This window comes from Pseudomonas sp. NFACC14 (assembly GCF_900106885.1).
Lineage (GTDB): Bacteria > Pseudomonadota > Gammaproteobacteria > Pseudomonadales > Pseudomonadaceae > Aquipseudomonas > Aquipseudomonas fluorescens_AA.
This window is the reverse complement of the sequence record NZ_FNOA01000004.1, coordinates 179,423-237,093: the sequence shown is the minus strand read 5'-3', so window position 1 is coordinate 237,093 and position 57,671 is coordinate 179,423. Positions and strand designations below refer to the sequence as shown.

Annotated in this window: 45 protein-coding genes (2 of these 45 running past the window's edge); 25 read left to right on the top strand and 20 right to left on the bottom strand. The window is 62.7% G+C overall.

Annotation, left to right across the window (positions count from 1 at the left end):
• Together gspH and BLU85_RS09650 are read left to right on the top strand one after the other, a co-directional pair.
• Positions 1 to 407, top strand: the 3' portion of a protein-coding gene (gene gspH / locus BLU85_RS09655; protein WP_092198312.1) for a type II secretion system minor pseudopilin GspH. It extends 46 nt beyond the left edge of the window; 407 of the gene's 453 nt are visible here — the last part of the coding sequence; its start codon lies beyond the left edge, outside the window; the stop codon is at positions 405 to 407.
• Positions 404 to 1,015: a PulJ/GspJ family protein gene (locus tag BLU85_RS09650; RefSeq protein WP_092198309.1), complete on the top strand. Its 612-nt coding sequence runs from the start codon at positions 404 to 406 to the stop codon at positions 1,013 to 1,015. Before gspH ends, BLU85_RS09650 begins: the two co-directional genes overlap by 4 nt.
• 132 nt (positions 1,016 to 1,147) lie before the next feature.
• On the opposite strand, the gene BLU85_RS09645 is transcribed toward BLU85_RS09650, so the two are convergent.
• From BLU85_RS09645 to BLU85_RS09635, 3 genes are read right to left on the bottom strand one after another with little or no spacing between them, the layout of a single operon-like run.
• The gene (locus tag BLU85_RS09645) at positions 1,148 to 2,089 is read right to left on the bottom strand and encodes a FecR family protein (protein ID WP_092198559.1); all 942 of its coding nucleotides are present in this window, start codon (positions 2,087 to 2,089) and stop codon (positions 1,148 to 1,150) included.
• Positions 2,090 to 2,126: 37 nt separating this feature from the next.
• Positions 2,127 to 2,672, bottom strand: a complete 546-nt coding sequence (locus BLU85_RS09640; protein ID WP_092198307.1) for a sigma-70 family RNA polymerase sigma factor — start codon at positions 2,670 to 2,672, stop codon at positions 2,127 to 2,129.
• Complete coding sequence (locus BLU85_RS09635) at positions 2,669 to 3,301, bottom strand: secretin and TonB N-terminal domain-containing protein (protein WP_092198304.1); 633 nt, start codon at positions 3,299 to 3,301, stop codon at positions 2,669 to 2,671. Before BLU85_RS09635 ends, BLU85_RS09640 begins: the two co-directional genes overlap by 4 nt.
• 205 nt (positions 3,302 to 3,506) lie before the next feature.
• Between BLU85_RS09635 and BLU85_RS09630 the strand changes: the two genes are divergently transcribed.
• Entirely contained in the window at positions 3,507 to 3,833 is a 327-nt protein-coding gene (locus BLU85_RS09630) for a hypothetical protein (protein WP_092198301.1), read from the top strand.
• 153 nt (positions 3,834 to 3,986) lie between these two features.
• Here BLU85_RS09630 and BLU85_RS09625 read toward each other — a convergent pair whose 3' ends face one another.
• On the bottom strand, positions 3,987 to 4,427 hold the full coding sequence (locus BLU85_RS09625; protein WP_072404481.1) for a carboxymuconolactone decarboxylase family protein: 441 nt from the start codon (positions 4,425 to 4,427) through the stop codon (positions 3,987 to 3,989).
• A gap of 195 nt (positions 4,428 to 4,622) precedes the next feature.
• On the opposite strand from BLU85_RS09625, the gene BLU85_RS09620 reads away from it, so the two are divergent.
• From BLU85_RS09620 to BLU85_RS09610, 3 genes are all read left to right on the top strand, one after another.
• Positions 4,623 to 6,056 carry a MocR-like pyridoxine biosynthesis transcription factor PdxR gene (locus BLU85_RS09620; protein WP_092198298.1) on the top strand — a complete coding sequence of 478 codons (1,434 nt, stop codon included), beginning with the start codon at positions 4,623 to 4,625 and terminating at the stop codon, positions 6,054 to 6,056.
• Positions 6,057 to 6,177: 121 nt separating this feature from the next.
• Entirely contained in the window at positions 6,178 to 6,471 is a 294-nt protein-coding gene (locus tag BLU85_RS09615; protein ID WP_092198295.1) for a putative quinol monooxygenase, read from the top strand.
• 330 nt (positions 6,472 to 6,801) lie between these two features.
• Complete coding sequence (locus BLU85_RS09610) at positions 6,802 to 7,206, top strand: cupin domain-containing protein (RefSeq protein ID WP_092198292.1); 405 nt, start codon at positions 6,802 to 6,804, stop codon at positions 7,204 to 7,206.
• A 183-nt stretch (positions 7,207 to 7,389) separates the two neighbouring features.
• On the opposite strand, the gene BLU85_RS09605 is transcribed toward BLU85_RS09610, so the two are convergent.
• On the bottom strand, positions 7,390 to 12,258 hold the full coding sequence (locus BLU85_RS09605; protein ID WP_092198289.1) for an NAD-glutamate dehydrogenase: 4,869 nt from the start codon (positions 12,256 to 12,258) through the stop codon (positions 7,390 to 7,392).
• A 440-nt stretch (positions 12,259 to 12,698) separates the two neighbouring features.
• On the opposite strand from BLU85_RS09605, the gene BLU85_RS09600 reads away from it, so the two are divergent.
• The gene (locus tag BLU85_RS09600; RefSeq protein WP_092198286.1) at positions 12,699 to 13,052 is read left to right on the top strand and encodes a hypothetical protein; all 354 of its coding nucleotides are present in this window, start codon (positions 12,699 to 12,701) and stop codon (positions 13,050 to 13,052) included.
• Positions 13,053 to 13,471: 419 nt separating this feature from the next.
• Here BLU85_RS09600 and BLU85_RS31360 read toward each other — a convergent pair whose 3' ends face one another.
• Entirely contained in the window at positions 13,472 to 13,603 is a 132-nt protein-coding gene (locus tag BLU85_RS31360; protein ID WP_256572830.1) for a hypothetical protein, read from the bottom strand.
• 149 nt (positions 13,604 to 13,752) lie between these two features.
• On the opposite strand from BLU85_RS31360, the gene BLU85_RS09595 reads away from it, so the two are divergent.
• The 6 genes from BLU85_RS09595 to BLU85_RS09570 all read left to right on the top strand — a co-directional run bounded on the left by BLU85_RS09595 (position 13,753) and on the right by BLU85_RS09570 (position 21,235).
• Positions 13,753 to 14,778, top strand: coding sequence for a LacI family DNA-binding transcriptional regulator (locus tag BLU85_RS09595; protein ID WP_092198283.1), 1,026 nt, complete (start codon positions 13,753 to 13,755; stop codon positions 14,776 to 14,778).
• Between the two features lie 166 nt (positions 14,779 to 14,944).
• Positions 14,945 to 15,727 (top strand): AP endonuclease, encoded by a 783-nt coding sequence (locus tag BLU85_RS09590; protein WP_092198280.1) that lies wholly within the window; start codon positions 14,945 to 14,947, stop codon positions 15,725 to 15,727.
• Positions 15,720 to 16,700: a sugar kinase gene (locus BLU85_RS09585; RefSeq protein ID WP_092198277.1), complete on the top strand. Its 981-nt coding sequence runs from the start codon at positions 15,720 to 15,722 to the stop codon at positions 16,698 to 16,700. Before BLU85_RS09590 ends, BLU85_RS09585 begins: the two co-directional genes overlap by 8 nt.
• A gap of 88 nt (positions 16,701 to 16,788) precedes the next feature.
• Positions 16,789 to 18,087, top strand: coding sequence for an MFS transporter (locus tag BLU85_RS09580; protein WP_092198274.1), 1,299 nt, complete (start codon positions 16,789 to 16,791; stop codon positions 18,085 to 18,087).
• Between the two features lie 14 nt (positions 18,088 to 18,101).
• A complete protein-coding gene (locus BLU85_RS09575; protein ID WP_092198272.1) occupies positions 18,102 to 19,079 on the top strand; it encodes a 2-hydroxyacid dehydrogenase in 978 nt (325 codons plus the stop codon).
• A 440-nt stretch (positions 19,080 to 19,519) separates the two neighbouring features.
• Positions 19,520 to 21,235 carry an ATP-binding cassette domain-containing protein gene (locus BLU85_RS09570; protein WP_092198269.1) on the top strand — a complete coding sequence of 572 codons (1,716 nt, stop codon included), beginning with the start codon at positions 19,520 to 19,522 and terminating at the stop codon, positions 21,233 to 21,235.
• A gap of 288 nt (positions 21,236 to 21,523) precedes the next feature.
• On the opposite strand, the gene BLU85_RS09565 is transcribed toward BLU85_RS09570, so the two are convergent.
• Positions 21,524 to 21,892 carry a DUF6124 family protein gene (locus BLU85_RS09565; RefSeq protein ID WP_092198266.1) on the bottom strand — a complete coding sequence of 123 codons (369 nt, stop codon included), beginning with the start codon at positions 21,890 to 21,892 and terminating at the stop codon, positions 21,524 to 21,526.
• Positions 21,893 to 22,458: 566 nt separating this feature from the next.
• Here BLU85_RS09565 and BLU85_RS09560 point away from each other — a divergent pair.
• From BLU85_RS09560 to BLU85_RS09520, 9 genes are all read left to right on the top strand, one after another.
• On the top strand, positions 22,459 to 23,418 hold the full coding sequence (locus BLU85_RS09560) for an AAA family ATPase (RefSeq protein WP_039589986.1): 960 nt from the start codon (positions 22,459 to 22,461) through the stop codon (positions 23,416 to 23,418).
• A 9-nt stretch (positions 23,419 to 23,427) separates the two neighbouring features.
• The gene (locus BLU85_RS09555; protein ID WP_092198263.1) at positions 23,428 to 24,372 is read left to right on the top strand and encodes a DUF58 domain-containing protein; all 945 of its coding nucleotides are present in this window, start codon (positions 23,428 to 23,430) and stop codon (positions 24,370 to 24,372) included.
• Complete coding sequence (locus BLU85_RS09550; RefSeq protein ID WP_092198260.1) at positions 24,369 to 24,863, top strand: DUF4381 domain-containing protein; 495 nt, start codon at positions 24,369 to 24,371, stop codon at positions 24,861 to 24,863. The genes BLU85_RS09555 and BLU85_RS09550 overlap by 4 nt, the downstream gene beginning before the upstream one ends.
• Positions 24,856 to 25,935, top strand: a complete 1,080-nt coding sequence (locus BLU85_RS09545) for a vWA domain-containing protein (RefSeq protein WP_092198257.1) — start codon at positions 24,856 to 24,858, stop codon at positions 25,933 to 25,935. The genes BLU85_RS09550 and BLU85_RS09545 overlap by 8 nt, the downstream gene beginning before the upstream one ends.
• Positions 25,932 to 27,668, top strand: a complete 1,737-nt coding sequence (locus BLU85_RS09540; RefSeq protein ID WP_092198254.1) for a tetratricopeptide repeat protein — start codon at positions 25,932 to 25,934, stop codon at positions 27,666 to 27,668. Before BLU85_RS09545 ends, BLU85_RS09540 begins: the two co-directional genes overlap by 4 nt.
• The gene (locus BLU85_RS09535) at positions 27,665 to 29,302 is read left to right on the top strand and encodes a BatD family protein (protein ID WP_092198251.1); all 1,638 of its coding nucleotides are present in this window, start codon (positions 27,665 to 27,667) and stop codon (positions 29,300 to 29,302) included. Before BLU85_RS09540 ends, BLU85_RS09535 begins: the two co-directional genes overlap by 4 nt.
• Positions 29,303 to 29,607: 305 nt before the next feature.
• Complete coding sequence (locus tag BLU85_RS09530; protein ID WP_092198248.1) at positions 29,608 to 30,852, top strand: exonuclease SbcCD subunit D C-terminal domain-containing protein; 1,245 nt, start codon at positions 29,608 to 29,610, stop codon at positions 30,850 to 30,852.
• Entirely contained in the window at positions 30,849 to 34,490 is a 3,642-nt protein-coding gene (locus BLU85_RS09525) for an AAA family ATPase (RefSeq protein WP_092198245.1), read from the top strand. The genes BLU85_RS09530 and BLU85_RS09525 overlap by 4 nt, the downstream gene beginning before the upstream one ends.
• Positions 34,487 to 35,089: a glutathione S-transferase gene (locus tag BLU85_RS09520; RefSeq protein WP_092198242.1), complete on the top strand. Its 603-nt coding sequence runs from the start codon at positions 34,487 to 34,489 to the stop codon at positions 35,087 to 35,089. The genes BLU85_RS09525 and BLU85_RS09520 overlap by 4 nt, the downstream gene beginning before the upstream one ends.
• 72 nt (positions 35,090 to 35,161) lie before the next feature.
• On the opposite strand, the gene BLU85_RS31355 is transcribed toward BLU85_RS09520, so the two are convergent.
• The 7 genes from BLU85_RS31355 to BLU85_RS09490 form a co-directional block, all read right to left on the bottom strand.
• The gene (locus tag BLU85_RS31355) at positions 35,162 to 35,287 is read right to left on the bottom strand and encodes a hypothetical protein (RefSeq protein WP_256326513.1); all 126 of its coding nucleotides are present in this window, start codon (positions 35,285 to 35,287) and stop codon (positions 35,162 to 35,164) included.
• Between the two features lie 174 nt (positions 35,288 to 35,461).
• On the bottom strand, positions 35,462 to 35,641 hold the full coding sequence (locus tag BLU85_RS09515; protein WP_003202673.1) for a hypothetical protein: 180 nt from the start codon (positions 35,639 to 35,641) through the stop codon (positions 35,462 to 35,464).
• A gap of 156 nt (positions 35,642 to 35,797) precedes the next feature.
• Positions 35,798 to 36,973 (bottom strand): lactonase family protein, encoded by a 1,176-nt coding sequence (locus BLU85_RS09510; protein ID WP_092198239.1) that lies wholly within the window; start codon positions 36,971 to 36,973, stop codon positions 35,798 to 35,800.
• Complete coding sequence (locus BLU85_RS09505) at positions 36,960 to 37,256, bottom strand: DUF5629 family protein (protein ID WP_170847558.1); 297 nt, start codon at positions 37,254 to 37,256, stop codon at positions 36,960 to 36,962. Before BLU85_RS09505 ends, BLU85_RS09510 begins: the two co-directional genes overlap by 14 nt.
• A gap of 236 nt (positions 37,257 to 37,492) precedes the next feature.
• Complete coding sequence (locus BLU85_RS09500; protein ID WP_092198232.1) at positions 37,493 to 39,073, bottom strand: aldehyde dehydrogenase (NADP(+)); 1,581 nt, start codon at positions 39,071 to 39,073, stop codon at positions 37,493 to 37,495.
• Positions 39,074 to 39,085: 12 nt separating this feature from the next.
• Positions 39,086 to 40,078 (bottom strand): AraD1 family protein, encoded by a 993-nt coding sequence (araD1, locus tag BLU85_RS09495; protein ID WP_092198229.1) that lies wholly within the window; start codon positions 40,076 to 40,078, stop codon positions 39,086 to 39,088.
• 149 nt (positions 40,079 to 40,227) lie between these two features.
• Positions 40,228 to 41,550 carry an MFS transporter gene (locus BLU85_RS09490; RefSeq protein WP_092198226.1) on the bottom strand — a complete coding sequence of 441 codons (1,323 nt, stop codon included), beginning with the start codon at positions 41,548 to 41,550 and terminating at the stop codon, positions 40,228 to 40,230.
• A 193-nt stretch (positions 41,551 to 41,743) separates the two neighbouring features.
• Between BLU85_RS09490 and BLU85_RS09485 the strand changes: the two genes are divergently transcribed.
• The 3 genes from BLU85_RS09485 (at position 41,744) to BLU85_RS09475 (ending at position 49,333) form a co-directional block, all read left to right on the top strand.
• Entirely contained in the window at positions 41,744 to 43,480 is a 1,737-nt protein-coding gene (locus BLU85_RS09485; protein WP_092198223.1) for an IlvD/Edd family dehydratase, read from the top strand.
• Positions 43,481 to 43,682: 202 nt separating this feature from the next.
• Positions 43,683 to 44,402: a FadR/GntR family transcriptional regulator gene (locus tag BLU85_RS09480; RefSeq protein WP_092198220.1), complete on the top strand. Its 720-nt coding sequence runs from the start codon at positions 43,683 to 43,685 to the stop codon at positions 44,400 to 44,402.
• A 248-nt stretch (positions 44,403 to 44,650) separates the two neighbouring features.
• Entirely contained in the window at positions 44,651 to 49,333 is a 4,683-nt protein-coding gene (locus BLU85_RS09475; RefSeq protein ID WP_092198217.1) for a dermonecrotic toxin domain-containing protein, read from the top strand.
• A gap of 185 nt (positions 49,334 to 49,518) precedes the next feature.
• On the opposite strand, the gene BLU85_RS09470 is transcribed toward BLU85_RS09475, so the two are convergent.
• The 6 genes from BLU85_RS09470 to BLU85_RS09445 form a co-directional block, all read right to left on the bottom strand.
• Entirely contained in the window at positions 49,519 to 51,894 is a 2,376-nt protein-coding gene (locus BLU85_RS09470; RefSeq protein ID WP_092198214.1) for an efflux RND transporter permease subunit, read from the bottom strand.
• A gap of 43 nt (positions 51,895 to 51,937) precedes the next feature.
• The gene (locus BLU85_RS09465; RefSeq protein WP_092198211.1) at positions 51,938 to 52,990 is read right to left on the bottom strand and encodes a WD40/YVTN/BNR-like repeat-containing protein; all 1,053 of its coding nucleotides are present in this window, start codon (positions 52,988 to 52,990) and stop codon (positions 51,938 to 51,940) included.
• 370 nt (positions 52,991 to 53,360) lie between these two features.
• Complete coding sequence (gene pepN, locus BLU85_RS09460; RefSeq protein ID WP_092198208.1) at positions 53,361 to 56,018, bottom strand: aminopeptidase N; 2,658 nt, start codon at positions 56,016 to 56,018, stop codon at positions 53,361 to 53,363.
• 13 nt (positions 56,019 to 56,031) lie between these two features.
• On the bottom strand, positions 56,032 to 56,862 hold the full coding sequence (locus BLU85_RS09455; protein ID WP_092198205.1) for a DUF2797 domain-containing protein: 831 nt from the start codon (positions 56,860 to 56,862) through the stop codon (positions 56,032 to 56,034).
• Positions 56,859 to 57,119 carry a YeaC family protein gene (locus tag BLU85_RS09450; protein ID WP_092198202.1) on the bottom strand — a complete coding sequence of 87 codons (261 nt, stop codon included), beginning with the start codon at positions 57,117 to 57,119 and terminating at the stop codon, positions 56,859 to 56,861. Before BLU85_RS09450 ends, BLU85_RS09455 begins: the two co-directional genes overlap by 4 nt.
• Before the next feature lie 45 nt (positions 57,120 to 57,164).
• Positions 57,165 to 57,671, bottom strand: partial view of a rhomboid family intramembrane serine protease gene (locus BLU85_RS09445; RefSeq protein ID WP_092198199.1) — the 3' portion only. 366 nt of this gene lie beyond the right edge of the window; only the last 507 of its 873 coding nucleotides appear in the window; its start codon lies beyond the right edge, outside the window; its stop codon occupies positions 57,165 to 57,167.

Genomic DNA, 57,671 nt, shown 5'->3' with positions numbered 1-57,671 from the left:
TGGTGCTGGTGATCATCGGCATCGCCAGTGCCGCCGTGAGCCTGAGCATCAAGCCGGACCCGTTGAAGTTGCTGCGCCAGGATGGCGAACGGCTGGTGCAGCTGTTGCAACTGGCCCAGACCGAAGCACGCAGCGACGGGCGGCCGATTACCTGGCGCTGGGATGCCAAGGGCTTTGGCTTCAGTCGCCGCGCGGACCGGGGCACCGGGGTCGATCGCTTCGAGGACGACCCGCAATTGCGTCGACGTCGCTGGCAGAGTCCGTCGATGGAGGTGCGCGTGGAACCCAGGCAGCGGGTCGTGTTGAATGCCGAATGGATCGGCGAACCCTTGCAGATCCGCTTGTCGGACGGCCAGAACAGTCTCACGGTGCAACGCAGCGCCGCCGGGCGGGTGCAACTCCAATGAGCGCCCGGGAGAAAGGCTTCACCTTGCTGGAGGTGATGGTGGCGATCCTGCTGATGGCGGTGGTCAGCCTGATCGCCTGGCGCGGGCTGGACAGCGTGACCCGTGCCGACAGCCATTTGCAGGCCAGTACCGAGCAGACCGAAGCGCTGCTGCGGGTGTTGAACCAACTGGAACGCGACGTGGCCCTGCGCGCCAGCATCGAGCTGAGTGAACCGGTCAAACCCGGCGTCGACGACCAGCCCTCGACCGCCCCGCCTGCCCTCACCGTGCGCAGCACCGAAGGTCGGGGCTTTCGCCTGGATGTGATCCGCGTGGCGGCGGCCCAGGAAGGCGAGCTGCAACGGGTGCGCTGGTGGCTCAAGGGCGACACGCTTTACCGCGCCCAGGGCCAGGCCCGCAACCGCTACCCCCTGCCCGCACCCGGCCCGGGCGTGGCCGTGCTCAGTGACGTCAGCGACGCCGGCCTGCGCTACTGGGACACGGAAAAAGGCTGGCGCAAACTCAGCGGCAACCGCCAGGAAAACCCGACGGGCATCGAAGTCAGCCTGACTCGCCAGACACCTCAGGGGGCCGAAACCTATCGACAGGTGCTGGGGCCGCTGGATTAGCTGGCGATAGCGGTGGGTCTGTCAAGGATGATGTCGAATGTACCGGCCCCATCGCGAGCAAGGTGAGCTCAAGATTTGGGCCCTTGTGGGAGCGAGCTTGCTCGCGATGGGGCCCGCCAGGCAGCGCCGGCCTCAGCTCAGCACCACCACTCCACCCGGCAACTCGGTGCATTTGGCGCCGTAGGCATCGCGGATCAACAGCGCCACGCCCGCCAACTGGTCGAGACGAAACCGTGCCTGGACCTTGCGCTGGCCCAGTTCGCGGTTGAGCAGCAACAACATGCCGGGACGGTAGCGGTTGATTTCATCGATGACGCTGGCCAGGGTCGCGTCGTTGAACACCAGCACCTGCTCACGCCAGGCAATGGCGGCCGACACATCGGCACGCTTGGGCGCGCCCACCTGGTGAGGGTCGTAAGTCAGTTGCATGCCCGGTTCCAGGCTAAACCGCTGGCCTTGCACCTCGACCTGCACCACGCCCTCCAGGCAGGTCGCGCAGACACTCTGGCCGGTGTAGCGGATGTTGAAGCGTGCCCGGGCGGCGCTGATCCAGCCGGCGCCGGCCTGGACGCTGACCACCTGGGTACTGCGCCCCTGCACTTCAATTTCGCCACTGAGCAATTCCAACCCTTGTCCGCCATCGGCCAGCGCGCGGCGACTGAGACGGGTCTGGGTGTTGAGCTCCAGGCTGACGCCCTCGCCCCATTCCACTCGGCGCTGTTCGCCGACCTCGGTGATGTAGTCGGCCCCCAGCCCGGAAACACCACCAGGCACCGTGGCGCGGATCAACAGGAAAGCCGCCGATGCCGCGATGGCACCACCCAAGAACGCCCGACGGCCGAAATGCCGAGGCGCCTGCAACGCTGCGGCGGCGGGTTGCAGCTCATGCCACAGCGCCTTGGCCTGTTCAAAGGCCTGCGCATGTTCGGGACTTTGCCCGCACCACAGGCGCAAGGCCCGGGCATCGGCCACGGTGGCGCGCCCCGAGGTCAGCAGGATCAGCCAATCTCGGGCCTCGCTGGCCAATCGGGCCTGGGGCGTGGCATCAGGGGAAGCGATGCTGAAGATGTTCAAGCGCACACACACTCATGAAAGGGTCGGGTCTCTACTCTCAAGACGGTTTTCCCGCGCCGGGACCGAACCGCTGAATGACTTTTCTTTCCAGGCGCAGGGCGCAATGCCCCAGCGCCGCCTTGATTTCCTTCTCCACCATGCGGGTGGAAATACCGAAACGCTCGGAGATTTCCAGGTGCGGCGCTTCTTCCAGGCGGGCGGCGATGAAAATCCTGCGACGGCGCGCCGGCAGTTCGTACAAGGCCTTGAGCAAGGTCTGCAACTCCTTCTGCCCACCGACCACCCGCGCCGGGTCCAGCGCCTCATCCGAGACCTGCAGCAGCTCCTCGATTTCACCGCCCGTGAGCAAGCGCGCATCGGCCTGCCGGCGGTCGGCGGCGATGTTCAAGGCCATGCGATACAAATAGGCACTGGGCTGGGCGATGTCCGGCGGGTCGACCATGCGATCGACCCGCAGGTAGGTTTCATGCAGCACATCGTTGGCCAGTTCCTCGGAACCCAGGCGCCTGCGCAGGCGCACCCGGAAATCCTCATAGGAGGTGAGGAACAACTTCACCAACGGGCTGCGACCGATGTCTTTCATCGCCCGGACACCCCTTCCCCTGTCATGCATTCCATGCTTTTTCCTGATGAGTCGGGTAACAAAAGCAGGGTCACCGGCTGGCGCAACGAACTGGGCGCCGGGCGGTCGATCCTGAGGTTCTGCAAACTGTTGACCAGGGCCTTGTCCCGCATCAGGTCGCCCGTGGAACTGACCAGGCGGCTGTGCTGGACCACGCCGTCCCGGCCGATCCACACTTGCAGCACCGCCCGAAAACTGCCCGGGCGGGTCAACGGTGAACGACACAAATTGCGCTGGATGACCGTCTGGATGGCTGCCGCGTAGTTGCTGTCACTCAGGCCCGGGGTGACACCGGCAGGCAGCGGCACCTCGCGGACCCGCACCGGCTGCAACGTGAACGCATCCGCCCGGGCATAATGCGCCGCCAGCCCGGTACCGCTGAGCAACACCCGCAACCCTTCGGAGGGAGGAAACCGTCCCTGCACACCCAGCGTCTGGCGCTGGCTCGACAGCTGGTGGTCCACCAGCACCGCCATGCCCGTCGCGCGACTGAACTGCTCCAGCGCCGTGGTCAGTTCCTGGGGCGCGATGTCCAGGTCCACCAGGCCAACCGCCCGGATCGGCCCGGCCAGCAGGCACAGCAACACCATCAGCCACCCCAAGGGCGTCCTGGTCAATCCACGTCCGCGTCCGCCCCCGGCTCTGCCCTGCTGCACGACTGACGTATCCGTTGAAAATCGTCATCCTGAGGGGTGTTTATGAATGTCGTATGACAACTGATACAAATCCTCCAGGCCGCACTAGACTGATGCCCTGACAACGCACCGTCCGCTGCGACGGGCCAGGAGGTCGCAGATGAAACAGTGGATGAACATGATGGCAGGCCTCGGGCTGGTCATGGCCCTGCCCTGGGCCCAGGGTGAAGAAGCCCCGGCCTGTATCGAGGTGACCGTGGGCGGTTACAAGACCCCCGACTACAACTGCCTGAGCCGGCAGATGGGCAACACCCCCCAGGCCGCGAAGGCGGCGCAACGGGCCCAGGACGCCATGAACGTGCCGGTCAACGAACGCGCGCCGAACAGCATCGGCCTGGCCACCCCGGCGGCCACGGGGGTGCGCATGGGCAATACATTCGGCACTTCGGTCAAGCCCCAGCGGCCGCCGACGCCCGGCAATAATTAACCTTTGCCCAACATTAAACCGCGTTATCGTTCATCGCGAGCAAGCTCGCTCCCACAGTAATCCGGGAGAACACAAAACTCCCGTTCAGCCCCATCCCATGTGGGAGCGAGCTTGCTCGCGATAGCGGCCTGCCAGGCGCTAAACGACTGAAACTCACCCCCCCGGACTCTGGCGAAAACTCACCGCCAGCCGGTTCCAGCTATTGATGGTGCTGATCGCCAGGGTCAGGTCCACCAGTTCCTCCTCGCTGAAGCAGGCCCGGGCCTGGGCATAGACGTCATCGGGCACCTGGCTTTCAGCCAACAGCGTCACCGCCTCGGTCCAGGCCAGGGCGGCGCGTTCGCGAGCCGTGAAGAAACCGCTGTCGCGCCATACCGCCACCGCGTAGAGCCGCCGCTCGGTCTCGCCCTGGCGTCGCGCCTCCACCGAATGCATGTCGGTGCAGAAGGCACAGCCATTGAGTTGCGAGGCGCGGATCTTGATCAGGTGCAGCAGCGCCGGTTCGATACTCAAGCGACTGGTCAGGGCTTCCAGGCCGATCATGGCTCGCATCGCCCCGGGGGATGCGGTGTAGTAATCCAGACGCGGGCTCATGGCGGGCTCCGTGGCATTCGAGGCCCTCACGGTAGGCCCTGGTGCCGGGCAATGACAGGTCCAATTCGGCGAAAAAACCGGGGACAAGTCCAATGGACGGGATTTTCCCCACGCAACTTCTATGCAGTCGCACAATGCGGGTAATCTTGCGCCTTTGACGCTGGCCACCGAACAATCGCCCAGGAGCTTGCGGGTATGGAACTTCATGTCGTCATCAACGGCCGCAAGGACCTGTCGGGCCAGTTGTATCAACAATTGCGCAGCGCCATCGAGAGTGGCCGCCTGGCCGCCGGCACCCAACTGCCGCCCAGTCGCCTGCTGGCCGAGCAACTGGGTGTCTCGCGCAAGACCGTTTCCGACACCTACGCCCAACTGACCTACGAGAACTTCCTCACCGGCATCATCGGCAAAGGCACCTACGTCAATGCGCGGCCGGCCAAAGTCGTGCGCAAGCAAAGCCACCGCGAACTGGCCGGCGCCGACGTCGTCGAGGCCTGGCGCACCATGCCGGACCTGATGCGCCACCCCACCCTCGAAGGTGCGTTGCGCTACGACTTCATCGGCGGCGCCACCGGCAAGGGCCAGTTTCCGCTGGACGACTGGCGGCGCTGCACCGCCCACGCGCTGCGCCAGATCGCCAGTGCCAAGGGTTTCTACAGCCAGCCCGCAGGCCTGCCGTCGCTGCGCAGTGCCATTGCCCGGCACATCGCGTTTTCCCGCGGGGTCAATTGCCAGGACGAAGACGTCGTGGTGTGCAACGGCGCGCAACAGGCCCTGGACCTGATCTCGCGGGTGTTGACCCGTCCCGGCAGCCTGGTGGCCATGGAAGATCCGGGCTATCCGCCGGCGCGCTTGCTGTTCGGTTCCCAGGGCGCCACGGTGGCCGGGGTGCCAGTGGACGAGCAAGGCATGCGGGTAGACCTGATCCCCGACGGCACGCGGCTGATTTATGTAACGCCCTCCCACCAGTTCCCCCTGGGCATGCCCATGAGCCAGGCCCGCCGCGAGGCCTTGCTCGCGCGGGCCTATGAGCTGGGGGCGATCATCATCGAAGACGACTACGACAGCGAATTCCGCTACGAAGGCCGGCCCGCCGATTCGTTGCAGAGCCTGGATGAGCGCGGGATCGTCGCGTACGTCGGCACCTTCTCCAAGACCCTGCTGCCGGAGCTGCGGCTCGGCTACGCGATCCTGCCGCCGGCGATCCTTGAAGCGGTGATCCTGGCCAAGCGTCTCACCGACCAGCACACCTCCACCCTGCCCCAGTGGGCACTGGCCAAGTTCATCGCCGAGGGCTGCCTGCTCAAGCACATCCGCCGCTGCCACACCCTGTACGCCGGGCGTCGCGAGCGGATCCTGGCGCGCATGGCCGGGGATTTGTCGCCCTGGTTCGAGGCCGTGCCCACCACCGCGGGCTTTCATATGGCCGTGTTGTGCAAGGTCCCGGTGGACCTGGCGCTGGTGATCGAGTTGGCGAAAAAAGCCGAGGTCGGGCTCTACAGCCTCGATGGTTTTTTCAATGATGTGCCGGTGCGGCCAGGCCTGTTTTTCGGTTTCGGCGCAATCGAAACCCTCGACATCGACATCGCCCTCGACCGTTTGCGCGACATCCTGCAGCAGGTGGCCTGAGGATTGGACTGCGCATTTATCCGCCCATTGGCTGTTTGAGCCTCGCGCCGCCAGGCCTATCCTGCACGGGTGTCATTACCCGTGGACACCTCCGTCCGACTTGATTCAGGAGTCTGAAACGATGTCTCGCCAAGTGATCAATACCGTACAGGTGCAAGCCGCCGCCGGTCGCTCGGAAGAACTGGGCCGGCAATTGCAGCAAATCGTCGAGACCCTGCGCGCCCAGCCAGGCTGCGATGCCTACATGGTCGACCGTTGCCCGGACGATGGCGACCGCTGGAACGTCAGCGCCCGCTGGCAATCGGAAGCGGCCATGCAAGCCCACTTCAACTGTCCGGAAGTGCAAGGTTTCATCAGCCTGATCGACAACCGCCTGGCCCGAAGCGTGGATTTCAATAGTTTTCCGGTTGTCTGAGCGCTCGTACCCTGTGGCGAGGGAGCTTGCTCCCGCTCGGCTGCGCTGTAGGAGCTGGCGAAGCCTGCGATCTTTTGATCTTTCGTTTGAGACTCAAGTGCCTGGGGAAAGATCGCAGTCTCGCTCCGCTCGACAGCTCCTACAGAGCCCAGCGGGAGCAAGCTCCCTCGCCACGGGGGTGCGGGCCATCCTGATGGAAATTCGCCGCCCAACCATTGGTCTACCCACCTTCCGAAAGATTGGACGTTTGCTTGCCACACCCTGGGGCTTAGGGTGAACCCATCGCCGCTACCGCGCGAAATCACTCGAAATCACCAAGGTCCATGCCCCATGAAAACCCTCTATCTGATCGCCGCCCTCAGCCTGCTGCCCGTTACCCATACCTACGCCCACGAAGCCACGCCTTCGGAGAAGGTCACGGTGTTGCAGGAACAACTGCTGAAAAACGTTCCAGGCAAGAAAGCCATGATGCTGACCGTCAACTATGCCCCCGGCCAAGCGTCCATTGCCCACCAACACGAAGGCACGGCCATGGCCTATGTGCTGGAAGGCGCCATCACCTCCCAGGTCAAGGGCGAGCCGGCGAAGACCTACAAGGCCGGGGAGTTCTGGTACGAAGCGGCGGGCTCCGAGCACCTGGTGTCGAAAAACGCCAGCACGAGCCAACCGGCGAAATTGCTGGTGTTCATGGTGATGGGAGAGGATGAAGCGGTATTGATACCGCTGAAGAACTGACAGTCGCACTACAAGCCATCCTGTGGGAGCGAGCTAGCTCGCGATGACGGTGTATCAGTCAAGTTCAATGTCGCTGACCCACCGCTATCGCGAGCAAGCTCGCTCCCACAGGGGCACAGTGAATCCTGAAAGCAAAAAAAGCCCCGCATCTCTCAATGCGGGGCTTTTTCATTCAACGCCGGATCAGTTGGCCGTCACGACCGCCTGACCACTCAACGCCAGGTCCAGCAGCTCGCGGTTGGCGACCGCGTACATGGCGTAGTCGGTGCCGCTGGCGGCACGGATATCCACCAGCATCGCACGCCAGCGCTCGACCATGCTGTGATGCTGCTCCAGCCATAGCGCCAGGCGGGTTTCCACGTCCTGGGAACCGTCGCCCTCTTGCAGGACCGAGATGGTGATCGCCCGTTGCTGCCAGTCGATGTCGTCGCGGAACGCTTCACGGGCCAGTGCCTGCCAGTTGTTTTCCACCGGCAGTGCGCTGATCTGTTGCAGGTACCAGGTGATGTCCAGGGCACTGCCCACGGCGAAGTAAGCCTTGGCCACATCGGCGGCGTTCTGGCCGGTGACGTCGGACGCCTCGATGATCGGCAGCAAGGTGTACAGGTGCGTGGTGCCGGCAACCATGCGCGCCAGCAACTCCGGCACGCCAGCAGCCACATAGGCCTGGTAGCGGGTCTGCCAGCCTTCACGGGTCGGACCTTCCAGCAGTTCGTCGAGCTTGAGGCCCAACGCGGCCAGGTGCGGACCGAAGTGAGCGACGTCACGAGCCGCGTTCTGCTCGTTGCGGCGGCTGCGCAGGAACCAGCGCGTGGCGCGACGCCCCAGGCGCATCAGCTCGTCCATCAGCTCCAGTTGCACGTCGGCCGAGACCTGGTGGTCCAGGGCTTCGATCTGCCGGAACCAGTGCGGGAGGTGGAAGATATCGCGCACGATCACATAGGCACCGGCCACGTTCGCCGGGCTCATGCCCGTCGACTCCTTGAGCCGTTGAACGAAGGTGATGCCCATGTGGTTGACCAGGTCGTTGGCGATCTGGGTGCTGACGATCTCGCGCTTGAGGCGATGGCGACGCATGGCCTCGGAAAACTTGCTCACCAGCGTCGGCGGGAACGCGGTTTCCATGTCACGGGTCAGGTAATCGTCGTCCGGTACCAGGGAGTTGAGCAGCGCTTCCTTGAGGTCGATCTTGCTGTAGGAGATCAGCACCGACAGTTCGGCACGGGTCAGGCCATGGCCCGCCGCGACACGTTCGGCCAGTTGCTCTTCCGTCGGCAGGAACTCGATGGCGCGGTCCAGCTTGCCCCGGGCTTCCAGATCGTTCATCAGGCGCTTGTATTCGGCGATCCGCACGAAGGCGCGGCGTGCCGCCAGGGACAGGGCCTGGGTCTGCTTGTAGTTGTTGCCCAATACCAGGCCACCGACTTCGTCGGTCATGCTCGCCAGCAATTGGTTGCGTTGCTTGTCGGTCATGTCGCCGGCCTGCACCACTTCGTTGAGCAGGATCTTGATGTTCACTTCATGGTCGGAGCAGTCCACGCCGCCCGCGTTGTCGATGAAGTCGGTGTTGGAACCGCCTCCATTGAGGCCGAACTCGACGCGACCCAGTTGGGTCATGCCCAGGTTACCGCCCTCGCCCACGACCTTGCAGCGCAGTTCGTTGCCGTTCACGCGCAGCGCATCGTTGGCCTTGTCGCCGACATCGGCGTGGCTTTCGGTGCTGGCCTTGACGTAGGTGCCGATACCGCCGTTCCACAGCAGGTCCACCGGCGCCTTGAGCAAGGCGTTGAGCAACTCGGTCGGGGTCAGTTTGTCGGCCTTGATGTCGAAGCGTTCTTTCATCTGCGGCGAGATGGCGATGCTCTTCGCGCTGCGCGAGAAGATACCGCCGCCTTCGGACATGATGCTGGTGTCGTAGTCGGTCCAGGCCGAACGCGGCAGATCGAACAGGCGCTTGCGCTCGGCAAAGCTGCTGGCGGGCTCCGGGTTCGGGTCGATGAAGATGTGCAGGTGGTTGAAGGCCGCGACCAGTTGCAGCTTGTCGGACATCAACAAACCGTTGCCGAACACGTCGCCGGCCATGTCGCCGACGCCCACCACGGTGATGCTGTCTTCCTGGACATTGATGCCGCGCTCGCGGAAGTGGCGCTGCACGCCGACCCATGCGCCCTTGGCGGTGATGCCCATTTTCTTGTGGTCGTAGCCGGCCGAACCGCCGGAGGCAAACGCATCGCCCAGCCAGAAGCCGTAGTCGATGGCGATGCCGTTGGCGATGTCGGAGAAGGTCGCAGTGCCCTTGTCCGCCGCCACCACCAGGTACGGGTCATCGTCGTCATGGCGCACGACGTTGGCCGGCGGAACCAGCGCGCCGTCCTTGAGGTTGTCGGTGATGTCCAACAGGCCCGAGATGAAGATGCGGTAGCAGGCGATACCCTCCGCCGCGATCTCGTCCCGGCTGCCGCCCAGCGGCAGGCGACGTGGCAGGAAACCGCCCTTGGCGCCCACCGGCACGATCACCGAGTTCTTCACTTGCTGGGCTTTTACCAGGCCCAGCACTTCGGTACGGTAGTCTTCTTCACGGTCGGACCAGCGCAGGCCACCGCGGGCGACGTTGCCGAAGCGCAGGTGCACGCCTTCGACCCGTGGCGAGTAGACGAAGATCTCGAACTTCGGTACGGGCTTGGGCAGTTCCGGGATCAGGTGCGGGTTGAACTTGAAGCTGAAGTAGGACTTGTTCTGGCCGTTGGCGTCGGTCTGGTAGAAGTTGGTCCGCAGGGTGGCCTTGATCAGGTCCAGGTAGCGACGCAGGATGCGGTCTTCGTTGAGCACCTGGACATCGTCCAGGGCCGAGAGGATCGCTTGCTCCAGACGCAACTGCTTGTCTTCCAGGTCATCGCCGCTGAGCTTGCGCGCCAGGTAGAAGCGGGTCTTGAACAACCGGGTCAGTTCGCGAGCGATGTCGGTGTGGTTGTTCAGGGTGCTGGCGATGTAACCCAGGTCGAAGCCCAGGCGGATCTGCTTCAGGTAACGGGCGTAGGCACGCAGCAGCGCCACGTCGCGCCATGGCAGGCCGGCGGTCAGCACCAGGCGGTTGAACGCATCGTTCTCGGCATCGCCACGCACGATATGGACGAAGGCGTCCTGCAAGGTGTCGTTGAGTTGCTGGATGTCCAGGTCCAGGCCTTCGGCGGCGGTGAACGCGAAATCATGAATCCAGAACTCGCGGCCGTTGGTGTGGCGCAAGCGGTACGGGAATTCACCGAGCACGCGCAGACCGAGGTTTTCCAGGATCGGCAGCACGTCGGACAGCGCCAGCGGCGTGTCGGCGTGATACAGCTTGCAATGCAGCTCGCGCTGGCCGGAGACCTGGCCCAGCGGCTGGTAGAAGCTCATGACCAGCGGGTTCTTTTCGTTCAGGTTCAGCAGGTGCTGCATGTCCACCACCGCCGAGTGCGCGGCAAAGCGCTCGCGGTAGCCGGCCGGGAAGCCTTTCGGGAAATCCGACAGCACATTGGTGCCCTGGGCTTCGCCGAAACTTTCGATGACCAGGCTGGCGTAGTCGTCCTTCCAGCTGCGGCAGGCCTGCACGACTTCTTTTTCCAGCAGCAGCGGGTCGATGTCGAGGCGGTTCTTCGGGTCCACCCGCAGGATCAACTGCACACGGGCCAACACGGATTCGGAGAAGAACGTCCAGAATTCGCAGTCCGTGGCCTTCAGGCGATCCATCAGCACTTGCTGGATCTTCTGGCGCACCTCGGTGGAATAGATGTCACGTGGCACGTAGGCCAGGCAGTAGCAGAAACGGCCATACGGGTCTTTGCGCAGGAACACGCGGATCTTGTTGCGCTCCTGGATCTGCACGATGGACATGACGGTGCTGAACAGCTCGTCCACCGGGGTCTGGAACAGGTCGTCACGGGGCAGCACTTCGACCACCTGGGCCAGTTCCTTGCCCAGGTGCGCCTTGGCCTGGAAGCCCGAGCGGCGCTCGATTTCCGCGACCTTGCGACGGATGTACGGGATGACCCGCACGCTCTCGCCATACACCGAAGAGGTGTACAGGCCCATGAAACGGCATTCCTTGATGACCTTGCCGCTGGCGTCGATTTCGCGGATCGACACGTAGTCCGGGTAGGCCGGACGGTGCACGCGGCTCGGATGTGCGGCCTTGGCGAACGACAACAGCGTCGGCTCGCGCAGGTAGGCGACGGCGTAGTCTTCGATGCGCAGGTCTTCGGCGGTCAGGCCGGCGCGCAGCAATTTGGTCAGGCCGAGGAACGAGTCGGGGTCGTACTCGATGTGACCGCCGTCGGCCTCATCGCGCACCACGAACTCTTCGTAACCCAGGAAGGTGAAATGGTTACCCACCAGCCATTCCAGGAAGCTCTTGATCTCGCTCTTTTCATCAGCGTCGATGGCGTAGGCGCTGCTGTCCAGGCTGTCGAGGATTTCCTGGACCTTGGCTTTCATCGGTTCGAAATCAGCCACGGCCACGCGCACTTCGCCCAGCACTTGCTCAAGTTCCTTGCTCAGGACGTTGAGTTCGGCGGCGTTGGCGCAGCGGTCGATTTCCAGGTACATCAACGACTCTTGCAGGATGTCGTCGCCCTGGGTGCCTTTGGGCAGGATTTCCAGCAGCTCGCCCTTGCTGCCGCGACGCACGCTCAGCACAGTGGTTTGCAGGGTATGGATGCTGTAGCCGCGACGGTTCAGCTCGGTACGGACCGAGTCCACCAGGAACGGCAGGTCGTGGTGCAACACTTCCACGGCCGTGTGGGTCGACTGCCAGCCGTGGCGTTCGTAATCGGGGTTGTAGACACGCACCTGCGGTTGCGTGTGATCAAAGCGCTCAAGCAGGCGCCAGGCAGACAGGGTGCAGCCGGCGAGGTCGGACAACCGGCGCTGGGTAAGTTCATCGAGGGAAATGATGCCGAAGAATTGTTCAGCGAACAGCGCCACTTGTGGCAGTGCCTGTTCACTGATGTGCTGCGCCAGTGCCGCTTGCAGTTGGTGCTGGAAGTCGGCTTTGCTGGCTGCGGTGAAGAACGCCATCTGTGGTACTCCGCTTGGGCTTGTTATTGATGAAAGCGTCGCGTGCAACCCCTTGCGGGGCTGTCGGCCACCCCGTTCCTGATTCTCGGGCAGAGGAAACAGGATGACAGGTGGGTGAAGCTGGACAGGACCCGCGGGTCACATCCTTTTCCATGTAATTTCATGTCATGGACACCTGCAAAAACCACCCAGGGGTGGCCTTGGCAGGTGCACATCCGTTGCGCAGCTTAACGAGTGCGACAACCTGCCTGCTTGCAGCGCTGCGACATATTCGGTCATCGGCTAGCGGTACGCCTCGAACAACCCTAGCAGCCTGCGGGACAAACGACACCTGGCGGCGTGAAATCGGCCTGGATCCAGCTAACCCAGCAGAAATTCTCCCGGGCTGGCAAAATCCCCTTTTCGTACCCGCAGGGCTCATCAAGCCAGGAACCATCACCATGCAAATGACCACCGCCCTTCTGATCGCCAACCCGTGTGATGAAGAAGAAGACAACATGGCCATGCTCTGCTGCCACAGCGCCCAGGGCGAAATGTTCCTGATGACGCGCTACCCCGACGAAGACGAACTGGAAATAGCCCTCGATGGAGAGCCTTCGACACTGGACGGCGTCAAGGTCACCCTCAGCCCGACCCGCTTGCTGATTGAAATTGCGGCAGCGGATGCCGATGCGTTGAATGGGGATGATGTGCTGGAGATCAGTCATGATACTGATGCGGCGGATTTGGCTGATGTGGAATTGACGTTGCAGAATATTCTCAAGGGGACGGGGACTTATATCAGCCAGCTTTAAATCCTCTTCAACTTCGTTCAGCCCCCGTAGGCGGCTCGTATCGATATTTCCTACCGATACGAGCTTGCCTCGCGTTCAATCCTAGTCAAGTCCAAGGGTGCGTGCCCCCGTTTTGATTATCGTAATATTGATTAATAAGGTTCTTAACTTCTTTCTCGGTCTTGCAATACGAAGTCTGGTTCAGAAACATGTTGCTCTTTACGTTTTAATAAAAAAAACATTAACTTTCGCCCCCCTCCCGCAAGAGCCAACCTTACTTTCGATAACAGCGGGCGCTTATCTTCAAGAGACTTATGTCTATAACCAACTTTGACTCCAAAGGCGACCACTGCCCTGTGGCATCAGCCAACCCTGCCCTCTCGTCACGGGTTCAGTGTAATTGCCGCTAATCCTCTTTCTTCACAAGATTGCCATTGGCGTCAATAGAACAAGTACTCGTGATGGTCATTCGGACCCCTCACGTAGTAACGAGCCTCATTGCCGTTATCGGGCACGTCCAGGCTGATAGAGAATCCCAGTTCGTTGATCACCTTGTTACTCCGACTGCTCAAGAGCTGTCCGGATCGTCGCCCTGTCCGACGCAAGCGAACCACCGCCGGTCGTGCCTCCGACACGTCGCCCTTGACGACCGATTGGGTTCTGGTGTTTCCTGAAACCGGTTTCAGAGCCACTAATAAATCCAATAAGCAGGTTTCAATCCGTGAATTCTTTCTCCGCCGCCCAGCGCAGCCGCGTAACCATGCTTGATGTCGCCGAACGCGCCGGGGTCTCCAAGGCCAGTGTCTCGCGTTTCATTGGCGAAGACCGTGCCCTGCTCTCCGAGGCCATCGCCCGGCGCATCGAGCAGGCCATCAGCGAGCTGGGCTACCGGCCGAACCAGATGGCCCGCGGCCTCAAGCGCGGACGCACGCGCTTGATCGGCATGTTGGTGGCCGATATCCGCAACCCTTATTCAATTGCCGTGATGCATGGCGTGGAAACCGCCTGTCGTCGCCATGGCTATAGCCTGGTGGTGTGCAACACCGACCGCGACGACGAGCAGGAACGCCAGCACCTGGCCTTGTTGCGCGCCTACAACATCGAAGGGCTGATCGTGAACACCTTGGGTCACCACCGTGACGAACTGTTCGAACTGCGCAGCGAAATGCCCCTGGTGCTGGTGGATCGCAAGGTCGATCGCCTCGACAGCGACCTGGTCGGGCTGGACAACCCGGCGGCCATCGAAATGGCCCTCGATCACCTCGAACAACGGGGCTACCGCGATCTGTTGCTGGTGACCGAACCGTTCGACGGCACCAGTTCGCGAATCGAGCGGGTCGAGAGTTTCAAGGCTGGCATCCAACGACGGCCTGCCCTGGCCGGCACCGTGGTGGAAACCTGCGATCAGTTGACCACGCGCATCAAGACCTTTCTTGCCCAGCCTGACCATGGCCCCAAGGCGTTGTTCTGCGCCAATGGCATTGCCGCCCTCGCCGCGACGACGGTGTTGCGCGAGCTGGGTTGCCACTTGTTCGACGACGTGGGCCTGATCGCCCTCGATGACTTGGATTGGTACCCCTTGGTGGGCAGCGGCATCACGGCCCTGGCCCAACCGACAGCGCAGATCGGCGCCAGCGCGTTCGAATGCCTGCTCAAGCGCTTGCGCGGTGACAACGGGCCGGTGCGGACCCTGGATTTTGCGGCGCGGTTGATTGAGCGTGGGTCGACGCTTGGGAATGGTCGGTGATGGTGAGGGCCCTATCGCGAGCAAGCTCGCTCCCACACTGGATCTGTGGCGCACTGAAGATCCCTGTGGGAGCGAGCTTGCTCGCGATGAGGCCCTGAAGCACACCCCCTTTTTTTGAACCCTTTTTTTGAACAAAACTGAAACCGGTTTCAGAGGTATAACAACAATGCACAACCCACCCGTCTCCATCAGTCTTTCCAGCTACGGCGCCGACCTGGTGCGGCAGCATGGCCAAGGCCGTTTCATCGATCTGTTGGCCGCCGCCGGTGCCTCGCGCATCGAATGGCGCGAAGAATTGCTCACCACCGAACAGCCCGCTGAACTGGCCGCCGCTGCCCGGGCCCAGGGGCTGCAGAGTATTTTTTCGTCGCCCCTGGAACTGTGGCTCGCCGGCCAGTCCAGGCCCAACCCCGCCCTGGCGCTGGCCCTGCAACGCGGCGAGGCGTTCGGTTCGACCTGGCTGAAAGTCTCCCTCGGGCATTTCACCGACTCCAATGACCTGTCGGCGCTGGCCCAGGTGCTCGCCGTCAGCCCGGTGCAGTTGCTGGTGGAAAACGACCAGACCTTGCAGGGCGGGCGGATCGAACCGTTGCAACGGTTCTTCACCGCAATGGAGCACCAGGGGCTGCCCGTCGCCATGACCTTCGACATTGGCAACTGGCAATGGCAGGACCAATCGGCCGCCGTGGCCGCCCGACAGCTCGGACGGTATGTGGCGTATGTGCACTGCAAGGCCGTGGCCCGGCGCGCCGACGGCAAACTCGTCGCCGTGCCTCCGGCCATGACCGACCTGCACGTGTGGGAACAACTGCTCAAGCATATGCCCGCCGGCGTGATGCGCGCCGCCGAGTACCCGCTGCAAGACGATGACCTGCTGCAATTGACCGCCAGCCATGTCGCCACCCTGTCCCGCCTCGGGCAATCGCGCCAGGAGCCTGCCCATGTCTGAGTTCGATGTGTTGTCGTTCGGTGAAACCATGGCAATGCTGGTGGCGGATCAGCGCGGTGACCTGGCCAGCGTCGACCAGTTTCACAAGCGCATTGCGGGGGCCGACAGCAACGTGGCCATCGGCCTGTCGCGGCTGGGCTTCAAGGTGGCGTGGCTGAGTCGGGTCGGCGCCGATTCCCTGGGGCGCTTCGTGACGCAGACCCTGGAAAACGAGGGCTTGGATTGTCGTCACGTGGCGGTCGACCCGCAGCACCCCACCGGCTTCCAGTTCAAGTCCCTTACCGTCGATGGCAGCGACCCGCAAGTCGAGTATTTCCGGCGCAGCTCGGCGGCCAGTCATCTGTCGATCAGCTCCATCGCGCCTGCGCTGCTTGAGGCCCGTCACGTGCACGCCACCGGCATCGTCCCGGCGCTGTCGGGCACGGCCCGCGAGATGTCCTTCGAATTGATGAGCCGTATGCGCGCGGCCGGTCGCAGCCTGTCGTTCGACCCTAACCTCAGGCCAAGCCTATGGGGCAGCGAGTCGACGATGATCACTGAAATCAATCGCCTCGCCGCCCTCGCCCACTGGGTCTTGCCGGGGCTCGGCGAAGGCCGGCTGCTGACCGGCTTCGACGACCCGGCCGACATCGCCGCGTTCTACCTGGATCAAGGTGCCGAAATCGTCGTGATCAAGCTCGGCGCGGACGGCGCCTATTACCGCACGGCGCTGGACCAGGGCGTCATCCCCGGCGTGCCGGTGGCCCACGTGGTGGACACCGTGGGCGCCGGTGATGGTTTCGCCGTGGGCCTGATCAGCGCATTGCTCGAAGGCCAGGCCATTACCGAGGCCGTGCAGCGCGCCAACTGGATTGGCAGCCGCGCGGTGCAGAGCCGTGGGGATATGGAAGGGTTGCCGACGCGCCTTGAGTTATTGGCTGAATTTGAAACCGCCTATCGCGAGCAAGCTCGCTCCCACATGGGATCGAGTTAACCCCTGTGGGAGCGAGCTTGCTCGCGATAGAGGCCACCGCAAAACACACCTGCTGCAAACAAAAACAACAAGCTCAGGAGTCAACGACATGCAAACGCTCAACCTCGCCACCCGCCGCTGGTGGTACATCATGCCCATCGTCTTCATCACCTACAGCCTGGCCTACCTCGACAGGGCCAATTATGGATTTGCCGCCGCCTCGGGCATGGCCAAGGACCTGATGATCACCCCAGGGCTTTCGTCGCTGCTGGGTGCCCTGTTTTTCCTCGGCTACTTTTTCTTCCAGGTCCCGGGGGCGATCTACGCGCAAAAGCACAGTGTGAAGAAGCTGATCTTCGTCAGCCTGATCCTCTGGGGTTCGCTGGCCACCCTGACGGGCGTGGTCTCCAATGCCTACTGGCTGATCGTGATCCGTTTCATGCTCGGGGTGGTCGAGGCCGCGGTGATGCCGGCGATGCTGGTGTACCTGTGCCACTGGTTCACCCGGGCCGAACGCTCGCGCGCCAATACCTTCCTGATCCTCGGCAACCCGGTGACCATGCTGTGGATGTCCGTGGTCTCGGGTTACCTGGTGCAGCGATTCGACTGGCGCTGGATGTTCATCATCGAGGGCCTGCCGGCGGTGCTCTGGGCCTTTGTCTGGTGGCGCCTGGCCGATGATCGCCCGGCCCAGGCCAAGTGGCTCAGTGACCAGGAAAAACATGATCTGGAAAGTGCCTTGGCGGCCGAACAGGTCGGCATCAAGGCGGTGAAGAATTACGCCGAAGCCTTCCGCTCTCCCAAGGTGATCATCCTGGCGTTGCAGTTCTTCTGCTGGAGCATCGGCGTCTACGGGTTTGTGCTGTGGCTGCCGTCGATCCTCAAGGCCGGCCTGCAGATGAACATGGTCGAGGCCGGGTGGCTGTCGTCCTTGCCGTACCTGGCCGCGGTGATCGGCATGCTGGTGGTGTCCTGGGCGTCGGACAAGGCGCAGAAGCGCAAGCGTTTTGTCTGGCCGCCGCTGCTGATCGCCTCTATCGCGTTCTACGCCTCCTACCTGCTGGGGGCCGAGCACTTCTGGTGGTCCTATGGCTTGCTGGTGGTCGCCGGCGCCTGCATGTACGCGCCCTACGGTCCGTTCTTCGCCATCGTTCCGGAAATCCTCCCGGCCAATGTCGCCGGCGGCGCCATGGCGTTGATCAACAGCATGGGCGCGCTGGGTTCGTTCGGCGGCTCGTACCTGGTGGGCTACCTCAACGGCACCACCGGCTCCCCTGGCATGTCCTTCCTGCTGATGAGCGGCGCCTTGCTGCTGTCGGTCGTGCTGACCCTCGCCCTCAAGCCCGGCGCCAGCGACCGGACCGTCTCCCACCCCGCGACGCCAAACCCGGCGCCTGCCCGTTCCTGAATCGAGACCCATCCATGAAAAAGCACGTGGTGTTGTACAAAACGCTGTCACCTCAATTGATGGCTCGCCTGCAAGCCCAGGCCCAAGTCACGCTCATCGAACGCCTCGATGCCCAAGGCCTGGCACAACTGCGCGACGCCCTGCCCACGGCCCACGGCCTGCTGGGCGCCAGCCTCAAGCTGGATGCGGCGCTGCTGGACCTGGCGCCGAACCTGCAAGCCATCGCCAGCGTCTCGGTGGGGGTCGACAATTACGACATCGACTACCTGACCGAACGCCGGATCCTGTTGACCAATACCCCGGACGTGCTCACCGAGACCACCGCGGACACCGGTTTCGCCCTGATCCTGGCAACCGCCCGGCGCGTGGTGGAGCTGGCCAACCTGGTGCGCAGCGGCGGCTGGCAACAGAGCATCGGCCCCCGGCATTTCGGCACCGACGTCCATGGCAAGACCCTGGGCATCATCGGCATGGGGCGCATCGGCGAAGCCTTGGCCCAGCGCGGCCACTTCGGCTTCGGCATGCCGGTGCTCTACCACAGCCACTCGCCCAAGCCCGCGGTCGAGCAGCGTTTCGACGCACGCTATTGCAGCCTCGAAACATTGTTGCAGCAGGCGGACTTCGTTTGCCTGACCTTGCCCTTGACGGCTGAAACCCAAGGGCTGATCGATGCGCAGGCGTTTGCCCGAATGCGTCCCGAGACCCTCTTCATCAATATCTCCCGGGGAAAAGTGGTGGATGAAGCGGCGCTGATCGACGCCCTGCGCAACGGCCAGATCCGTGGCGCGGGGCTGGATGTGTTCGAGCACGAACCCTTGAATGCGGATTCGCCGCTGCTGCAACTGGACAACGTGGTAGCGACACCGCACATGGGCTCGGCCACCCACGAGACCCGGGAAGCGATGGCACGCTGCGCCGTGGACAACCTGCTGGCGGTATTGGCGGGGGAGCGACCGAAGAACCTGGTGAATTTGGGGGTGTGGAAAGACTGAGCAATCATCCGAGCACAGCAGCGCTTCTGTGGCGAGGGAGCGTGCTCCCGCTGGGTTGCGAAGCGCCCCTTAAAGGGCTGGATGCGGCCTGCCTGATACACCGAGGTGGCGAGCTTCGGGTCTGCTGCGCAGCCCAGCGGGAGCAAGCTCCCTCGCCACAATGGGTTTGCCGAAAAATACGGCCGACTTTCAGGGCATGTAGACGCTCCCTAAGTTACCACCTACAAATCCTGCCCTAACAAATGTACATAAAAATCTGCGGCAGGCTTTCCTTCAGATACGTCTTACCGATTGTCAGGAAGCCCCCTACGTTAACGTCGGATGTTGCGCTCTGGCTCATCCAGAAACCTGCTGCTATTCATATAACTCAATGCGCGCGCCCTTCGGTGCCGCTAACACGCCAGTTAACACCTAAACCGCAACACCTAACGGACGGTCGCATGCCATCTATACAAACACTTATTAGAACCGCATGCGAAAAACATACATCGCTTCTAACATTAACCGTCGCGACAATCATCGCACTCAAACTCATCACACTCGCCCCGCCACTGTTACTTGGAACCATCATCGACACCCTGCAAGGCAACAGAAACCCAGCATCCAGCACGCTGCTCGCACTGACGACAGGCTTGATTGTCGCGGGATGTATTCATGCCATCATCACTCCGCTGCAAATCCATGCGCTGTCCAAGCTGGTACAAAGCATTATCATGAATGCGTCCATCGAGTGGATCACCGAACTCATGGGCAAGGAGTTTTCGTTATTCAATTCCTGGAGGATCGGCCACTTCATCAAATCGGTCGAGCGCGGAATTACTGCTCACGAACAACTGCTAACGTTCATTGTGACCATTGCGCTCCCCGTACTCTTGGAGTTCCTAGTTGTTGGGGCGGCTTTTATTTATATTGGGGGCAGTGAAATCTTTTTGAGCATGACGGCGTTCGGAATCATCTATCTGGCTGCTACCCATAAAATCATCAGATGGCGGAGAAAGCACATCGATGCAGTCAGTGAGCAGGAAGATGAATTAAGTGCCCACCTCTACAACACCCTCAACGCAGGAAAAGTCATAAAACTGGAAAGCACCATACCTACGGCCCTGCGCCCGTTGAACGCGGCGTTCGGAGGCTATGCCAACGCTGCGGTAACTACAGCATCATCTGGCGGCCTGCTGAGCACCGCCAAGATATTGTTCATCAGCCTTTCCACTGGGGGATTGCTCTACTGGGGCGTCGTGGACCAACTGTCGGGGCAGCCCAGTATCAGTGTCGGGCAGCTGGTTGCCATTTTTTCAATCGCGGGGAGCTATCTGCTCAGTATTTCAACCTTGACTGAAGGGTATCGTGTTCTTGATCAGTTCCTTGCAGACCAGCGTCAATTTCAAGGTCTGCTATCACTTCCGGATTTCGATTGCAGCAATCGGCTGGCGCGAGTTGATTCCCAACGGTCCTCAGTCCTGGAACTCGGCCCCTGCGAAGTGGCAGGAGCAGGACCGCTTCGCCTGTCGATCAAGCGCTCCCTGGCATTTACTCAAGGGCAGTCAGTGGCCATTACGGGCCCTAGCGGCGCAGGCAAAACCACTTTTCTGGAAGTGCTCGCCGGACTTGATGCATCAACGCGAGACCAACTGAGTATCGACTCGGCACCGGTCTCACTTTTGACCGGTCAAGCTCACCTGGACGCCTTGAGATACTGTCCACAACAACCACGGTTTCTGGAAGGCTTTTTTGAACAATCGGTTCTGTTCGGAGGCAACGCATCGCCGATTTTGTCTAGAGCCATACAGCAATTGGAACTGGATGAGATCGTGACAACACGTCAGGTCAGCGAAAATGCATCGAATATCTCGGGAGGCGAAGCCAAACGCCTATCGCTGCTGTGCCTGATCAACAAGCCCGGAAAATTCAATATGTTCGACGAGCCAAGCGCATCCATCGAACCCAGGCTGACCACGCCCCTCTGGGACCTGTTATTCGACGTTTTTGCTGGGCAGGGGTTGATCTGTGTCACCCATGACGTTGACCACCTGCATCGGTTTGATCGGGTCATTGTGATGCATGACGGGGCAATCGTGGACGATGGTCCGTGGCGGGAGTTGGTCGACAGGCCAGCAGTCAAGCTGCTGGTGGATGAGATTAGGATGCAGAGCTAACGAAATAGGGTGGTGGATCTGCTGCCGTCATCGCGAGCAAGCTCGCTCCCACAGGTTTTTCGGTTTGCCCAGGATTTAAGGAATGACACAAGTCCCTTGTGGCGAGGGAGCTTGCTCCCGTTCGGCTGCGCGTAGGAGCTGCCGAAGGCTGCGATCTTTTGATCTTTCGCTCGGGACTCAATTGTCTGGGAAAAGATCGCAGCCTCGTTGCACTCGACAGCTCCTACACAGCTCCTACACAGCTCCTACACCGCAGCCCAGCGGGAGCATGCTCCCTCGCCACGGGGGTTATGTCGGCTGACGGGTTTCGATGTTGTCCAGTGCACGGTTCGCCAGCAGGCTGCCCAGTTCGATCAGTTGCTGAATGCCCAAGAGGAAATGCCGGCGTGAACCGTCCAGGTCGAAGGCCAGGTCATTGACCATGGCATTGGCCGAAGCCAGGGTTTCGCTGAGGTTGGCAAGCAGGCTTTCGGTGTCGATGTCTTTGTTGACGGTGAAGAGTTGGCCGGGCGCAGGTTCTGCTTCGGGTTTGTCCGGTTTGGGGTTCAGGTAATGGTCAAGGACGCGGTCGGTGACTTCGTCGTGTTTCTGGGACTTGTTTTTTGGACGCGGTGACGTTGGATCGGTGTTCGGTGGGTTCGGGGTTACTTTGAACATGAATGAATCTCCAAATCAGAAAAAGGAGACCATCAACCTCGCTACCAAACGAAGGTGGCGGCCATACGCGGGTTGGTAGACCGGTGACTTGGAGAACCGGCGCGTCCGAAGACGCCCTGCGCATGACCGCCATAAAACAGATACCAAAAAGGCCTCTGTTGCAGGGGCTGTGCGACAAGTCAAAAGCCGGGCTACCAAACCCGATCGCTGATTCCTCAACGACCCGGAAACGATAGAACCTGCCTCCCAAGCGCACAAGCCGGCGGATTCTGGCGCAGTCGTAGGCAATGGCGCAAGACAACGTAGCCCGATACAGAACACTCCTACATCTAGATAAACACCCCTTCACTTTGTGAGTGCTTCGCACTGGTGCGCCAGCCCGGTCGAGCGGGAGCAAGCTCCCTCGCCACAGCAAACCCACCCCCACAATCTTTCCAAGCCGATCACAATTCACATGGCCAATCAAAATCCCGTTAGTCGCCACCCCCCGCCATGCATTAAAGTAACGCCCCCAGCCCCGGCGTTATCCGAACGCCTGAGGCCACCCTTTCCAGGAACAGTCACCGATGGAACATCGTGAAGCGCTGCTTGCGCTGCGAACCTTTCTTTCAACGCAGATTCTCGGCCAGGAAAAACTCATCGAGCGCCTGCTCATCGCCTTGCTCGCCGACGGTCATATGCTGGTGGAGGGCGCGCCTGGGCTGGCCAAGACCAAGGCCATCAAAGAGCTGGCCGAGGGCATCGAAGCGCAGTTCCATCGTATCCAGTTCACCCCTGACCTGCTGCCCGCCGACATTACCGGCACGGAAATCTACCGGCCGGAAACCGGCAGTTTCGTGTTCCAGCAAGGGCCGATTTTCCATAACCTGGTGCTGGCGGACGAAATCAACCGCGCCCCGGCCAAGGTCCAGTCGGCCCTGCTCGAAGCCATGGCCGAGCGCCAGGTCAGTGTCGGGCGCAGCACGTATGAACTGTCGCCGCTGTTCCTGGTGATGGCCACGCAGAACCCGATCGAGCAGGAAGGCACCTACCCGCTGCCCGAAGCCCAGCTCGACCGGTTCCTGATGCACGTCAAGATCGGTTTTCCCGATGCTGCCGTGGAACGCCGCATCCTGCAGCAGGCCCGGGGTGAAGCGCTGAACGGCGAGACCAAGCCCGAGCGCCGCGTGAGCCAGCAGGCGATCTTCTCCGCACGCAAGGAAATCCTCGGGTTGTACATGGCCGACGCCGTGGAGGAGTACCTGGTGCAACTGATCATGGCCACCCGCAACCCGGCCAAGTTCGATCCGGAAATGGCCGAGTGGATCGCCTACGGCGCCAGTCCGCGGGGTTCCATCGCCCTTGACCGCTGCGCCCGTGCCCATGCCTGGCTGGCCGGGCGCGACTTTGTCAGCCCGGAAGATATCCAGGCCGTGCTGTTCGACGTGCTGCGCCATCGCATCATCCTGTCGTTCGAAGCCGAGGCCGCCGGCATCGACCAGGACCGGGTCGTGCAGCGGATTCTCGACGTCGTCGCTGTCGCTTGAGCATGAGTCATGAATAACCCCCTGGCGCCCGCACCGGGCATCCGCGTCAGCCTTTCGGAGCTGATCGAGATGCGCCATCGCGTGCGCGAGGTGCAGCTGTTCTCGACACCGGGCCAGCGCAGCCCGCTGATCGGCCTGCACCACTCCAAGCTGCGCGGGCGTGGGGTGGATTTCGACCAGGTGCGGGTCTACCAGGCCGGCGACGACGTACGCACCATCGACTGGCGTGTCACCGCCCGGACCCAGGAGCCTCACACCAAGCTGTTCCACGAAGAGCGGGAGCGGCCGATCTTCATCATGATCGAGCAAAGCCACCGGCTGTTCTTCGGCTCGGGGCTGATGTTCAAGTCGGTACTCGCCGCCCAGGCCGCCAGCCTGATCGGCTGGGCCGCGCTGGGGCATAACGACCGGGTCGGCGGCCTGGTGTTCGGTAACAACACCCATTACGAGGTCAAGCCCCGGCGCAGCAAGCAGAGCCTGTTGCAATTGCTCAACCGGCTGGTGCGGGTCAATCAGTCACTGCACACCGAGGGCGAGCCGGACCGCGACTCGTTCGGCATCGCCCTGCGCCGGGCCCGGGAAGTGCTGCGGCCCGGCAGCCTGGTGATCGTGATTTGCGACGAGCGTGCATTGTCCGACAGCGCCGAACAGCAACTGAGCCTGCTGTCGCGCCATTGCGATCTGTTGCTGCTACCGCTGTCGGACCCGCTGGATCACGCCTTGCCCGCCGCCGGCTTGCTGCGCTTCGCCCAGCGTGGCGCGCAGTTGGAGCTCGACACCCTGAATTTCGAACTGCGCCAGGCCTATCGCGCCCAGGCCGAGGCACGCCAGGCGCGTTGGGAATTGCTGGCGCAAAAGCTGCGAATCCTGATGATGCCCCTGAGTACCCAGGGCGACATGGTCGAGCAGCTGCGCGACTACCTGAACCCCAAGCGGACCGGGAAAAGCCGATGAGCAGTCTCGATCAATTGCAGCCGCTGATGGCGCCACCGCCCATTGGTTTCTGGCCGCCCGCGCCGGGCTGGTGGTTGCTACTGCTGATGTTGCCGTTGCTGGGCCTGGGGCTGTGGCAATTGCGCCGGTTCATTCCCGCCAAGCGCACCGCCGACCGCAGCGAGCAAGCCCTGGACCCGGTGCGCCTGGCCGCCCTGGCCGAACTCGCCCGGCTGCCCAAGCCCTACGACGGCGCGCCGGCCGGCGCCTGGTTGCAGCAACTCAACGGGCTGCTCAAGCGCCTGTGCCGCAACCACTACCCCTACAGCCAGAGCCACACCCTCAACGGGCGCAAATGGCTGGCCTTCCTGGATAACCGTTGCCCGGCCGCTGGCTTGACGCGCTGGATGGTATTGGTGGAAGGCGCCTACAAGCCCGAATGCAAGCTCGATGACAAAGCCATCGCCGGCCTGACCCAGGCGGTCGAAATCTGGATTCGCAAACATGTTTGAATTCGCCTGGCCGTGGGTGTTCGCCCTGTTGCCGCTGCCCTGGCTGATGCGCCTGGTGCTGCCGGCGGCCGACAGCGGCGAGCCGGCGCTCAAGGTCAGCTTCCTCGGCGACCTGGAAGGCCTGGTGGGCCGTCGGGCCCGGGCCAATCTGCCGACCTGGCGGCAACAAGCGCCCTTTATCCTGCTCTGGCTGCTGTTGCTGATCGCCGCTGCACGACCGCAGTGGCTGGGGGAACCGCTGCCCATTGCCGCCAGCGGGCGCGACCTGCTGGTGGCGGTGGACGTCTCGGGCTCCATGGACTTTCCCGACATGCAGTGGAAGGACGAAGAAGTCAGTCGCCTCGCGCTGGTCCAGCACATGCTCGGGGATTTTCTCGAAGGACGCGAAGGTGACCGGGTCGGCCTGATCCTGTTCGGCAGCCAGGCCTACTTGCAGGCACCGCTGACCTTCGACCGCCGCACCGTGCGTCGTTGGCTCGACGAGGCGCGCATCGGCATCGCTGGCAAGAATACCGCCATCGGCGACGCCATCGGCCTGGCCCTCAAGCGCCTGCGCCAGCGTCCGGCCCACAGTCGCGTATTGATCCTGGTCACCGACGGTGCCAACAACGGCGGCGAAATCGACCCGCTGACCGCCGCGCGGCTGGCCGCCGACGAAGGCGTGAAAATCTACCCGATCGGCATTGGTGCCGACCCGGAGCAAAGTGGCACGGCGGGCTTCCTCGGCGTCAACCCGAGCCTGGACCTCGACGAACCGTCCCTCAAGGAGATTGCCCAGGTCACGGGCGGTCGCTATTTTCGTGCCCAGGATGGTGAGCAATTGCTGGCGATCAAGACCACCCTCGACCAGCTCGAACCGGTGACCCAGCAACCGACCCAGGCACGCCCTGCCCTGGCGCTGTATCACTGGCCCCTGGCCGCTGCGCTGCTGTTGAGCCTATTGCTGGTGGTCAGGGCGCGCTGGCCGGACAATCCACTGCAACGCCTGTTCAACCGGCCGCTGTTCCAGCCGTCCCAACCTACCGAGTGGCGCCAGCGGCTCAAGCGCCTGCGCTTGCGGAGGCGTCGATGATCGCCCTCTGGCCGCACTGGCTGCGCCCCTGGTTCGTGTTACTGCTGCCGTTGCTGGGCTGGTTGCTCTGGCAATTGTGGCACCGGCAGAAACGGGTGGGCCGCTGGCAGATGATCTTGCCGCCGGCCTTTCATGCGGTACTGCTCAGTGGTGGCAGTGGTCGGGAAAGCCGGCTGCCGTGGATTGCCCTGGGCCTGGGCTGGCTGCTGATCGTGCTGGCGTTGCTGGGGCCAAGCTGGGCGCGGGTCGAACAGACCAGCCAGAAACCCGCCGATCCGCTGGTAGTGATACTGGAACTGACCCCGGAAATGCTCGCCACCGATGTCCCGCCCACGCGCCTGGAACAGGCCCGGCGCAAGGTGCTGGACCTGCTGCAGAACCGCAGCGATGCCCAGACCGCGATCATCGTCTATGCCGGCAGCGCCCATACGCTGGTGCCGCTGTCCGACGACCTGGCCACCAGCACCAACCTGCTCGAAGCCCTCGCGCCGTCGATCATGCCCCAAAGCGGTCATCGCGCCGACCTGGCCGTTCATAAAGCCATGGCCCTGCTGGACCAGGGTGAACTCGGCCACGGTCGGATCCTGCTGATCGGTTCGTCGTTGAACGAGCAGGAACGTGAAGGTATCCGCCAGGTCCTGGACGGTTCCGCCACCCAATGGCTGATGCTGGGCATCGGTACCCGCGAAGGCGCGCCGGTGGCCCAGGAAGATGGCAGTTACCTCAAGGATGCCCAGGGCTCGATCCTGGTACCGCGCCTGGACAACCCGGGCCTCAAGGCCTTCGCCAACGAGCTGGACGGCCGCTACCGACCGGCGCGGCTGGATGACAGCGACCTGCGTGGCCTGGGTCTGCTGGACGGTCCTCGCCATCTGCGCAGCGACGGCCAGACGTTGCGCCTGGACACCTGGGCCGACCAGGGTTATTGGCTGCTCCTGCCCTTGCTGCTGCTGGCCGCTTGCGCCGGGCGTCGAGGCTGGCTGTTCTGCCTGCCGCTGCTGTTCGTCTTGCCGCAAACCGGCCACGCTTTCGAATTCCAGGATTTGTGGTTGCGCCCCGACCAACAGGGCCAGCACTTGCTCAAGCAAAAGCGCCCGGCCGAAGCCGCCGCCCACTTCGAAGACAGCCAATGGCAAGGCGTCGCCCTGTACGAAGCCGGCCAATACAGCGAAGCCGCCCGGCGCTTCGCCGAAGGCAACGACGCCCGTGCCCACTACAATCGTGGCAATGCCCTGGCCCGAAGCGGTGAGCTGGAAGCCGCACTGGATGCCTATGAACAAGCCCTGGAATTGCAACCCGACCTGCGCCCGGCCCAGACCAACAAGGCCCTGGTTCAGAACCTGTTGAACGAACAGGCACCACCGACGCCAGAGCCCAAGCCCGCCGAGCGCGAGGAGCCGGGCCAGGCCGAGCAAACGCCGGATAGCACTTCGACGAGTCAATCTTCCGAAGCGGGCCAGCCATCCGCCGAGGCAACCGCGACCCCGGACGAATCCCAACCCCCGCGAACCGCGCAAGCGCCCACCGCCCAGGATGTGCCGGGCAGCGAACTGCCTGACGAGCAGACCACCACGCCGCCGCTGCGTCCCGCCGCCGGCCAGCGCAATGAAGAAGAACAACGCCAGGCCATGGAACAATGGCTGCGCCAGATCCCGGACAATCCCGGCGAGCTGCTCAGGCGTAAATTCTGGTATGAACAGCAAAGCCATCAGGCCCAGGGAAAAACCCCATGACCCGCTTCACCGCCTACCTCCTCGTCTTGCTGCTCTGGGCCTCTGGAACCCAGGCTGCACAGCTGACGGCCAGTGTGGACCGCAGCCGCCTGAACTCCGGGGAAACGGTGGAGCTGACCCTGGAATCCAACGACGCCACGTTGTTCGGCAAACCCGACCTGGGCCCGCTCCAGGCCTTGTTCGATGTGCGCGGCACCCGTCAGGTCAACCAGTTGACGACCCTCGACGGCGAGAACCGCGCCACCACCCGCTGGATCGTCACCCTGCTGCCGCGCCAGAGCGGCACCGTGATCATTCCCCCGCTGCAACTGGGCGAAGTGACCAGCCAGCCGATCACCTTGCAAGTCATCGAAAGCGAAACCCGCAATGCGTCCGGGACCCTGGCGCCGGTGTTCATCGAGGCCAGCCTCGACCAGACCCAGGTGTATGTGCAGGCCCAGGCAATCCTGACATTGCGCATCTACCATTCGGTGTCGCTGTACGACGACAGCAGCCTGACGCCGCTGCATATCCCCGATGCCCGCACCGAACAACTGGGCGAATCGCGCACCTATGAAAAGGTCATCAACGATGTGCGCCACGGCGTGATCGAACTGCGTTATGGCATCTACCCGCAGCGCAGCGGCGAACTGACGATCCCGGCCCAGACCTTCAGCGCCACTCTGGTCGAACCGGTGGCCCAGGACGCGGCCCCTTCGGGCCCCAAGCCCGGCCAATTGATGCGGGTAAGCTCCGAGCTATTGCAGTTGAACGTCAAGCCCAAGCCCGCCAGCTACCCGGCCGACGTGCCCTGGTTGCCGGCCCGCAGCCTGTCCTTGAGCGAGAGCTGGAGCCCGGAACCGACCCACAGCCAGGTGGGCGACTCCCTGACCCGCAGCCTGACCCTGGAAGCCGAAGGCCTGGCCAGCGCCCAATTACCACCGCTGCCGGCCACTGAGATCAACGGCCTGCGACGTTATCCGGACCAGCCGGTACTCAGCAGCCGCAGCAGTGAACGCGGGCTGGTGGGCAGCCGCGAAGACCGCGAGGCGCTGGTGCCCAACCGTAGCGGCACCATCGAGCTGCCACCGGTGGAAGTGGTCTGGTGGAACACCCTGGAAGATCACCTGGACCGCACCAGCCTCCCGGCGCGGACCCTGCAGGTGGCGAACAATCCGAGCCTGATGGTGGATACACCCGCCGGCACGGCGCAGATCGTGACGACGGTCGACAGCGAGACCCTGTGGTATTGGCAACTGAGCAGCCTGATCCTGGCCTGCACGACGCTGCTCGGCTTTGGCTTGTGGTGGCGCGCCCGTTGGCAGCCGGCCGTCCTGCGCTCGACCCAGGCCGGACCGAGCCCGCGCACCCTGCTGGACGACCTCAAGCGCACCTGCCTGGCCAACGACCCCCACGCCACCCGCCAGGCCCTGGACGCCTGGGCCCGCCAGCAACCGGAAACCCTGGCCGACATGGCGGCGCGCTTCGTGCCGCTGTCCGACGCCCTGGATGGCCTCAACGGCGCGCTCTACAGCGAGACCGGCCAGCATTGGCAAGGCGAAGACCTGTGGCGCGCCATCCGCACCATCCCGCCTACCGAAGGGGCGCTGGATTCGGCCGGTGATTCCGGGTTGCCGCCGCTTTACCCCAAGTAACTCACGCATTGATGCAGAGCAATAAAGCCAGCCACAGCACCTGTGGCGAGGGGATTTATCCCCGCTGGGCTGCGAAGCGGCCCCAACACTGTCGACGCCATCAAACAGACAAATGAAGATGCAGGATTCCAAGGCTGCTTCGCAGCCTATCGGGGATAAATCCCCTCGCCACAGAGTTGACTCCAGACTTGATCGGTACATCCAACGAAGTTGAACAAGTCCTCCCCCCCGTTTCCCAGTAAACTCTCCTTCTTTTAGCCGCCCTTCTCTTCATCGCGGCCATCATCTGTTTTCTGGAGTTTGCCTTGCGTCTGTTTCACACCTCCGACTGGCACCTGGGGCAAAACCTGCACGGTCAGGAACGGGATTTCGAACACGCCTGTTTCCTCGACTGGCTGCTGCGTCAGCTGACCCACGAAAAACCCGACGCGCTGCTGATCGCCGGCGACATCTTCGACACCGTCAACCCGCCGGTCAAAGCCCAGGAGCGGCTCTACGACTTCATCGTCAGCGCCCATGAGCAAAACGCCAACCTGACCATCGTGATGATCGCCGGCAACCATGACTCCGGCTCGCGCATCGAGCTGCCTGCGCCGCTGATGCGCCGCTTGCGCACCCACGCCCTGGGCCGGGTGTTGTGGCTGGACGACGGCCAACTGGACGTCGAGCGCCTGTTGTTGCCATTGCCCGATGCCAAGGGCAAGGTCAAGGCATGGTGCCTGGCCCTGCCGTTCCTGCGCCCCGCCGAAGTCACCGGCGCGCAACTGGGCGACGACTACCTGCGAGGTATCGGTCAGGTGCATGAGTGGCTGATCGCCGCGGCCAACAGCAAGCGCAAGAAAGGTCAGGCGCTGATTGCCATCAGTCATGCGCACATGGCCGGCGGTTCGGTGTCCGAGGACTCCGAGCGCAGCCTGATCATCGGCAACGCCGAGGCCCTGCCCGCCAGTCTGTTCGGCCCGAGCATCAGCTACGTCGCCCTCGGCCACTTGCACAAACCGCAGAAGGTCAACGGCGAAGAGCGCATCCGCTACAGCGGCTCGCCGATCCCACTGTCATTCTCGGAAATTGGCTACCAGCATCAGATTCTCGACATCACCCTGGACGGCGAAACCCTGGTCAAGGTCGAACCGCGCCTGATTCCCCGGGCCGTCAACCTGCAACGCCTGGGCCCGGCTCCCCTGGCCGATATCCTTGGGCAGCTCAAGGCGCTGCCCGACATCGACCTGCTGGCCGACATCCAGCGCCAACCCTGGCTGGAAGTGCGGGTGCGCCTCGACGAACCGCAGCCGGACCTGCGCCACCAGGTTGAAACCGCACTGCAAGGCAAGGCCGTGCGCCTGGTACGGATCGCCGCCGAGTACGCCGGCAACGGTGGCGCCGGCAGTGCCGATGACGACAACGCGCTGGTGGAACTGGATCAACTCAGCCCGCAGGAACTGTTCAGCCGCGCCTGGCAGGACACCTATGGCAACGAAGTGGATGAACAGACCCTCAAGGACTTTGCCGTGCTGTTGCAAGACGTGCAGATGGAGAGCGAGCAACCATGAAGATCCTCGCGATCCGCCTGAAGAACCTGGCGTCCCTGGCCGGGCCGTTTGAAATCGATTTCACCGCCGAACCCTTGGCCAGCGCCGGCCTGTTCGCCATTACCGGTCCCACCGGCGCCGGCAAGAGCACGCTGCTCGACGCCTTGTGCCTGGCGCTGTTCGGCGCCGTGCCGCGCCTCAACAATACCGGTCGCGATGCCAAGGTGCCGGACGTCGATGGCGAGATTGCCACGGGCGATCCGCGCACGCTGTTGCGCCGTGGCACCGGCGATGGCTTTGCCGAAGTGGATTTTCGCGGCATCGACGGGCGCCGCTACCGGGCCCGCTGGGAAGCCAATCGCGCCCGGGAAAAGGCCGGCGGCAAGTTGCAAGCCAGCCGCCAGAGCCTGCGGGACCTGGACAACGATCAGCTGCTGGCGAGCCAGAAAGGCGAATACAAGACTCAGCTCGAAGCCGCACTGGGCCTGAACTTCGAGCAGTTCACCCGCGCCGTGTTGCTGGCCCAGAGCGAGTTCAGCGCGTTCCTCAAGGCCGACGACAACGACCGCAGCGAACTGCTGGAAAAACTCACCGACACCGCCCTGTATACCCGCCTCGGCCGCCGCGCCTTCGACAAGGCCAAGCAAGCCAAGGAAACCCATAAACAGCTGCTGGACCAGGCCACCGGTGTCACCCCGTTGGCCCCCGAAGCCCGGGCCGAGCTCGACCAGCGCTTCAACGACGCCCAGCAACACCTCAAGGCCCAACAGGCGCAACTCAAGCAACTGGAGCTGCAACACACCTGGCTGCGCGACCTGCGCCAATTGCAGGATGAACACGCCAGCGCCGCCGAACAGCTGCAACAGGCCCAGGCCGATTGGAACGCCCTGGCCGACGAACGCCTGAAGCTGACCCGCCTGGAACAGCTGGCGCCCCAGCGCCATCAGTTCATCCGCCAGGCGGAACTGAGCCGGCAGCTCGAACCCTTGGCCGCGCAGATCCAGCAGCTCACCCAGCGGCAAATCGACCTGCACCAACAGCAAGCCGAACTGGAAAAAGGCCTGGTCGTCACGCAACTGGCATTGGCCGCGGCCCGGCAACAAAGCAGCGACAGCGCGCCGCTATTGCGCCAGGCTTTCGAGGAACAAAGCACCCTCGCCCGTCTCGTCAGAGACGCCGGCCAGGCCGCCGAGCACCAGGACCAGGCGCAACAAGCCTGCACCGAAGGCCAGCGCGCCATCGACACCTTGCTCGAACAGCAGAAACAGGTGGCCGAGCGCTTGCAGCGCATCGCCGACGAGCTTGAACAAAGCACGCACCTGGCACCGCTGAGCGACGCCTGGAACGCCTATCGCGATCGCCTCCAACAACTGATGCTGATCGGCAATCGCCTGAACCAGGGCCAGGCCGAACTCTCCATGCTGGAGCAAGGCGCTGCCCGTGCCGCCGAGGAACTGGCCAGCCGCCGACAAGACCTCGAGGTGCTGTACAAGGAAGCTGGCGCCGAGCCGGAGGCCGTGGCCGAACAGATCCAATTGCTCGGCACCCTGCTGCAAGACAACCGCAAGCAACTGCGTGCCTTCGAAGACCTGACCCGGTTGTGGGCCAGTCAGCAAGAGCTGGACAACCGGGGTGCCGAGCTTGAGCGACGCCAACAACAGGCGTTGCAGGAACGTGACCGCCTGGTGCGCGAGGGTGGCGAAGCCAAGGCCGAGCTGACCATCGCCGAACAGACCCTGACCGTGACCCGCGAACTGCTGGAGCGCCAGCGCCTGGCCCGCAGCGAAAGCGTCGAACAACTGCGCGCACAGTTGCAGGACGAGCAGCCCTGCCCGGTGTGTGGCAGCGTCGAGCACCCTTATCATCAGCCCGAAGCCCTGTTGGAAAACCTCGGACGCTTCGATGAAGCCGAAGAGGCCAACGCCCGCAAAGCCGTCGAGCGGCTCAATGAAACAGTCATCGACCTGCGGGCGCAATACAGCGGGGTCATCGCCCAGCTCAAGGAACTCAAGCAACAACAGGAACAGCTCGCCAGCCAGCAACAGAGCCTGGCCCCCAGCCTGGAGGCCCACCCGTTGTCGGCGCAACTGCTGGCCCAGGATTCGGGCAAGCGCGACGCCTGGCTGGCCCAACAGAACAGCCAATTGCACCTGCGCATCAGCCAGGACGAACAACGCCAAGCCGCCCTGCTGACCCTGCAGCAGGACGCCGCACGCCTGGGCCAGCGCTTGCGCGAGGCCGAAACGGCCAGCCAGCAGGCGTCACACCACCTGGGCAACCAGCAGCAAGCACTGGCCCGCGACCGCCAGCGCCTGGACGAGGAACTGGACCACTTCAGCGCCCTGCTGCCGGCGGACACCTTGCAGGCCTTGCGCAACGAGCCCGCCGCGACTTTCCTGCAGCTCGACCAGCAGATTGCCCAACGCCTGGAGCAACTGGAACAGCAGCGCGACGAACTGGACGAACAACGCCAGCGCCAGCAGACCCTGGAGAAAGAGCAGGACCGCCAGCAGACCCGCGTCCAGCAGCTGGAAGCGGCCCGCTTGCAATTCAGCGCCCTGAGCGAACAACAGCAAGCCTGCCAGGAGAAACTCGCGCAACTGCTCGGCGAGCACCTCAGCGCCGAACAATGGCAACAACAACTCGACCAGCGCCTGGAACAGACCCGGGAGGCCGAGGCGACGGCCAATCAGCAGTTGCAGCAAGTGCGCAACAGCCTTGTGCAACTGGCCGCCGAACTCAAGGCCCGCCGGGAGCAGGCGCAATCCCTGGACCACGAACTTCAGGCATTGACCACGGGTATCGCGCAGTGGCGCACCGGCCATCCTGAACTGGACGATGCCGCCCTCGAAGCCCTGCTCAGCCTGGACGAGCAACACGTCGGCCAGTTGCGCCAGCGCTTGCTCAACAGCGAAAAGGCCATCGAACAGGCCAGCGTATTGCTCACCGAACGCGAGCAGCGCCTGCACAACCACCAGGCCCAGCACAACGGTAACCTGGCGCCCGAGCGACTCGCCGAAGCCCTCGCCGAACTGCAAGCTCAATTCGCCGTCAGCGAACAGCGTTGCGCCGAACTGCGTGCCGAACAGGCCGAGGACCAGCGCCGACAGAACGCCAACCAAGCCCTGGCCCAGCAGATCGAACAGGCCTACGCCGAATACCAGCGCTGGGCGCGCCTCGATGCCCTGATCGGCTCGGCTACCGGCGACCGCTTCCGCAAGCTGGCCCAGGCCTACAACCTCGACTTGCTGGTGCATCACGCCAATGCCCAACTGCGGCAATTGGTGCGCCGCTACCGGCTCAAGCGTGGCGGCAGCATGCTCGGTCTGCTGGTGATGGACACGGAAATGGGGGATGAACTGCGCTCGGTGCATTCGTTGTCCGGCGGCGAAACCTTCCTGGTGTCCCTCGCCCTGGCCTTGGGCCTGGCCTCGATGGCGTCCAGCACATTGAAGATCGAATCGCTGTTCATCGACGAAGGCTTCGGCAGCCTCGATCCCGAATCACTGCAACTGGCGATGGACGCCCTCGACGGCTTGCAGGCCCAAGGCCGCAAGGTCGCGGTGATTTCCCACGTGCAGGAAATGCACGAGCGGATCCCGGTGCAGATCCAGGTGCGACGCCAAGGCAACGGGTTGAGCACCGTGGAGGTGAAATGAGCCGCGCCACGCTCTATTCCTTTCGCCGCTGCCCCTATGCGATGCGAGCGCGCATGGCCTTGCGCTACAGCGCGGTCGACGTGGCGATTGTCGAAGTCAGCCTGAAGGCCAAGCCCGCCGAGATGCTCGCCCTCTCCAGCAAAGGCACGGTGCCGGTGCTGCAGGTCGATGGCCGGGTGATCGATGAAAGCCTGGAGATCATGAACTGGGCCTTGGCCCGGCACGACCCGCAAGACTGGCGGCTACGGGACAACGTCGATGGCCAGGCGTTGACGGCGGCGTTGATCGAGGAAAACGACCAGGTGTTCAAGCTGCACTTGAATCGCTACAAATACCCCGAGCGCTACCCCGAGCACCCGAAGGAACATTACCGCAGCCAGGGCGAAGACTTTCTGCGCCGCCTGGAGGTACTGCTTGAAACCCGGCCGTTTCTGGCAGCTGAGCACCAGAGCCTGGCGGACGTGGCAGTGATACCCTTCATACGGCAATTCGCCCACGTCGACCGCGACTGGTTTGCCCAGGCACCCTATCCGCGGCTACAGGATTGGCTGCAGAGGTTCCTGGCGTCGGAGCTGTTCGTGGCGATCATGGCCAAGTAACGCCCTGCACAAAACCCTTGTGGCGAGGGCAAGCCTTGCTCCCACAAAATATCAATAACCGGCCTGGTCCGATCAATCGCTCAGCAGACTCAATAAGCGCTCGCGCGCCACTTCCAACTCACCGGTATCCGGTTGGGCCGCCGAGACAATCGGCGTGGAGTAGAGAAACAGCAGCATCACTGCCAGACGCATCGCCATGGTGTCGATCCTTATCTGCGAAGGAGTCAATTTGTCAGCGTCAAATTTAAACACATGGCCAAGTGATATTACAGCGGGACTTTTCCAGAAACGGCGAAGCCTGCGATCTTTTCTCTTTCACCCGGTGTTCAGTGAAGATGAAAAGATCGCAGGCTTCAGGCGTTGCGCGAGATTTCAGTGTTGGGTCTTGTGGTCCAGCGCCGCATAGAAGTTGGCGCTTTGTTGCAGGTATTTCTCGGTGTAGCTCTGGGTACGGTTTTTCTTGTCGCTGATCTCGACACTGGCACTGGCGGGCAGCGCCACGGTGGCAGAGATGGCGGAAGCGGCGATCACGGAGAAGAGATTCAGATTCATGGCGGTAGACCTCGGATTCAGTTGGCTGACTTGCCCGGTTGGGCCGTGGAGCAAACTTACGCGCCGAGGCGTCTCGCTTTGAAATGCTTTGTAGTACTAGCGAATATCAGTCTCGTTGATACAACAGCGCAGGCCTTGAAAAACAAGGCCTGCGGTCTATTGACGCAGCATGAACTTCAAGTCGCTCGGCGCATCCATCGGCATTTTCTGCACGGTTTTACCCAGCAGGCCGGTCTTTGGATCGCGCTCGACCACCACGATCTGGTTGCTCTTCTGATTGGCAATCAGCAGGAATTTTCCGCTCGGGTCGAGGCTGAACTCCCGCGGATGATCGCCTTCGACCGAGCGCCGCTGCAGCTCTTTGAGCGTGCCCGCAGCCGGGTCAATGGCGAACACCAGCACTTCGTTGGTGGTGCCACGGTTACTGACGTAGAGGAACTTGCCGTCGCTGGAAGCATGCAGCGCAGCCGCCGCCCGGCCCGGCTGGGGTTTGCCAGCGGCCAGGTCGACCAGTTGGCGCTGGGTCAGGCGGCCGTCCTGGTAATCGAACACCGCCACTTGCGCGCTCATTTCCATGGTCAGCCAGGCGTGCTTGCCGTCAGCGCTGAACAGCAGGTGACGCGGTCCACTGCCAGGTGGCAATTGCACGAAGGCCGGATCGGCGGCAGTCAGCGGCAGCTCGGGATTGGCCTTGGGGTCGTAGCGGTAGATGAACACCTTGTCCGCCCCCAGGTCGTTGGCGAACACGTACTTGCCATCGGGCGACGAGACCGCCGAGTGCACGTGGGCCGACATCTGCCGCTCAGGGTTGACCCGGCTCGGTTGATGGCTGCTCAGTTGCACCACCGGCGACAGTTTGCCGTCGGCGCCCACCGGCAATACCGCCAGGGTGCCGCCCGGGTCCTCCAGCACCGAATAGTTGCTGACCAGCAGATGCCGGCCATCGCCGCTGAGGCTGGAGTGAGTCGGCTCGTTGCCCAGGGATTGCACCTGGTTGATCAGGCTGATGGCATGGGTCTTCGGGTCGATGGCATAGCTGCTGACCTTGCCCACCGGGTCTTTCTGGCCCGGACCGTTTTCGTTGACCACGAACAGCCGGGTCATGTCGCTGGACAGCGTCAGCCATGAAGGATTGTCAGTCTTGATCACTTGCAACGGGTTGGCATCGAGCTGGCCAGTGCGGCTGTCGAACTGCAATCGATAGATGCCCTGGCTCTGGCCGGCGGTGTAGGAACCCACCAGCACTTGATGGCGCTCGCTGGTATCCGCCTGGACGCCCATGGCACCCACGCTGCCGGCCATCAACAATGGCCAGAGCCTACGCATTTTCATCTTCGTCATCCTCATCGTCGTGGCCGCTGGTGGCGTCCACGCATTCCAGACGGTGGTCACCTGAATCACTGGTGATGATCCAGTGATTCGAAGCCTTGTCGAACGTCGCGGCCTGCATTTGCGCCGGCGTGAAACGCCAGTGCTCGAGGGTGCGGCCGTTCATGCACTCGACGTGCAGTTGGTCCTGATCGTCGAGCTCAAAATTGAAAGCGTGCAGCCCGTCGATAATCAGCATGTCGCAGGAGTCGAGGGCTTGCAGCAGGGGAGCGGTTACGGCAGTCATGGTGATCAGTCGGTCTTTGGGAAAGTAGCCATGATAACCCAATGGGCGAGTGGGCCTTGGGCCATAAGGTTCAAAAGCACCTTTGACTGGTAGATCGCCATCGCGAGCAGGCTCGCTCCCACACAGGATCAGCGGTGGCCCCCACTTCAGGTTCACAAAAAATCCCCTGTGGGAGCGAGCCTGCTCGCGATGGCGGCAGTCCATCAAACCTCAATGCAACTGCCCCACCGCGGCCGTCAGAGCGCCTCGCGCCCCGGCACCCCATCCACCAACCGCAGGATTCCCAGCGGGTTGGCGTTCTTCAGCGGTTCCGGCAGCAGGCTGTCGGGATAGTTCTGGAAGCACACCGGGCGCAGGAAGCGATCGATCGCCAATGTGCCCACCGAGGTGCCCCGGGCATCGGACGTCGCCGGATAAGGTCCGCCGTGCACCATCGAATCACACACCTCGACCCCGGTCGGATAACCGTTGAGCAGGATGCGGCCGACCTTCTGTTCCAGCAGCGGGGTCAATTCGCTGAACCGTTCGAAATCCGCCGGCTCGCCAATCATCGTCGCGGTCAGTTGGCCGTGCAGGCCGTTCAGCGCGGCGGTCAGTTGTGCCTGGTCGGCGACTTCGACAAACACCGTGGTCGGGCCAAACACTTCTTCCTGCAGCGCCTCGTCACCGTTGATCAGCAGGCTGGCATCGGCCTTGAACAGCTGCGGCTGGGCCTGGTTGCCCTGCTGCTCGCGCCCGGCCAGGTGCTCGATGCCCGGGTGAGCCAGCAATTTCTGCAGGCCCTTGCCGTAGCTTTGCAGCGTGCCGGCGTTGAGCATGGTCTGGGGCGCCTGGTCGCCGATCAGCGCGGCTACCTGCTGGGTGAAGGCAGTGAATTGCGGCGAGCGAATGCCGATCACCAGGCCCGGGTTGGTACAGAACTGACCGCAGCCCTGCACCACCGAGGCGGTCAAGTCACGCGCGACGCTCTCGGCGCGGGTTTCCAGCGCTTGCGGCAACACGATCACCGGGTTGATGCTCGACATTTCGGCGAACACCGGAATCGGCTGCGGCCGTGCGGCCGCCATGTCGCACAGGGCACGTCCGCCCTTGAGGGAGCCGGTGAAGCCCACGGCCTGGATCGCCGGATGCTTGACCAGCCATTCGCCGACACCACCGCCGTAGATCATGTTGAACACGCCAGCCGGCATCGCGGTTTTTTCCGCCGCGCGGATGATCGCATCGGCCACGTGCTCGGCAGTCGCCATGTGGCCGCTGTGGGCCTTGAACACCACCGGGCAACCGGCCGCCAGGGCCGACGCCGTGTCGCCACCGGCGGTGGAAAACGCCAGGGGGAAGTTACTGGCGCCGAACACCGCCACCGGCCCCAGGCCGATGCGGTATTGACGCAGGTCCGGACGCGGTAATGGCGTGCGCTCAGGCAATGCCCGGTCGATGCGCGCACCGTAGAAATCGCCTCGGCGCAAGACCTTGGCGAACAGGCGCATCTGGCCGCTGGTGCGACCGCGCTCGCCCTGGATCCGTGCCGCCGGCAACGCGGTTTCACGACAGACCACGGCCACGAACTCATCGCCCAAGGCGTCCAGTTCATCGGCAATGGCCTCGAGGAACTCGGCCCGGCGCACCGCGCTCAGGCTGCGGTAGGCCGGATAAGCCGCAGCCGCGGCCTTGGCGGCAGCATCGACTTCTTCGGCCGTGGCCTGGATGAAATCATGGGGCAAGGCCTCGCCAGTGCTGGCATCGACGCTTTGCAGGCGGGTCTGGCCGGCCGCGCTGCGCGCCCCGCCGATATAGTTGTGGCCAAGGATCTGGTTCATCGCAAGTCTCCTTTAAAGTGTGCCGATAGTACCCGGGTTGAACACCGCGTCTACCGGGGCAATGCCGTTGACCAGCGGCGCGCCGAATTCAGCCTGGCTGATTTCGAACACATCCCCCGGTTGAGTGCGGATGCCGTCGGCGAACGACAGGGTCGCGGTGCCGAAGAAGTGAACGTGCACGTCCCCCGGGCGCAGGAACTGACTGTACTTGAAGTGGTGGAACTCCAGGTTCTCGAGGCTGTGGCACATGTTCGCCTCGCCGCTGAGGAACTCGTTCTGCCACAGCACTTCGCCATTGCGCAGGATACGACTGGTCCCGGACAGATGTTGAGGCAGTTCACCCACGCGAAGTTCCGGGCCAAAACTGCAACTGCGCAATTTCGAGTGGGCCAGGTACAGGTAATTCTTGCGCTCCATCACGTGGTCGGAAAACTCGTTGCCCACGGCGAAGCCCAGGCGATAGGGCTTGCCGTCATGGCCGATGACATACAGGCCGCTGATTTCCGGCTCTTCGCCGGCGTCTTCGGCAAAGGGTGGCAGCGGGAACGGATGGCCCGGGCGGACCACGATGCTGCCGTCGCCCTTGTAGAACCATTCCGGTTGCACGCCGGCCTGCCCGGCCTGGGGTTTACCGCCCTCCACGCCCCACTTGAAGATGCGCATGGTGTCGGTCATGGTCGCTTCGTCGCCGGCCTGCTGGTGCATCTTGTCCCGGGCCGAGGCGCTGCCAAGGTGGGTCAGGCCGGTACCGCTGACCAACAGGTGCGCCGGGTCCGGGTGGTCCAGCGGTGGCAGGATGCGCAGCTCAGCGAGCAGCTGTGCGTAATCATGACCGGCGCCCAGGCCCAGGCTATCGACCTGTCGTTCAAGTTTCACACCTGCCTCGATGGCCGCCAGCGCCAGCTCGCGCACGGTGCCGGCGCCCTGCACTTCGCGCACCTGATCGCCCTCGACCACACCGACGCGGCGTTCGCCGTTACTCAATTCGAACTGAACTAAACGCATATCTTTCTCCTTGTAAGCAAAACTTGAATTCGGTGCAGCCCCTTGTGGGAGCGAGCTTGCTCGCGATGGCGGTCTGACAGTCGACATCATCGGTGAATGTGAGACTGCTATCGCGAGCAAGCTCGCTCCCACAGTTAAGTGCAGTGGCCTCAGGTACGCGTCGCCCCCCGGGCGCTGGCGGCGAACTGATCCGCCGGTAGCACATGCTTGCGCTCCAGCAGGCGATAGACCACGCCGGTCAACACCAGGCCGAACACCATCACACCGGACAGGAAATACAGCCCCGAGGCCAGGTTGCCGGTGTACTCCTTCAGCGCACCGATCACGAACGGACCGATGTAACCGCCCAGGTTGCCCACCGAGTTGATCAGCGCAATACCCGCCGCCGCACTGGCGCCGGCAAAGAAACGCCCTGGCAAGGTCCAGAACACCGCCGTGCAGGAAAACAGCGCGAACGCCACCAGGCACAGCGCCGCCAGTTGCAACACCGGCACCGACAACCAGGCGCTGAGGAACAGGCCGATGGCGCCCAATACATAGAGCACGGCCAGATGACCGTAGCGATCATTCAAGCGGTCGGAGCTGCGGGGAATGATCAGCAAGCCGACGATGCCGAAGATGTACGGCACCGACGAGACGAAGCCGGTCACCAGGTCGCTGCCACCGAACTGCTTGATCAGCGTCGGCAGCCACAGGCCCAAGCCGTAGATGCTCAGGGTCACCGGTAGGTAGAACAGCGCCAGCAACAGGACGCGCTTGTCCTTCAAGGCGTGCAGCGGATTGCCGTGGCGGGTCTGGCCGTATTCCTGCAGGTCTTTTTTCAGCTCACCGGTCAGCCAGTCCTTCTCGGCCTGGTCCATCCAGTTCACTTGTTGCGGACCATCCGGCAGGTAACGCAGCACCGGCCAGGTCAGCAGCACCGCCGGCAGGCCGATGACGATGAACAGCCACTGCCAGCCGTGCAGGCCGAGGATGCCGTCCATGCCCAGCAAACCGCCGGACACCGGGCCGGTGATCATCATTGCAATAGGTTGGGACAGAATGAACAGGCCCAGGATCTTGCCGCGATGGCGTACCGGGAACCATTGGGTGATGTAGTACAGCACGCCCGGAAAGAACCCGGCTTCGGCCGCGCCCAACAGAAAGCGCATGACATAGAAGCTATGCGGGCCCTGCACGAACGCCATGCCGATGGTGATGGCGCCCCAGGTGATCATGATGCGGGCGAACCAGCGCCGGGCACCGAAGCGCTCCAGCATCAGGTTGCTGGGGATCTCCAGCAGGAAGTAACCGATGAAAAACAGCCCGGCACCCAGGCCGTAGGCGGCATCGCCGATACCGATGTCGGCGCCCATGTGCAGCTTGGCGAAGCCCACCGCGGAGCGGTCCACGTAGGCGATCAGGTACAGCAGGATCAGGAAGGGAATCAGTTTCAGCGTGATGCGACGAATAAGCCGCAATTCCTGGCTCATGGGACCGGTCTCCGATTGTTGTTGTTATGGAACCTCGGGGGATTTCTCTCGCGAATGACCGCCAGGACAACCCCTCCGTTGAATCGGACTATATAGTAATACTATTTACCCAACAACACTTCCAAAGCGCGCAATTTGCGCTTATGTTACGCTCAAGCTCGAACAATATAGTCATACAATAAGAGAATCGATCATGTCTGATAAGAAACCCTCCCTGCGCTCGGCCCAATGGTTTGGCACCGCCGACAAAAACGGCTTCATGTACCGCAGCTGGATGAAAAATCAGGGCATCGCCGACCATCAGTTCCACGGCAAGCCGATCATCGGCATCTGCAACACCTGGTCGGAACTGACGCCGTGCAACGCGCACTTCCGGCAGATCGCCGAGCACGTCAAGCGCGGCGTGATCGAAGCCGGGGGCTTCCCGGTGGAATTCCCGGTGTTCTCCAACGGCGAATCGAACCTGCGCCCCACCGCCATGCTGACCCGCAACCTGGCGAGCATGGACGTGGAAGAAGCGATTCGCGGCAACCCGATTGACGGCGTCGTGCTGCTCACCGGTTGCGACAAGACCACCCCTGCGTTGCTGATGGGCGCCGCCAGTTGCGACGTCCCGGCCATCGTCGTCACCGGCGGGCCGATGCTCAACGGCAAGCACAAGGGCCAGGACATTGGCTCCGGCACCGTGGTCTGGCAATTGAGCGAACAGGTCAAGGCCGGCACCATCACCATCGACGATTTCCTCGCGGCCGAGGGCGGCATGTCCCGCTCGGCCGGCACCTGCAACACCATGGGCACGGCCTCGACCATGGCCTGCATGGCCGAAGCCCTCGGCACCTCCCTGCCCCACAACGCGGCGATTCCGGCCGTGGATGCACGGCGTTATGTGCTGGCCCACATGTCCGGCATGCGCGCCGTGGAAATGGTCCGTGAAGATCTCAAGCTGTCGAAGATCCTGACCAAGGAAGCCTTCGAAAACGCCATCCGCGTCAACGCCGCCATCGGCGGTTCCACCAACGCGGTGATCCACCTCAAGGCCATTGCCGGACGCATCGGCGTGCAGCTGGACCTGGATGACTGGACCCGCATCGGTCGCGGCATGCCGACCATCGTCGACCTGCAGCCGTCCGGGCGCTTTTTGATGGAAGAGTTCTACTACGCCGGCGGTCTGCCCGCCGTGCTGCGGCGTCTCGGCGAGGCCAACCTGATTCCCAATCCGAATGCCCTGACGGTCAACGGCAAGAGCATCGGCGAGAACACCAAGGACGCACCGATCTATGGCCAGGATGAGGTGATCCGCACCCTGGACAACCCGATCCGCGCCGACGGCGGTATCTGCGTGCTGCGCGGCAACCTGGCGCCACTGGGGGCGGTGCTCAAGCCGTCCGCCGCCACCGCCGAACTGATGCAGCATCGCGGTCGCGCCGTGGTGTTCGAGAACTTCGACGAGTACAAGGCCCGGATCAACGACCCGGAACTGGACGTGGACGCTAACTCGATCCTGGTGATGAAGAACTGCGGGCCCAAGGGTTATCCAGGCATGGCCGAAGTGGGCAATATGGGCTTGCCGGCCAAGCTGCTGGCCCAGGGCGTGACGGACATGGTGCGGATTTCCGATGCGCGCATGAGCGGCACCGCCTACGGCACCGTGGTGCTGCACGTGGCACCGGAAGCAGCGGCCGGCGGACCTCTGGCAGCGGTGAAGGAAGGCGACTGGATCGAGCTCGACTGCGCCAGCGGCCGCCTGCACCTGGACATCCCGGACGCCGAACTCGCCGCGCGCCTGGCCGACATCGCTCCCCCGCAGCAACTGCTGGTGGGTGGCTATCGCCAGCTGTACATCGATCACGTGTTGCAAGCGGACCAGGGTTGTGACTTCGACTTCCTGGTGGGCTGCCGCGGCGCCGAAGTACCACGCCACTCCCACTGACCCCATCCATCCCCTGTGGGAGCGAGCTTGCTCGCGATGGCGGTGTGACAGCCAACTTAGATGTTGAATGTTCAACCGCTATCGCGAGCAAGCTCGCTCCCACAGTAGGTCGGCGTCAGCATTGAATCGCACTAGCGACCCGCCATCGCCGCGCCTGCTATCATGCGCCACACTCCCCTCGCACAGGATCGCGCCGCGCCCCATGGATTACCGTAAACCCTCCGACCGCAAGAGCATGCACGCGCGCATCGTCCAGGAACTGGGCATGCAGATCGTTTCCGGGCGCTTCAAACCGGACGATAAACTGCCCGCCGAAGCCTTGTTGTGCGAAGAGTATGCGGTCAGCCGCCCGGTGCTGCGCGAGGCCACGCGGGTGCTGGTCGCCAAGGGCCTGGTGTATTCGCGTCCGCGCGTGGGCACGGTGGTCAAGGCCCGGCGGGAATGGCACATGCTCGACCCGGACGTGCTGCATTGGTTGATGCAGAGCAGCCCGCAGAATGAATTCTTCAACCTGCTGACCAGCGTGCGCAGCATCATCGAGCCGGCCGCCGCCGCCCTCGCCGCCCAGTTCGCCGACGAGGCCGACATCGCCGCCATCCGTGAAGCCTACCAACGCATGGAAGCAGCCCCGACCCCCGAGGCCATGCTGCAACCGGACCTGGACTTCCACAGCCGCATCGCCGACGCCACCCACAACGACCTGCTCGCCAACCTCTGCAACATGTTGTCGGTGGCCATCGCCGAAGCCCTCAAGCACTCCAACCAGCGGCCCAATCTGCACGAGCTGGCGATGCCGCGCCACAAGGCGATCCTCACCGCCATCGAGAACCGCGATGCCCTCGGTGCCCGGCACGCCACCCTGGTGCAACTGGACGATGCCCGTAGCGCGCTGAACGTCGTGCTGGGCAACGATCCCGCCTGATAAGGTCAGTGCTGTGGGAGCAAAGCTTGCTCGCGACAGTGGACTGGAGTGCGCCCCATCGCGAGCAAGCTTTGCTCCCACAGGGTCGTGGCTTGACTAAGCAGCTTTGCTCCTACGAGGTTTGGCTTGACTGACTGACCGGCATTGTCCTCAGCGGGTGGTATTTATGTACCACCCGCACCACAGCGAGAAGTCGATACTTTTCTCGCCGTCATTCCGACGGCCATGTTTTGTGAAAAGGACTTCTCATGACCGCTCCCTCCTCCGCAGACTCCATCCCTGCGTTGACGCAAAACGTCAGCCTGCAATTCGCCAACCATCCGACCTTCGAACAGATCGTGCAACGCATGCTCGAACAAGCGATCAAGCGAACATACCCCTGGCTGGCCATCGACTTGCCCACGGTCCAGCTGGCGACTCCAGACGCCACTGGACATGCCTGGAAATTCCAGCCGTTCATGCCCGTGGTGCTCGATCACGTGGCCGTTGGCACACCCGTGGATTTCAGCCCACGGGGCAACCTGGATTGTTTTCTCTCCGACACCCCACCGCACCGGCTCCGGGCAGGCAACCAGGAAGTGGACATCCAGGTCATCAAGAACTCGTTGCTGGAACTGGCCTGGAGCGTACCGCTCGGGCTGGAGGATGCACTGGTCCGTTACTGGGGCGACGACATTGACGCAACCGGTGCGAACAGCCACGGCAACCGCTGGCGCTGGCTCAGCGATGTGCTGAGGAACATGCTGAGCATCCGCGGGCTGCAACAGCCCGGGCTCGCTGACACGGCCCGCGAGGCCCTTGACCAGGTCGTCCGTTGGCCGGACCGGGAGCGACGCTTTCGTCTCGCCCCACAGGCGCCTGTGTACGCCTACAACCTGGAAACCCGAATCACCCGAGGCACCACCAGCACCGTACTGGTCGGCAGCGAAATCCTCCTGGTCCGCGCCACGAAAGGCACCACCGACTTGCTGCTGTGCAGCCCCGGCAGCGCCGTGCAATCCTTTGCCTCCCTGGAAGCCTTCAACCGGCATTGGGGCGCATCGATCGCCAGCCGTTACACCGTCGACACCGTCACCTGCCAGCGCTACGAGATAAGCGGCGACGTCTTCGAGAGCCAGGCGGCAATGCTGTTGGAGCAACAACTGGCCGACCTGAAGGCTGTGCAGCTGCCCGCCGGGATCGACCTGCAAAACCTGAAGAACCTCTACAACGACTTGAGCGACCCGGCTCGCTACCTGCTGGAAGCCCCGCGACTCTCGCCGCAAACTTCGGCACGCCTGGCTCCCTTGCTGCCCCGTTGGCTGAAAAAAAGCGCCATCGCCGACCAGACGACGCTCCAGCGCTACAGCCTGGCCCTGGCCAGTGCCAAAAAACGCCACCAGGGCCAGACCTTCCTCAGCGGCATCGAGGACATCAAGGCCTTCACCGCCAGTGCCTTGTCCAGCGCCATGGGACAAACGAACGGCAGCAGCCCGGACAAGGTGCCGTCGAGCCAATACCGACCCGACGATGTGCTGCTGAACTTCACCGTTTCCGCAGGCTATCCCGGGACCATCGGCCTCAGCGAGAAGCGGCAGATGAGCCTGACCGAACTGGCCATCCACAATCTCATCGCCCGCCCCAGCGGCCACTTCACGCTCAGCCATCGCCTGGGCCTGACGCTGCCGACCTGGTTGACCCCGGACTTCGTGACCGGGCTGGTCGAGCAGGTCGACATTGGCACGACCTATCCTCGCTACCTGCAACAGCACCTGCTCGGTAACTCGTCCCAGGCAAAGAACCGCCAACGGATGTTCGCCGAACAGATCCCTGCGCAACTGGCCCTCGACGCACTGAAACAGCGGTTGAACAACGAAAACGGCATGACCTTCCAAGGCCTGCGCCTGCTGGAAGCCGTTCTCCAACCTGACGCGGCGAGCCAACAGGTCAACGGTCGGCCGGTGGTCATTCGCCACCTGGGTTTGGTGCGCAAGCCCCAGGCCCAGCCCGATACCGTGACCAACATGTTCCTTATCGAAGCGCAGGACACCACCACCGGCCCGCACCTGCTGTATCGGCCGCTTTACGCCCCTGCGCTGCAAGAGTTCCCGTCGCGGGAGGCGCTGTTCCAGGCCATTGCCGCCGCCGGGGATCTGCAGAACAGCGTCCTGACCTGGCTGTCCGACGCCGCCCGCCCGGTGTACGCCAACGGCGGTTTCCTGGAGCCACACATCGTGCGGTTCTTTCCCGGTGATGAGTTCAGCGTCCCCGACAAACCCGCTCCGGCCACACTCGCCACGCAGGACACCCACGACGAACTGCTGCAAGCGCTGCACAACGGTGAGCTGATGCAGTACCTCTATGGCTGCAACGCCCAGGCCCTGGTCACCCAGGCCGACCGGGACTCGGTGTCCAACCGCGAGAGCCGCTGGGCCGTGTTGCTTCGGGGCGGCAGCCTGTTGTTCAACACATTGCTGTTCCCTTTGCTGCGCGGCCCGGTCATGACCACTGCCTGGCTATGGAACCTGATGGCCAGCGCCCAACAGGACATTCCAGCCTTGATCAGCGAGGATCCGGTGGCACGGGAGCTGGCCGCCGTCGATCTGCTCGTCAACCTGGCCATGCTGGTGAGCCAACTGCCCACCGGTCATGCGCCGGTCACCCGTGAGGCGGTGGCCCCATCGTTGAAGGAGCAAGCCATGCGTCCCCCGGCGCCACGCATCGTTGCCGAGCATTGGCCGGTGCCAGCGCCGCCCACCGTCGTGGAGGGAACCATCGCCGTGCCTGGCGCCCAAGCCGATGCCGCCAGTAGACGCCTGGACTTCAGCTTCGCCAGCGCCGGCCAGCGCCTGACACCGGAACAACGCACCCGGCTGCTGCGCTTGCAGGCATCGCGCCCTTCGGCAATGCCCGAACCCATCGGATATGGCCCGTACAAGGGTTTGTACGTGATCGACAAAAAATGGCATGCCGAGGTGGATGACGTTCTGTATCAGGTCAACCCTGAAGCGGACGGCAGCGCGACCATCGTCGACCCGCTCGACCCCAGCCGGAACGGTCCGCCGTTGAAAACCGACAGCCAGGGCCACTGGTTCCTCGATCTGCGTCTGCGCCTGCTGGGCGGCTCGCCCCCCAAACGGTTGCAAGCACAGCGCGACCTCAATCTGGAGCGGAGGTGGGTACTACAAGAGGAATACAATCAGGTGGTCAAGGGAGACGCAGCTCGAAACAGAGCCCTGCAAATTGCCCAGGAAGTGATGATCAGGCTCGATAGCGGAAGGGACTATACCGAGGCACAACGCACGGCGAAGCGCAAAGTTTACTATGACCTGCTCCAGGAACAGACCGACCTTTATCTGAAGCTGGTGAACAGCGCGCCCGAGCGGGCCAGCCTGGGTATCGAGCTCTCCCCGGCAGACTTGCGCGGGATGTTGGAAAACGTGGTGAACAATGCCCGGAAGGCCGTCATAGTCACCGAAAATCAACGCACGGCCATCATCAATGCCCATCCTCAGTTTCAAGGGGAGGTCAATCAGATGGAGGCTGTCGTCACTAACCTGCAGGACTACCTGAAGTATCTCGGCACCCTGAGCGATCTCAATGATCAGGCGATCCATTGGCTGGAGCTCAAGGACGATTTTCTCGAGCGATTATTGAATCTGGATGAGGCCGGGGCCCAGGCGTTCGAGCGCCTCACCAGTGACCGGCCGCTCGACGAAATAAATTCAATCAGCAGCAAAGCCATGCAATTCGCTACGCTTCCGATGCTGTCGGTCAAAAACTCCAGTTCCAACCTGTCCGAGAGCCTGCTGCGCATCGTCGTGCCCTTGGGGGAACAAGTGCGCTCCCATTGCGAACTGCGGATGTATGAACTCCCCCCCTCGGAACAGCTGGAGGTACTGACGAGCCTGACTGAGCAATATGGCAAGTCCTTGGATGCCTTACAGGGAGTCAAGACGCTCTACGCCGACAATCTCAACGAATCCTATTTCGACAGGTTGCTCAAGCTGATCGAGAGTCTTTACCAAGAGGTCTCCGGCAAACTCGCCGCAGAAATCAAGCCCGAGCCAAAGCCGCGCAGGCGTGCGCCAAAACAGTCCAGGGTGCCCGCCGGACGCCCACAGAAAAAGGTGATCAGGACCCGCAACCGTGGCGTCCTGATCGGTGACTTGAAGCCGGCCGGCACGGCCCTGCCGATTGAAGTCGTCGAGCTGCGCTTCAACGATACTCTACTGGCCACCTACTCGCGTCACGACGATGTGTGGGATGCCGTCGATATACGCAAACCAACCCCGGCCCCCAAGACGAGATCGGTCAAGGCGATCAAGAACGATGCGCGCAAACTGCTCGCAGAATTGGACGAACGTCTGCGCCGCGCTGAAAGCTACAAGAAACACTGCCGCCATCCCCAGGAAATCGAGGAGATCATGAACAATGAGGCGGGTCGTTTTCGCAAGCTTGCCGAGGAGTTCGACCGGGCATTGGCCGCATCGAAAACCCCGCGCACCCCGGCAGACGAGGCACTGAGTCAACAGTTGTCAGACGCAGTCTCCAGCCTGACCACCAAGGGCAGTGCCCTGCGCACCGAATTGAGCCTGCAATTGCCGCCTACCGACGGCAACCTCCGGTTCCTGTTCGAAAAGAACCTGATACAAGTCGCACGGCTCGGGGATCGCAAGGCCTTGAAAGGAAGCCGACAGGATTTCCTCCAGGAATACGCCATCAACGACCGTGACGGTTTTCCCCTCTGGTATGCCCATTTTCACTACGAAACGGCTGACACACCGAAGGACAATTTCAGCGTCGCGCACCTGAAGACTAAGGAACAACGCAAGGAGCACTACCACTCACTGCTGGCCAAGGCCACCAGCCCTTATGCGGTGGTGAACGTGCATCGAGGGCAGCTCAGCAAGTCGTTGGCGCAGAGCAAGTTCTTGCCCTTGGCGCCTTGATGGCCAGGGCTTGCAGGCTGGAGTGATCAGTCGCTGAGCGCGAGAAAAAACCTGTGGGAGCGAGCTTGCTCGCGATGGCTGACGGACAGTCAATACCTTCATTGACTGTCACACCGCTATCGCGAGCAAGCTCGCTCCCACATGGGTTCACCCCCAGGGCTGTGCTGGGCAGGTTCCGCCCCTCATCAATGGGCAAACAACGAGTTGCCCTTCTGCCCCGCCAGTTTCTCCGGCTTGATCAGGAAGCGCGCCAGCGCCGGCAACAGCCACAGTGCACCGAACATGTTCCACAGCAGCATGAACGTCAGCATCAAGCCCATGTCGGCCTGGAACTTGATGGCCGAGAAGATCCAGGTGCACACGCCGATGGCCAGGCACAAACCGGTGAACAGTACCGCCTTGCCGGTGGATTTCAGCGTCTGGTAGTAAGCCTCCTGCAACGGCAACCCGGCCCGCAGGAAGCTTTCCAGGCGGCTGTAGATGTAGATGCCGTAGTCGACGCCGATCCCGACACCCAGCGCGACCACCGGCAGCGTCGCGACTTTCACACCGATGCCCATGAAAGCCATCAGGGCGTTGCCCAGTACCGACGTCAGCACCAGCGGCAGCACGATGCACAGCGTCGCCGCCCAGGAACGGAAGGTGATCATGCACATGGTCGCCACGCAGATGTACACCAGAATCAGAATGGTCAGTTCCGATTCCTTGATCACTTCATTGGTGGCCGCCTCGATGCCGGCGTTACCGGCGGCGAGGAGGAACTCCAGGCCATCGCGGTTGTTTTCCTTGGCGAAGTCCTGCACCGCCTTCACCGCGCGGTCCAGGGTCTCGGCCTTGTGGTCGTTGAGGAACACCAGCACCGGCGCCAGGGAGCAGCTGTTGTTGTACAGGCCATCGGCCCGGGCGATGGAGTTGTTCAGCACATCAGGGTTGCGCGACAGGGTCTCCCATTTCAGGTTGCCCTCGTTCATGCCCTTGATCATTTGCTTGGATACGGTCACCAGGGAAATCGCCGACTGCACACCCTCGGTGTTCTGCATCTTCCACATCAATTCGTCGATGGGGGCCATGGCTTCATAGCGCGAGCAGCCTTCGGCCTTGGTCTTGACCATCACCACCAGCACATCGGAGCTGGTGGAGTAATTGCTGATGATGAAGTTGTTGTCCTGGTTGTAGCGCGAGTCCGGACGCAGTTCCGGCGCGCCCTGGTCCAGGTCGCCGATCTTCAGGTTCTGGCTGTACCAGAGGCCACCGCCAAAGGCGATCACCGCCAGGGCGATGGACACCGGCGCGACCTTGGCGCTGGCGAAGTTCGACAGCAGGCGCCAGAACGGATGTTCGCGGGTCGCATCTTTCTTGCTGCGTTCGACCGCACGCTTGCTGATGCCAACGTAGGAAATCGCCACTGGCAGCAGGATCAGGTTGGTGAACACGATCACTGCCACGCCGATGGAGGCGCCGATGGCCAGTTCGCGGATCACGCCGATGTCGATGATCAGCAAGGTGATGAAACCCACGGCGTCCGCCAGGATCGCGATCATCCCCGGCAGGAACAACTGGCGGAAGGTGCGCCGCGCCGCCGTCAGGGCGTTGTCCGCCTCGCTGGACTGCAAGGCGATGCCATTGATTTTCTGCACCCCGTGGGAAATGCCGATGGCGAAGATCAGGAACGGCACCAGCATCGAGTACGGATCCAGGCCGAAACCGGCCGCGTGCATCAGCCCCAGTTGCCAGACCACCGCCACCAGGGTGGTGGCCAACACCGCCACGGTGCTGCGTATGCAGTTCGTGAACCAGTACAGCAGGACCAGGGTGATGACGAAGGCCACGCCGAAGAACAGCACCACCATGACCAGGCCGTCGATCAGGTCACCGACTTTCTTGGCGAAACCGACGATATGGATCTGCACATTCGGGTTCTGGGCTTCGAACTTGTTGCGGATCTTGTCTTCAAGTTCGTGGGAAAACTTCCGGTAGTCGAGGGCGAGCAATTTGCCCTGGTCCTGCGGGTCGGGATAGGACTCCAGCAGCGGGATGTCGATGATGCTCGACTTGAAGTCGTTGGCCACCAGGCGCCCGACCTGGCCGGACTTGAGCACGTTGTTGCGCAGCAGGTCGAGGCTGTCGGCCGAGCCGTTGTAGCTCTGGGGGATCACCTCGCCGCCGGCGAAGCCCTCCTCCGTCACTTCGGTCCAGCGCACGCTGGGGCTCCACAACGACTTGAGCCCGGAACGGTCGACACCGGAGATGTAGAAGACCTCGTCGTGGATCTGGCGCAGGGTCTCCATGTAGTCCTTGAAGAAGATGTCGCCATTGGTGGCTTCCACGGAAATGCGCACCGTGTTGCCCAGGTTCGCCAGGTCATTGCGGTGCTCGAGCATCTTCTGAATGAAGGGGTGCTCGAGGGGGATCATTTTTTCGAAACTGGTGGAGGGGCGGATCAGCGTGGCCTGCCAGAACAGGAAGATGCTGACCAGCAGGCAAATGACGATCACTGCCGGGCGGTTGTTGAAAATCAGGCGCTCGAGGAACGTCGCCTTGTCTTGATGATGACTGCTCATGGGGTCCGCCTTCTTGTTTTTATGCCCGTCTTGCAGGCCTGACTCATTTGCTCAGTTCGGCGCCGGTGGAGGTGGTGGCGCGCACGCCGCCTTGCCCCGCCAGGATCAGGTTGCCGTTGCCTGCCGCCGTGACGGCCGCCACGGAGATTCGGTCCGGACGGTTGAACACGCTGAAGGTCTCGCCATCGTCGGTACTGCGCACCACACTGCCGCCGTTGCCGACAATCACGATGGAACCGTCCTCCAGCAGTGTGGCGCCCGACAGGCCGAATTCCAGGCTGCCCCGGGCGGCCTTGAGCTCGACCTGCTCCCAGGTGTCGCCAAAATCGGTGGAACGGTACAGGTTGCCGCGCAAGCCGTAGGCCAGCAGCGTCGAAGGCTGGGCGGTGCCGATGACCCCGAACAGCGAGCCTTCGTACGGGCCTTCGACCTTCTCCCAGGTCTGCCCCCCATCGGCGGAACGGAACATGCTGCCGGCCTCCCCCACAATGAACAGCCCGGCGTCTTTCACGGCCGCGATTGCGTTGAGGTGGAACTGATCTTCGTTATCAAGGCGGTCGCTGGCGTCTTCCCAATGCTTGCCGCCGTCGGTGGTTTCCAGCAGCGCACCGTACGCCCCCACGGCAAAACCGTTGCTGGCGTCCTTGAACCAGACATCCAGCAGTGGCGCTTCACGGGTGAGGTCTTCGTATTGCTTGGTCCAGGTGCTGCCACCGTCGTCGCTGGCGAGGATCTGCGCGTCGTGCCCCACGGCCCAGCCGTGCTTGTCATCGACGAAAAATACCGCGGTGAGCAGTTGGCGGGTCGGCACCTTGGCCTGGCTCCAGGACGTGCCCTGGTCGTCGGAATAGACAATGTGCCCACGATCACCGACCGCCACCAAGCGCTGGCCGGCATGGACCACATCGAGCATCAGGGTTTTGCTGGCCTTGGCCGATTCGACGGAATAGATGACATCGGACGTCGACGCCGCAACGGCCATCGCCGGTGCCGACAACACCGCAGAGCCCAGCAGCGAGAGCGCCGAAGCCAGCAACGCGATTCTGCGCAGCAGCGGCGGCCGGCAGCGGCCCACAGCCATGACAGGCTCACTCATAGACCTTTCCCCCATTATTATTGTTATGGCTTGGTACGTTGCCAGTCCTGGAGCATAGCCCTGAAACCTGCAATCTAGAGCCACTTCGGAAGCTGGCCTATCCTATCGGGCTTTCGAAAGGTCTGACAATCGACGCCGCGTTATCTTTTGTTAACCAGGGGGGTTGGCGCTGGGGGTGAATGGCGGGGTATTCGGTGGGGTGATAGCGAGGGGCCCGGCAGTGACGGGGCTGACGCTATCGCGAGCAAGCTCGCTCCCACAGGGGATCCATGCTGATCACAAGATAGGTGTTCACTGGAGATCTACTGTGGGAGCGAGCTTGCTCGCGATGGGAGCACCGCGGTCCGCCAGGCAGACCGCGGCCTCAAGGTCACGCCAGACTCTTGCTCACCACCTCGAACACATCGGCCGACAGCCCGCCTGACGCCAGGATGCGCTCCAGCTCGGCTTTCATCAGCGCCTGGCGGGCGCTGTCGTATTTGCGCCAGCGGGTCAGCGGTGCCAGTTGCCGCGAGGCGATTTGCGGGTTGAAGCCATTGAGCTGGATGACCAGATCCGCCAGGAAGCGATAACCCGAACCGTCGGCGGCGTGGAAGTTGATCAGGTTCTGCCCGGCGAACGCGCCGACCAGTGCCCGCACCTTGTTCGGGTTCTTGATATTGAACGCCGGGTGCTCCATCAGCGCCTTGACCCGCGCCAGGCCACCGGGCAACGGGCTGCCGGCCTGGACGCTGAACCATTGATCCATGACCAGCGGGTTGCCCTTGAAGTTTTCCGCGAACACTTCCAGGGCCTTGGCCTTCTCGGTCTCGAACGGCGAGTTGACCAGCACCGCCAACGCCGTGAGGCGTTCAGTCATGTTGTCGGCGGTGTCGAACTGCTCCAGGGTCGCACTCAGCACCTCAGGCTTGCCGGTGAGCATCAGGTAGGACAGCGCGATGTTCTGCAACGCGCGGCGGGCGAAATGCTCGGCCTCGGCCACGTATGGCGTGCGTTTCGACAGGTCGCGGTTGGCTTCGTAACGCAGCCACAGGGCTTCGAACAGGTTGTCGGCCAGTTGCTGACGGGCGAACTCACGGGCGGCATGGATCGCCTCGACGTCAGCCACTTCGCTGATTTCCGTCAGGTAGGCTTCGCTGGGCAGCGAGAGCATTTCCGCGACCATGGCCTGGTCCAGGGACTCGTCCGACAATACGCTACGCAGCGCACTGACCAGGCGTGGATCCAGCGTCAGGCTGGCGCCCTGCTGATGTTGGGCGATCAGTTCCTGCAGCACCTGCACCGACAACTGCTGGCCGGCATCCCAACGGTTGAAGCCGTCGCTGTCGTGCTGCATCAGGAACATCAACTGGTCGCGGTTGTACGGGAAGCTCAGCTTCACCGGCGCCGAGAAACCACGCAGCAACGAAGGCAGCGGTTGTTCGGCGACGTCGACGAAGGTGAAGGTCTGCTCGGCCTCGGTCACCGAGATCACCCGGGACGTACCGTCTGCCGTCGCTTCACCGGCCAGGCGCAACGGGATCTCGGCGCCTTGGCTGTCCAGCAGGCCCAGTTCCACGGGAATCACGAACGGCAGCTTTTCCTGTTTGTCCGGGGTTGGCGGGCAACTCTGGCGGAAGGTCAGGCTGTAGGTCTTGGCTGCGGCGTCGTAAGACTCGCTCACCGCCAGCCGTGGTGTACCGGCCTGGCTGTACCAACGCTTGAACTGCGCCAGGTCGACGCCGTTGGCATCTTCCATGGCCTTGATGAAGTCGTCGCAGGTCACGGCCTGGCCGTCGTGGCGTTCGAAGTACAGGTCACTGCCCTTGCGGAAACCCTCAGGCCCCAGCAGGGTGTGGATCATGCCGACCACTTCCGAGCCCTTTTCGTACACGGTCAGGGTGTAGAAGTTGGAGATCTCGATAAAACTGTCCGGCCGCACCGGGTGGGCCATGGGGCCGGCGTCTTCGGCGAACTGGTGGGTGCGCAGGTACGCCACGTCCTGGATGCGCTTGACGGTGGCGGAGTTCATGTCGGCCGAGAACCCGGCGTCGCGGAACACCGTGAAACCTTCCTTGAGCGACAGTTGGAACCAGTCGCGGCAGGTCACGCGGTTGCCCGACCAGTTATGGAAGTATTCGTGGGCAACGATCGCCTCGACCCGCTGGTGCGCGGCATCGGTGGCGGTTTCGGCGCGGGCCAGCACGGCGCTGGAGTTGAAGATATTGAGACCCTTGTTCTCCATGGCGCCCATGTTGAAGTCGTTGACCGCGACAATCATGAAGATGTCCAGGTCGTACTCGCGCCCGTACACCTCTTCGTCCCAGCGCATCGACTTCTTCAGGCTGGTCATGGCGTGCTGGCATTTGTCGATGTTTTCCGGCTCGACGTAGATGCGCAGTGCCACATTACGCTCGGTCATGGTGGTGAAGGTGTCTTCGACGCACCACAGGTCACCGGCCACCAGGGCGAACAGGTAGGCCGGTTTCTTGAACGGATCTTCCCAGGTCGCCCAGTGCCGGCCGTCTTCGCCGGGGCCGCTGGCAATCGGATTGCCGTTGGACAGCAGCACCGGATAACTGTGCTGCTCGGCCACCACGGTGGTGGTGAACTTGCTCATCACATCCGGACGGTCGAGGTAATAGGTGATCTTGCGGAACCCTTCGGCCTCGCACTGGGTGCAGAACATGCTGCCGGATTTGTACAGGCCTTCCAGGGCGGTGTTGGTTTCCGGATGAATCCTGACGGTGGTGTCGACCGTAAAGGCCTGGGCCTTGGGGTGCACGGTCAGGTGATTGTCGTCCAGTTGATAGTCGCCCTGCCCCAGGTCGGCATCGTCGAGCTTGAGGGAGATCAATTCAAGATGCTGGCCATCGAGCACCAGCGGCGGCAGCCCGGCACCGCGCTCGGGGTTGCGGCGCATCACCAGTTGCGCATGGACCAGGCTGTGGTCCTCGAACAACTCGAAGGTCAGGTGTGTTTCGTCGATCAGGTACTCGGGGGCCTGATAGTCCTTGAGGTAAATCATCTTCGGTTGTTCGGTGCGCATGGGTCGAATCCTTCTACTGATGCACGGCGAGCTGGTAGGCCGTGTATTTACGAATGTTGATCACGCCGGTGTCGAAAATCAGGTATTGGCCCTTGATCCCCAGCAGCGTGCCTTCGGCGATCGGGTTCTTGTCCAGGTTGAAGCTGACGATCTTGGCCGGGTACTGCTCCACCGGGTAACGAATCTCGATGGGCTCGACGTCCGCTATGGTCTGGATCGCTTGCAGGCCGAATCGTTCCTGCAAGCCTTGCAAACCCTGGGCGCAGCTTTCGAACAACGCGTCGCGGATCGCCGGCAGGTCCACCGCTGTCGCGTCGCCCTTGAGCAAGGCGCGCCAGTTGGTCTTGTCCGCCACATGGCTGCGGAACAGGTCCTCGACGAACCCTGACTGCTGGCGGGTGGCGACCCGCAGGATCGGCAGCGCCTGGCTGGCGCCCTGGTCCAGCCAGCGGGTCGGCAATTGCGTGGCGCGGGTAATGCCGACCTTCACGCCCGAGGAGTTGGCCAGGTAGACCACATGATCGGTCATGCAGAATTGCTCGCCCCAGGCCGGGTCACGGCAGGTGCCCGCGTCGAAATGGCAACGCTCCGGGCTCATGATGCACAGGTCGCACTGGGCCAGCTTGGTCATGCAAGGGTAGCAATACCCCTGGCTGAAGCTGGTCTTGGTCCGGCGTCCGCAATGGGTGCAGTGGATCGCACCGAGGTACTCCAGGCGGATCGTGCTGCCGATCAACGGGTTGACCGGCACCTCGACCTCGTCCAGGCGAAAGGCGTATTGAACGGTCGGCCCGTCAAGGCGGGCCGACATCTTGCTGATTGCACCACGGCCAATCTCGATCAATGGATGGCATCCGACTTGAACAGGATATTGGGCACTTCGATCGACTTCGACTGGCATTCCTGCGGGCCCATGTAGCCAGTGCGCTCGTCTTCGGGCAGGTTCTGGACTTCCCAGGCGATCATGGCCTGCAGCGACAACTCGCGCTGCTCGGCAGTGAGCTTGTTGCCATCGGCCCATTTACCGATTTCCACGGCCAGTTTCAGGCTCTTGTAGATATCGGGGGTGATGTTTTTGATCATTTCGTTGAAGGAAGACATGGGTTCTCCGCGCAATCGCGCATTCTCAAAAGGCACAGGCGCCGGTCAAAGGGCCATTTTACGGCGAGCGAACAGCCCGCCCAACAAGCCCGTGAAGCATCCGACGAGCAGCCCGCCGACGTGGGCGGCATTGGCGATTTCACCGAAGCCGATCAGCGAAACCAACCCGGACAGGCACAGCAGCAACCACACCAGCATCATCACCAGCACCCCACGGGGCAGGTGATAGGCCGGGTTCGGTGCGAGCAGTTGGTAGATCCAGCAATGGCCCAGCAGGCCGTACAGCACGCCGGACAACCCGCCGAACAGCGTCGGCCCGCTGAAAAAGTACTGGGCGAAATTGGAGACGAGGCTGAACAACAGCGTCAGCCCCAACAGGTTGATACCGCCCTGGCGCGCTTCGATCCGCCGCCCCAGTTCCCAATACCACATGCCATTCATGGCGATGTGCAGGAAGCCGAAGTGAATCAGCATCGGCGTTACCAGGCGCCACCACTGCCCCGCCGCCAGGCTATCGCCCAACGGCGTGAACTGGATGTAATCGCCAACGAC

Bases quoted from the DNA above. Each gene is read 5' to 3' on its own strand.
- BLU85_RS09650 (WP_092198309.1), top strand. From the start codon at position 404: ATGAGCGCCCGGGAGAAAGGCTTCACCTTGCTGGAGGTGATGGTGGCG.
- BLU85_RS09640 (WP_092198307.1), bottom strand. From the start codon at position 2,672: ATGAAAGACATCGGTCGCAGCCCGTTGGTGAAGTTGTTCCTCACCTCC.
- BLU85_RS09635 (WP_092198304.1), bottom strand. From the start codon at position 3,301: ATGGTGTTGCTGTGCCTGCTGGCCGGGCCGATCCGGGCGGTTGGCCTG.
- BLU85_RS09630 (WP_092198301.1), top strand. From the start codon at position 3,507: ATGAAACAGTGGATGAACATGATGGCAGGCCTCGGGCTGGTCATGGCC.
- BLU85_RS09625 (WP_072404481.1), bottom strand. From the start codon at position 4,427: ATGAGCCCGCGTCTGGATTACTACACCGCATCCCCCGGGGCGATGCGA.
- BLU85_RS09620 (WP_092198298.1), top strand. From the start codon at position 4,623: ATGGAACTTCATGTCGTCATCAACGGCCGCAAGGACCTGTCGGGCCAG.
- BLU85_RS09615 (WP_092198295.1), top strand. From the start codon at position 6,178: ATGTCTCGCCAAGTGATCAATACCGTACAGGTGCAAGCCGCCGCCGGT.
- BLU85_RS09610 (WP_092198292.1), top strand. From the start codon at position 6,802: ATGAAAACCCTCTATCTGATCGCCGCCCTCAGCCTGCTGCCCGTTACC.
- BLU85_RS09605 (WP_092198289.1), bottom strand. From the start codon at position 12,258: ATGGCGTTCTTCACCGCAGCCAGCAAAGCCGACTTCCAGCACCAACTG.
- BLU85_RS09600 (WP_092198286.1), top strand. From the start codon at position 12,699: ATGCAAATGACCACCGCCCTTCTGATCGCCAACCCGTGTGATGAAGAA.
- BLU85_RS09590 (WP_092198280.1), top strand. From the start codon at position 14,945: ATGCACAACCCACCCGTCTCCATCAGTCTTTCCAGCTACGGCGCCGAC.
- BLU85_RS09585 (WP_092198277.1), top strand. From the start codon at position 15,720: ATGTCTGAGTTCGATGTGTTGTCGTTCGGTGAAACCATGGCAATGCTG.
- BLU85_RS09580 (WP_092198274.1), top strand. From the start codon at position 16,789: ATGCAAACGCTCAACCTCGCCACCCGCCGCTGGTGGTACATCATGCCC.
- BLU85_RS09575 (WP_092198272.1), top strand. From the start codon at position 18,102: ATGAAAAAGCACGTGGTGTTGTACAAAACGCTGTCACCTCAATTGATG.
- BLU85_RS09570 (WP_092198269.1), top strand. From the start codon at position 19,520: ATGCCATCTATACAAACACTTATTAGAACCGCATGCGAAAAACATACA.
- BLU85_RS09565 (WP_092198266.1), bottom strand. From the start codon at position 21,892: ATGTTCAAAGTAACCCCGAACCCACCGAACACCGATCCAACGTCACCG.
- BLU85_RS09560 (WP_039589986.1), top strand. From the start codon at position 22,459: ATGGAACATCGTGAAGCGCTGCTTGCGCTGCGAACCTTTCTTTCAACG.
- BLU85_RS09555 (WP_092198263.1), top strand. From the start codon at position 23,428: ATGAATAACCCCCTGGCGCCCGCACCGGGCATCCGCGTCAGCCTTTCG.
- BLU85_RS09550 (WP_092198260.1), top strand. From the start codon at position 24,369: ATGAGCAGTCTCGATCAATTGCAGCCGCTGATGGCGCCACCGCCCATT.
- BLU85_RS09545 (WP_092198257.1), top strand. From the start codon at position 24,856: ATGTTTGAATTCGCCTGGCCGTGGGTGTTCGCCCTGTTGCCGCTGCCC.
- BLU85_RS09540 (WP_092198254.1), top strand. From the start codon at position 25,932: ATGATCGCCCTCTGGCCGCACTGGCTGCGCCCCTGGTTCGTGTTACTG.
- BLU85_RS09535 (WP_092198251.1), top strand. From the start codon at position 27,665: ATGACCCGCTTCACCGCCTACCTCCTCGTCTTGCTGCTCTGGGCCTCT.
- BLU85_RS09525 (WP_092198245.1), top strand. From the start codon at position 30,849: ATGAAGATCCTCGCGATCCGCCTGAAGAACCTGGCGTCCCTGGCCGGG.
- BLU85_RS09520 (WP_092198242.1), top strand. From the start codon at position 34,487: ATGAGCCGCGCCACGCTCTATTCCTTTCGCCGCTGCCCCTATGCGATG.
- BLU85_RS31355 (WP_256326513.1), bottom strand. From the start codon at position 35,287: ATGGCGATGCGTCTGGCAGTGATGCTGCTGTTTCTCTACTCCACGCCG.
- BLU85_RS09515 (WP_003202673.1), bottom strand. From the start codon at position 35,641: ATGAATCTGAATCTCTTCTCCGTGATCGCCGCTTCCGCCATCTCTGCC.
- BLU85_RS09510 (WP_092198239.1), bottom strand. From the start codon at position 36,973: ATGAAAATGCGTAGGCTCTGGCCATTGTTGATGGCCGGCAGCGTGGGT.
- BLU85_RS09505 (WP_170847558.1), bottom strand. From the start codon at position 37,256: ATGACTGCCGTAACCGCTCCCCTGCTGCAAGCCCTCGACTCCTGCGAC.
- BLU85_RS09500 (WP_092198232.1), bottom strand. From the start codon at position 39,073: ATGAACCAGATCCTTGGCCACAACTATATCGGCGGGGCGCGCAGCGCG.
- araD1 (WP_092198229.1), bottom strand. From the start codon at position 40,078: ATGCGTTTAGTTCAGTTCGAATTGAGTAACGGCGAACGCCGCGTCGGT.
- BLU85_RS09490 (WP_092198226.1), bottom strand. From the start codon at position 41,550: ATGAGCCAGGAATTGCGGCTTATTCGTCGCATCACGCTGAAACTGATT.
- BLU85_RS09485 (WP_092198223.1), top strand. From the start codon at position 41,744: ATGTCTGATAAGAAACCCTCCCTGCGCTCGGCCCAATGGTTTGGCACC.
- BLU85_RS09480 (WP_092198220.1), top strand. From the start codon at position 43,683: ATGGATTACCGTAAACCCTCCGACCGCAAGAGCATGCACGCGCGCATC.
- BLU85_RS09475 (WP_092198217.1), top strand. From the start codon at position 44,651: ATGACCGCTCCCTCCTCCGCAGACTCCATCCCTGCGTTGACGCAAAAC.
- BLU85_RS09470 (WP_092198214.1), bottom strand. From the start codon at position 51,894: ATGAGCAGTCATCATCAAGACAAGGCGACGTTCCTCGAGCGCCTGATT.
- BLU85_RS09465 (WP_092198211.1), bottom strand. From the start codon at position 52,990: ATGAGTGAGCCTGTCATGGCTGTGGGCCGCTGCCGGCCGCCGCTGCTG.
- pepN (WP_092198208.1), bottom strand. From the start codon at position 56,018: ATGCGCACCGAACAACCGAAGATGATTTACCTCAAGGACTATCAGGCC.
- BLU85_RS09450 (WP_092198202.1), bottom strand. From the start codon at position 57,119: ATGTCTTCCTTCAACGAAATGATCAAAAACATCACCCCCGATATCTAC.